At 68.5% G+C, this 51,075-nt stretch carries 36 protein-coding genes and 2 CRISPR repeat arrays (1 of these 38 cut by a window edge); of the genes, 13 read left to right on the forward strand and 23 right to left on the reverse strand.

The window, feature by feature from the left end:
• From WI697_RS20700 to WI697_RS20715, 4 genes are all read left to right on the forward strand, one after another.
• A protein-coding gene (locus tag WI697_RS20700) for an aldolase (protein WP_345959794.1) crosses the window boundary here: on the forward strand, window positions 1-386 show its 3' portion. The gene continues 391 nt to the left of window position 1, outside the view; 386 of the gene's 777 nt are visible here — the last part of the coding sequence; its start codon lies off the left edge, out of view; the stop codon is at window positions 384-386.
• Window positions 387-469: 83 nt separating this feature from the next.
• On the forward strand, window positions 470-610 hold the full coding sequence (locus tag WI697_RS20705; RefSeq protein WP_345959795.1) for a hypothetical protein: 141 nt from the start codon (window positions 470-472) through the stop codon (window positions 608-610).
• Window positions 611-866: 256 nt separating this feature from the next.
• Window positions 867-4,904 (forward strand): nSTAND1 domain-containing NTPase, encoded by a 4,038-nt coding sequence (locus WI697_RS20710; protein ID WP_345959796.1) that lies wholly within the window; start codon window positions 867-869, stop codon window positions 4,902-4,904.
• 37 nt (window positions 4,905-4,941) lie between these two features.
• On the forward strand, window positions 4,942-7,674 hold the full coding sequence (locus WI697_RS20715) for an NAD-binding protein (protein ID WP_345959797.1): 2,733 nt from the start codon (window positions 4,942-4,944) through the stop codon (window positions 7,672-7,674).
• Window positions 7,675-7,806: 132 nt separating this feature from the next.
• On the opposite strand, the gene WI697_RS20720 is transcribed toward WI697_RS20715, so the two are convergent.
• The 6 genes from WI697_RS20720 to WI697_RS20745 all read right to left on the reverse strand — a co-directional run bounded on the left by WI697_RS20720 (window position 7,807) and on the right by WI697_RS20745 (window position 15,297).
• Window positions 7,807-9,384 carry an ABC transporter substrate-binding protein gene (locus WI697_RS20720; protein ID WP_296715217.1) on the reverse strand — a complete coding sequence of 526 codons (1,578 nt, stop codon included), beginning with the start codon at window positions 9,382-9,384 and terminating at the stop codon, window positions 7,807-7,809.
• Between the two features lie 166 nt (window positions 9,385-9,550).
• On the reverse strand, window positions 9,551-10,411 hold the full coding sequence (locus WI697_RS20725; protein WP_041607295.1) for a hydrolase: 861 nt from the start codon (window positions 10,409-10,411) through the stop codon (window positions 9,551-9,553).
• Window positions 10,412-10,542: 131 nt separating this feature from the next.
• A complete protein-coding gene (locus WI697_RS20730; RefSeq protein ID WP_345959798.1) occupies window positions 10,543-12,192 on the reverse strand; it encodes an ABC transporter ATP-binding protein in 1,650 nt (549 codons plus the stop codon).
• Window positions 12,189-13,055 carry an ABC transporter permease gene (locus WI697_RS20735; RefSeq protein WP_156503158.1) on the reverse strand — a complete coding sequence of 289 codons (867 nt, stop codon included), beginning with the start codon at window positions 13,053-13,055 and terminating at the stop codon, window positions 12,189-12,191. Before WI697_RS20735 ends, WI697_RS20730 begins: the two co-directional genes overlap by 4 nt.
• A complete protein-coding gene (locus WI697_RS20740; protein ID WP_014752803.1) occupies window positions 13,052-13,993 on the reverse strand; it encodes an ABC transporter permease in 942 nt (313 codons plus the stop codon). The genes WI697_RS20735 and WI697_RS20740 overlap by 4 nt, the downstream gene beginning before the upstream one ends.
• Before the next feature lie 125 nt (window positions 13,994-14,118).
• Entirely contained in the window at window positions 14,119-15,297 is a 1,179-nt protein-coding gene (locus WI697_RS20745; RefSeq protein ID WP_296715211.1) for a C45 family autoproteolytic acyltransferase/hydolase, read from the reverse strand.
• A 203-nt stretch (window positions 15,298-15,500) separates the two neighbouring features.
• Between WI697_RS20745 and WI697_RS20750 the strand changes: the two genes are divergently transcribed.
• Window positions 15,501-16,451, forward strand: coding sequence for a GntR family transcriptional regulator (locus tag WI697_RS20750; protein ID WP_197465033.1), 951 nt, complete (start codon window positions 15,501-15,503; stop codon window positions 16,449-16,451).
• 280 nt (window positions 16,452-16,731) lie between these two features.
• On the opposite strand, the gene WI697_RS20755 is transcribed toward WI697_RS20750, so the two are convergent.
• From WI697_RS20755 to WI697_RS20775, 5 genes are all read right to left on the reverse strand, one after another.
• On the reverse strand, window positions 16,732-17,367 hold the full coding sequence (locus WI697_RS20755; protein WP_345959799.1) for an FMN-binding negative transcriptional regulator: 636 nt from the start codon (window positions 17,365-17,367) through the stop codon (window positions 16,732-16,734).
• Window positions 17,368-17,381: 14 nt separating this feature from the next.
• Complete coding sequence (locus WI697_RS20760; protein WP_296715206.1) at window positions 17,382-18,836, reverse strand: amidase; 1,455 nt, start codon at window positions 18,834-18,836, stop codon at window positions 17,382-17,384.
• A gap of 84 nt (window positions 18,837-18,920) precedes the next feature.
• Window positions 18,921-19,817, reverse strand: a complete 897-nt coding sequence (locus WI697_RS20765; RefSeq protein WP_345959800.1) for an HlyD family secretion protein — start codon at window positions 19,815-19,817, stop codon at window positions 18,921-18,923.
• Window positions 19,814-20,029 carry a DUF1656 domain-containing protein gene (locus WI697_RS20770; RefSeq protein ID WP_345959801.1) on the reverse strand — a complete coding sequence of 72 codons (216 nt, stop codon included), beginning with the start codon at window positions 20,027-20,029 and terminating at the stop codon, window positions 19,814-19,816. The genes WI697_RS20765 and WI697_RS20770 overlap by 4 nt, the downstream gene beginning before the upstream one ends.
• Window positions 20,026-22,131: an FUSC family protein gene (locus WI697_RS20775; protein ID WP_345959802.1), complete on the reverse strand. Its 2,106-nt coding sequence runs from the start codon at window positions 22,129-22,131 to the stop codon at window positions 20,026-20,028. Before WI697_RS20775 ends, WI697_RS20770 begins: the two co-directional genes overlap by 4 nt.
• A gap of 77 nt (window positions 22,132-22,208) precedes the next feature.
• Here WI697_RS20775 and WI697_RS20780 point away from each other — a divergent pair, with 77 nt between their 5' ends.
• Entirely contained in the window at window positions 22,209-23,012 is an 804-nt protein-coding gene (locus tag WI697_RS20780; protein ID WP_345959803.1) for an AraC family transcriptional regulator, read from the forward strand.
• Between the two features lie 39 nt (window positions 23,013-23,051).
• Here WI697_RS20780 and WI697_RS20785 read toward each other — a convergent pair whose 3' ends face one another.
• From WI697_RS20785 to WI697_RS20805, 5 genes are all read right to left on the reverse strand, one after another.
• Window positions 23,052-24,038: a putative 2OG-Fe(II) oxygenase gene (locus WI697_RS20785; protein ID WP_345959804.1), complete on the reverse strand. Its 987-nt coding sequence runs from the start codon at window positions 24,036-24,038 to the stop codon at window positions 23,052-23,054.
• Window positions 24,035-24,319 (reverse strand): PqqD family protein, encoded by a 285-nt coding sequence (locus WI697_RS20790; protein ID WP_345959805.1) that lies wholly within the window; start codon window positions 24,317-24,319, stop codon window positions 24,035-24,037. Before WI697_RS20790 ends, WI697_RS20785 begins: the two co-directional genes overlap by 4 nt.
• Complete coding sequence (locus WI697_RS20795; RefSeq protein ID WP_345959806.1) at window positions 24,316-25,350, reverse strand: aspartyl/asparaginyl beta-hydroxylase; 1,035 nt, start codon at window positions 25,348-25,350, stop codon at window positions 24,316-24,318. The genes WI697_RS20790 and WI697_RS20795 overlap by 4 nt, the downstream gene beginning before the upstream one ends.
• Window positions 25,343-27,283, reverse strand: a complete 1,941-nt coding sequence (locus WI697_RS20800) for an asparagine synthase-related protein (protein WP_345959807.1) — start codon at window positions 27,281-27,283, stop codon at window positions 25,343-25,345. Before WI697_RS20800 ends, WI697_RS20795 begins: the two co-directional genes overlap by 8 nt.
• 442 nt (window positions 27,284-27,725) lie before the next feature.
• Complete coding sequence (locus WI697_RS20805) at window positions 27,726-28,205, reverse strand: Lrp/AsnC family transcriptional regulator (protein WP_062762051.1); 480 nt, start codon at window positions 28,203-28,205, stop codon at window positions 27,726-27,728.
• 151 nt (window positions 28,206-28,356) lie between these two features.
• On the opposite strand from WI697_RS20805, the gene WI697_RS20810 reads away from it, so the two are divergent.
• A complete protein-coding gene (locus tag WI697_RS20810) occupies window positions 28,357-29,142 on the forward strand; it encodes an acetoacetate decarboxylase family protein (RefSeq protein WP_345959808.1) in 786 nt (261 codons plus the stop codon).
• Window positions 29,143-29,162: 20 nt separating this feature from the next.
• Here the strand turns inward: WI697_RS20810 and WI697_RS20815 are convergent, their stop codons facing one another.
• Together WI697_RS20815 and WI697_RS20820 are read right to left on the reverse strand one after the other, a co-directional pair.
• A complete protein-coding gene (locus WI697_RS20815) occupies window positions 29,163-30,299 on the reverse strand; it encodes a CaiB/BaiF CoA transferase family protein (protein WP_345959820.1) in 1,137 nt (378 codons plus the stop codon).
• A 135-nt stretch (window positions 30,300-30,434) separates the two neighbouring features.
• Window positions 30,435-32,036 (reverse strand): GGDEF domain-containing protein, encoded by a 1,602-nt coding sequence (locus WI697_RS20820; protein WP_345959809.1) that lies wholly within the window; start codon window positions 32,034-32,036, stop codon window positions 30,435-30,437.
• A gap of 305 nt (window positions 32,037-32,341) precedes the next feature.
• Here WI697_RS20820 and WI697_RS20825 point away from each other — a divergent pair, with 305 nt between their 5' ends.
• From WI697_RS20825 to WI697_RS20845, 5 genes are all read left to right on the forward strand, one after another.
• Complete coding sequence (locus WI697_RS20825) at window positions 32,342-34,009, forward strand: AMP-binding protein (protein WP_345959810.1); 1,668 nt, start codon at window positions 32,342-32,344, stop codon at window positions 34,007-34,009.
• A 3-nt stretch (window positions 34,010-34,012) separates the two neighbouring features.
• Window positions 34,013-37,345, forward strand: a complete 3,333-nt coding sequence (locus WI697_RS20830; protein WP_345959811.1) for an acetyl-CoA carboxylase family protein — start codon at window positions 34,013-34,015, stop codon at window positions 37,343-37,345.
• 104 nt (window positions 37,346-37,449) lie between these two features.
• Window positions 37,450-38,664, forward strand: coding sequence for an ABC transporter substrate-binding protein (locus WI697_RS20835; RefSeq protein ID WP_345959812.1), 1,215 nt, complete (start codon window positions 37,450-37,452; stop codon window positions 38,662-38,664).
• 106 nt (window positions 38,665-38,770) lie between these two features.
• Entirely contained in the window at window positions 38,771-39,550 is a 780-nt protein-coding gene (locus tag WI697_RS20840) for a TetR/AcrR family transcriptional regulator (protein WP_345959813.1), read from the forward strand.
• A 612-nt stretch (window positions 39,551-40,162) separates the two neighbouring features.
• Window positions 40,163-40,456: a CRISPR direct-repeat array (repeat unit 32 nt; unit sequence GTTTCAATCCACGCACCCGCGAGGGGTGCGAC).
• A 307-nt stretch (window positions 40,457-40,763) separates the two neighbouring features.
• A complete protein-coding gene (locus tag WI697_RS20845; RefSeq protein WP_062763518.1) occupies window positions 40,764-41,975 on the forward strand; it encodes an MFS transporter in 1,212 nt (403 codons plus the stop codon).
• Here WI697_RS20845 and WI697_RS20850 read toward each other — a convergent pair.
• The 5 genes from WI697_RS20850 to WI697_RS20870 form a co-directional block, all read right to left on the reverse strand.
• On the reverse strand, window positions 41,924-43,192 hold the full coding sequence (locus tag WI697_RS20850) for a M20 family metallo-hydrolase (RefSeq protein ID WP_345959814.1): 1,269 nt from the start codon (window positions 43,190-43,192) through the stop codon (window positions 41,924-41,926). The genes WI697_RS20845 and WI697_RS20850 overlap by 52 nt on opposite strands.
• A 97-nt stretch (window positions 43,193-43,289) precedes the next feature.
• Entirely contained in the window at window positions 43,290-44,171 is an 882-nt protein-coding gene (locus WI697_RS20855) for an alpha/beta fold hydrolase (RefSeq protein ID WP_345959815.1), read from the reverse strand.
• A 17-nt stretch (window positions 44,172-44,188) separates the two neighbouring features.
• Window positions 44,189-45,322, reverse strand: a complete 1,134-nt coding sequence (locus WI697_RS20860; protein WP_345959816.1) for a pyridoxal phosphate-dependent aminotransferase — start codon at window positions 45,320-45,322, stop codon at window positions 44,189-44,191.
• Window positions 45,319-46,170, reverse strand: coding sequence for an SDR family oxidoreductase (locus tag WI697_RS20865; protein ID WP_345959817.1), 852 nt, complete (start codon window positions 46,168-46,170; stop codon window positions 45,319-45,321). The genes WI697_RS20860 and WI697_RS20865 overlap by 4 nt, the downstream gene beginning before the upstream one ends.
• Window positions 46,171-47,870: 1,700 nt before the next feature.
• Window positions 47,871-48,893: an ABC transporter substrate-binding protein gene (locus WI697_RS20870; protein WP_296715093.1), complete on the reverse strand. Its 1,023-nt coding sequence runs from the start codon at window positions 48,891-48,893 to the stop codon at window positions 47,871-47,873.
• Window positions 48,894-49,151: 258 nt separating this feature from the next.
• Between WI697_RS20870 and WI697_RS20875 the strand changes: the two genes are divergently transcribed.
• Complete coding sequence (locus WI697_RS20875) at window positions 49,152-50,564, forward strand: amidase (protein WP_345959818.1); 1,413 nt, start codon at window positions 49,152-49,154, stop codon at window positions 50,562-50,564.
• Between the two features lie 31 nt (window positions 50,565-50,595).
• Window positions 50,596-50,948: a CRISPR direct-repeat array (repeat unit 31 nt; unit sequence GTTTCAATCCACGCACCCGCAAGGGTGCGAC).
• The last annotated feature ends 127 nt before the right edge of the window (window positions 50,949-51,075 follow it).

Raw genomic sequence — 51,075 nt, forward strand, 5'->3', positions numbered from 1 at the left:
CCGCAGCCCTTGCCGCGGCGCGCCAGCCGCTGGTGATCGCGCAGATGGACATGACGCCGCTGCACGACGACTGCGCCTTTCTGGCCGACTGGCCGGGCGTGCCGATCGCCGATCAGGAAGGCGTGATCATATCCGGGGCGCTGGGCACGAAACGGGCGATCATCCTGGCCCATCACGGCTATCTGACCACCGGCGGCAGCTGCGAGGAAGCGACCTATCTGGCGGTCTATCTGGAACGGGCGGCGCGGATGCAGCTGCGCGCCCAGGCGGCCTTCGGACCGCTGACCCCGGTCGACCCGACGCTCGCCGCCGAGGCGCACGACTATCTGCTGAAGCCCGCCATCGTCAACGCGACCTTCGATTACTGGGCCCGGCAGGCGCGCTGACGCCTGCATTCTCACCCGATCTGCTTAAGCCAGATCTCGTAAGGCCAGATCTCGTAAGGCCAGATCTCCCAGGGAATGCCAGGATGACGACGCCTGCCCGGGGCAGCGCGCGATCGCGCCGCCATTACGTCACCGCCGGCCTTGCCGCCATGCCGCGGGAAGCCCTGCTGCTGGTGGGCGCCAGGCCGGCGGAAACCACATGGTTCTACACCATCGTCACCTGATCGCTGGCCTGGGCCACTACCGGCTGGAGATGCCGGAAGAGCGGATCGCCGCCGGATAAGGCCCCGGTTGGAAAGCCCGGCGCATCAGAAAAGACTTCCCAAAGCCGCGCACCAAAGCGAAAATGTTCGCGATACTTCACACCAGGGTTGGGGGCCGTTCTCTGCGCGGCCCCCAACCCTGGTTGCTCTCTTCCCGGGCCATGTGCCTTCGATACGCCACCACCCTGCAGCGCCCTTTTCGACAAGGACGTGATCGATGGTCCGGATCTTCATTTCGCATTCCAACCGCGATAACGACGACGCGACCGAGATCGACGCCCGGCTTAAGAGCGCGGGCTTCGACAACAGGTTTCTGGATATCGACAAGCATGGGGGTATTCAGCCCGGAGACGATTGGGAGCGAAGATTATACCACGAGGTAGAGCGAGCCCAGGCCGTTGTGCTTATAGTCACCGACAACTGGCTCGACTCGAAATGGTGCTTTGTCGAATTCACCCAGGCGCGGGCGCTGGGCAAGGCGATCTTCATCCTGATCCTCACCGCGACCAAAGAGAAGATCGTCGGCAAGGATCTGCAACACATCGACCTGACCGCCGGCCGCGACGTCGGGCTGGCGTGGCTCGTCAGGCGGCTGACCGAGATTACCCTGCAATCACGCGCACATCTGGATCTGCCTCGGGGCACGGTGCCGTTTCCGGGCCTGCCCGCGTTCGAAGAAACCCAGGCGGCGGTGTTTTTCGGGCGCGATGCCGAAATCCTCGACCTGATGGAGCGGTTGCGGCAGATCCGCACCAGCGGCGGCGCCAGGCTGATCACGCTGCTCGGCGCCTCGGGCAGCGGCAAGTCCTCGCTGCTGCGGGCCGGGCTGGTGGCACGCCTGCGATATGACCGGGACAACTGGATCGTCTGCAAACCCTTTCGCCCCGAGGCCGAGCCCGTCGATCGGCTGATCGACACGCTGCTGCTGACGCTGCGCGAGGCGGGGCCCGGGGAGAGCCCGGGCGATGGCGAGGCGGAACGGCGCTGGCGCGAAGCCCTGGCCTCGGCCACGCCCGGCGAGGCCCTGCGGGAGATCGCCCGGGCGCTGAGGCGGCGTGCCGGCGCCCTGGATGCGCAGATCCTGATCCCGATCGATCAGGCGGAAGAGCTGTTCACCAGGGCCGAACCATCGAAACAGCGGGCCTTCTTCGCCCTGCTGGATGCGGCACTGGCCGACGACCTGCCCTTCGTCGCGATCGCGGCGCTCCGCTCGGACCATCTGGGAGACTGGCAGACGGTGGACGGGCTGTCGGCGCCGGCCGTGCTCCACCCGCTGGCACGGATGCCGCTGGCACATATCGGCAGCCTGGTGCGCGATCCGGCAAAGCTCGTTCACCTGAAGGTCGACGAGGAGATGATCGCGGCGCTGACGGCCGATGCCGAAAGCGATGATGCCCTGCCCCTGATCGCCTTTCTGCTGCGCCGGATGTACGACACCATCGGCACGGACACGGCCTGGACGCTGGCACATTACCAGGCGATGGGCGACCGCCGGGCCGACCGGACCCCGCTGCAGGATGCCGTGCGCCGGGCAGCCGACGACGCCCTGCCGGACCTGACCGACAGCCAGGCCGCCGCGCTGCGCGAGGCCTTCGTATCGGCGCTGGTGCGGGTCAATGCCGAAGGCGGCTTCGTCCGCAAAGCGGCCCGGCTGGCGGACATCCCCCACGAGGCACGGCCGCTGCTGCAGCGGCTGGTCGAGGCACGGCTGCTGGTGACCGATATCCGCGCCGGCGCGGACGGCAGCGGCCCCTCCGAAACCGTGATCGAAGTCGCCCATGAAGCCCTGTTCCGGGTCTGGCCCAGGCTGTCCGGCTGGCTGGACGAGGCCCGCGACTTCCTGATCGGCAAGGCCCGGCTCAACCAGATGTTTCAGGACTGGCAGAAGCTGGAGACGTCGGAGCGCCGCAAGGGCCTCCTCTCCGGCATCATGCTGGACCGGGCCCGCGGCTGGCTGGCCGCATATCCGCACCGGTTCAGCGACGCGGAACGGGCGTTCATCGAAGAGTCGGATCGGGCGGAGGTGGAAGACCAGCAAAAACTGCTCCGCGAGGCGCAGCGCGCCACGGATGCGCTTGCTGCGGCGACGGAAACCGCCGATGCCCTGATTTTCAATCTGGCACAGAAATTCCGCCGGTCCGGCCTGCCCAATGCCATGGTCCGTGAGATTCTGGAGGAGGCACGCAGACTTCTGGACAGGCTGAACACGGGGGACAATCGGAGTGCTGCGCTGGAGAGGAGCCGGGCCGTAGCATTGGCCGAGCTTGGACAGTCACTGGCTGAATTCGGAGCGCCGGATGAGGCAAGGCAGCTCTATGAGGAAAGCCTGGAAATATTCCAGCGTCTGGCCGAGCGGGAGCCGGAGAACACGCAAGCCCAGCGCGATCTCAGCCTCGGCCTGGAGAAGATCGCCGATATCAGGCAACGGCAGGACCCGGCGGCGGCGCTGGCGCTCTATGAACAGAGCCTGGAGATCAGACGGCGACTGGCCGAGCGGGAGCCGGAGAATACGGAGGCCCAGCGCGATCTCAGCATCAGCCAGGAGAAGATCGCCGACATCAGGCAACGGCAAGACCCGGCGGCGGCGCTGGCGCTCTATGAACAGAGCCTGGAGATCAGACGGCGACTGGCCGAGCGGGAGCCGGAGAACACGCAAGCCCGGCGCGATCTCAGCGTCAGCCTGAACAACATCGCCGATATCAGGCAACGGCAAGACCCGGCGGCGGCGCTGGCGCTCTATGAACAGAGCCTGGAGATCACACGGCGACTGGCCGAGCGGGAGCCGGAGAACACCCAAGCCCAGCGCGATCTCAGCATCAGCCTGAACAACATCGCCGATATCAGGCAACGGCAAGACCCGGCGGCGGCGCTGGCGCTCTATGAACAGAGCCTGGAGATCACACGGCGACTGGCCGCGTGGGAGCCGGAGAACACGCAAGCCCAGCGCGATCTCAGCATCAGCCTGGACAGGATCGCCGACATCAGGCAACGGCAAGACCCGGCGGCGGCGCTGGCGCTCTATGAACAGAGCCTGGAGATCACACGACGACTGGCCGAGCGGGAGCCGGAGAACACGCAAGCCCAGCGCGATCTCAGCGTCAGCCTGAACAAGATCGCCGATACCAGGCAATGGCAAGACCCGGCGGCGGCGCTGGCGCTCTATGAACAGAGCCTGGAGATCAGACGACGACTGGCCGCGCGGGAGCCGGAGAATACGGAGGCCCAGCGCGATCTCAGCCTCAGCCTGGACAGCATCGCCGATATCAGGCAACGGCAAGACCCGGCGACGGCGCTGGCGCTCTATGAACAGAGCCTGGAGATCAGACAGCGGCTGGCCGCGCGGGAGCCGGAGAATACGGAGGCCCAGCGCGATGTCAGCGTCAGCCTAAACAGGATCGCCGATATCAGGCAACGGCAGGACCCGGCGGCGGCGCTGGCGCTCTATGAACAGAGCCTGGAGATCACGCAGCGGCTGGCCGAGCGGGAGCCGGAGAACACGCAAGCCCAGCGCGATCTCAGCGTCAGCCTGAGCAGGATCGCCGATATCAGGCAGCAACAGGACCCGGCGGCAGCGCTGGCGCTCTATGAACAGAGCCTGGAGATCAGACGGAGACTGGCCAAGAGGAAGCCGGAAAACACGCAGGTCCAGCGCGATCTCAGCGTCAGCCTGGAGAAGATCGCCGATATCAGGCAACGGCAAGACCCGGCGGCGGCGCTGGCGCTCTATGAACAGAGCCTGGAGATCAGACGGAGACTGGCCAAGAGGGAGCCGGAAAACACGCAGGTCCAGCGCGATCTCAGCGTCAGCCTGGAGAAGATCGCCGATATCAGGCAACGGCAAGACCCGGCGGCGGCGCTGGCGCTCTATGAACAGAGCCTGGAAATCTTCAAGCGTCTGGCCGAGCGGGAGCCGGAGAACACCCAAGCCCAGCGCGATCTCAGTGTCAGCCTGGACAGGATCGCCGATATCAGGCAACGGCAAGACCCGGCGGCGGCGCTGGCGCTCTATGAACAGAGCCTGGAGATCGCCACGCGACTGGCGCAGCAGAGTGACAGCATCGAGGCAAAAACCGATCTGGTTATCAGCCACTACAAGATCTCCACCGTCACCACCGGTGCCAGACGCATCGCATCCCTGCAACAGGCCCTCGACATCGCCCAACAGCTGGAAGCGGCCGGGCAGCTGACTGTGGTTCAGGCCGACTGGCCCGATATCCTGCGCCGGGCGCTGGCAGAGGCGGAGGGAAGCGAGTGATCCGCGGGCTGGTATCGCATGCCGCCGGAGCCGGCCGATGAGCCGGCGGCGGCGGGCGTGGTGGGGGGTGGTGCCGGCGGTGGTGGCCTTTGGCAGTTTTGCCCTGGGCACCTATGGGTTCTGGGAGATGCTGCCGCCGCCGCGCAGCCTGTTCGAGACGCTGCCCGATGCCGCCTATCGGGCGTTGCAGATGTTTTTCATGAATTTCGAAGACCCGCGCGACGCCGGCGGGCCGGTGGGGCCGGCGTTGCAGGCGGCCAGGTTCGGGGCCTTCGTCACCACCGTCTGGGTGATCCTGCAGGCCTTCTTTCCGCAGGCCTGGCAGACCGTCCGCCGCTGGTGTCGCCGTCGGGGCAGGCACTGTGCGCTGATTCTGGGCTATGGGCCGATCGGGCAGGCGATCGCCGCCGGCCTGCGCCAGCCGGGGAACGGCATCCGCCGCATCACTGCGGTCGAGCCGCTGGTGACGCCCGAACTGGCGGCGCGGGCGGCGGCGGATGGCGTGCTGCTGCTGGAAGCCGACCCGTCGGATCCGCGGCTGTTGGACCGGGCCTATGCCCTAAGGGCCGAGCGGATCTATGTAAGCGACCGCGACGATCTGCGCGCCATCGACACGGCGGTGGCGGTGCAGGCGCATGTCGCCCGGCCGGGCCGCGACATCCGGGTGGTGCTGAACGACAGCGCCGTGGCCGGGCAGATGGCCGAGGCGGCGGGCGCCGGGTTTCTGGGCGCGCCCGGGCTGTCGTGGTTCTCGCTGGCCGACGAAACCGCCCGGCGGCTGATGGCGGAAGCGCGCTTCGACCGGGTGGCGGTGGAAACCGGGGCGGCGCGGCTGCATCTGGTGATCCTGGGCTGCGGCAGCCAGGGCGAGGCGATCGCCGTGGAAACCCTGCTGACCGGCTGGCGCACGGCGCTGGGGCCGCCGCGCATCACCTTTCTGGATTGCGATGTCGCGGCGATCGAGGCGCGGATGCGCCGCCGCATGCCGGCCTGGTTCCTGAAGCCCGATGGCGGAGCCCTGCCCGAGGGCGCGCGGCCGATGCTCGATTTCCGCAGCTGCGATGCCGACCGGCTGGATTTCGCCGGCGACGACTGCCTCGACGGGCTGCGCACGGGGGTGACGGCCTGGGTCTTCGCCACCGGCAACGACGCCCTGAACCTGCGCGCCGCCCTGTCGCTGCATCGGGCGATCACCATGCGCCGGATCGACCCGGCCCCCATCCATGTGCGCATCCCCGGCGGCCATGCCGAGGACGCGCCCGAGCTGGTGGGCCAGCCGCTGGCCATGGCCCGCACCTTCGGCGCGATCGACGGGGTGATCGCCCGATCACCGCTGCTGGCGCCCGACCCGGATGCCGTGCCCAAGGCGCTGCACGCCGCCTATGCCGAGGCGAGCGTCGCCATGGGCCTTGCCGACCGGCCCGAGAGCTGGGACAGCCTGCCCGAGGCCAGGCGCAAGGCCAACCGGGCCCTGTTCCGCCATGCGGCGATGAAGCTGGAAGATTTCGGCGCCGAGGCCCAGCCCCTGCCGACGGTGCCGCCCCGGGCCCATGCCGCCCTGCTGCAAGGGCTGGAACGGGTGGATGCCGCGCTCGACTATGCCCGGATCGACCGCAACGGCGATCCGCAGAGCTGGCTTCGGCCCGGCACGACCCTGCACGAGGACGACCGCGAGACCGCCATCCGCCTGCGCGATGCCGCGATCTGCGAGCACAACCGTTGGACGATTGAGCGGGCGCTTGAACAATTCCTGCCCACGGAACGGCCCGAACGCGCCCTGCGCGACGATACCCGCCGCCTGCACAACAACATGCACGACTGGTATGCGCTGGAACAGGCGACGATCCGCCGCTACGACGTGGTGCTGCTGCGCGGGCTGCTCTCCAGATCCGGCGACGACAGCGAGGCGACGGCGCGGCCGCACCGCCCGCGCATCCTGTTCCTGGTGCTGCCGGCCGATGGCGGTGCGGCCAGGCTGCATGTCTCGGACCAGGGCGCGCCCGACGGCACGGATGTGACCGAGCTGCAGCTGCATCTCTGCCTGGCGGCGGACCCAGCCGACCCCGATGCCTGCCTGCCGCCGCTGCTGGCCGCGCTGGACGACCAGTTCAACCCCGCACGGCAGATCCCGCCCCGCCGGCTGCGCATCGATTTCGCCCGGCCGCCGGGGGCCGGGGGTTTCGCGCTGGCCAACCGCCTGGCCATGGCGCTGCGCCGCCGCCACGGGCCGGGGCTGGCGATCGAACCGCTCTGGTCCTGGCGGGCCCGGGGCTGCACGGTCGCCGTGGTCGGACATCGCGATCTTGGCGGTTTCGGCGATCCGGCGGCGCTGACCGAGCGGCTACGCCAGGGCTTCATGGCGCTGATCGCCCGCCAGGGCGTGGAGGCCCTGGTCTGCGGCCATGCCCCCGGCGCCGATCAGGCCGCGGTGGCCGCCTGGGCCTCTCTGGCCCTGCCGCCACCCCGGCTGATCTTTCCCTTTGCCGAAACCGCGGCAGACGGCACCCGCATCTTCCACACCGACGACCCGGCCGTTGCGACCGAGGCGACCCGCTTCGCCGAACCCGCCCTGCGCGCCCTGGGCACGGCCGCCCTGCCCGATGACGGCATGGGCCACCGGGCCCAGGCCGATACCCTGCTCGCCCGCGCCGACTGCCTGCTGGCGGTGATCGACGAAACCCGCGCCGCCCTGCCCGGCGGCACGGTCGAGACGGTGGCACGGGCGCGCGCGGCCGGCAAGACCGTCAGAGTGGTGCCGCCCGCACCCTGAGGGCAGCCCGACGGAAGGGGAGGCGACGGAAGGGGGGCGACGGAAGGGGGGGGCGCGACGAAAAGCAGGGGCGGATGCCGTGCATCCGCCCCCGCCCGGCCCTGTCGGAGGGACCCGTGTTTCCGACAGGGCTCACTTCGTCTTCGTCACGCCCCAGAAGCGGTCGAAACCGGCCGACCAGGGGGTATAACCCTTCAGATCGGGCGCCGTGGCGATGACGCGGACGTCGTTATAAAGGCCGATCACCGGCACCGCCTCGGCCATGCGGCTGTGGATGCGATCGAAGATCTTGCCGCGGACCGCCGGATCCATGGTCTGCTTGGCGGCCTCCAGCAGCTTGATGGCATCCGGATCGTCCCAGCTGGCGCTGGGCTGCTCGGTCTTGTCGCCGATGATCGAGGAATAGGCGAGCGCCGGGTCGAGCCTGGAGGAATAGACGAAGGACTGCATCTGATACTTGCCCTGCAGATAGTTCTGCAGCTGCGTCGCCCAGTCCAGCACCTCGATCTGGGCGTTGATGCCCGCCGCCTGCATCATCGCCTGGGCGGTGACCGCGGTTTCGTGATAGCCGCCGGGGCGCATATTGGTCTGGATGCGGATCGGCTCGCCCTTGTAGCCGGCCTCTTTCAGCAGCTTCTGCGCCAGCGCCGGATCATAGGCCGGCCACTGGTCGTGGGTGGCGTTGTGATAGGGGCTGGCGGTGGCAACACCCGAAGGATTGGCGGTGGCGACGCCTTCGCTGGCGACGGCCACAATCGAAGGTACGTCGATTGCGTGTGCGATCGCCTTGCGGATGCGGGGGTCCTTCAGCACCGGATCCTGGGTCTGCATCAGCAGCAGGTGCCAGGACAGGATCGGCTGCTTGTAGATCGACACCCCGCGGCTTTCGGCTTCCGGGATCTCGGCGGCGCCGAGTTCGGGCACGAAATCCAGCTCGCCGGCATAAAGCGCGTTCTTCATCACCGTGCCGTCGGGCGCGATCAGGAAGCGCAGATGATCGGCCAGCGCCGGCTTGGCCCCGGTCATGCCGTCAGAGGGGCCCTCGCGGCCGGTATAGCCGTCGAACCGGTCCAGCTCCACATAGCGGCCGGGCTTCCAGTCGCCGATCACATAGGGGCCGGTGCCGACCGGCGCCTTCCAGCTGCCGTCTTCATTCACCGAGGACGGGTGCAGGATGGCGGCGTTGCACTGCAGGTTCGACATGAACAGCGGCAGCATCGGGTTCGGCTTTTCCAGCCGGAACACCACCGCATAGGGCTCGGGCGTCTCGATCGCAGTGATCGCAGCACCCTGCTTGCCGTCGAAGAAGCGCTTGCACTGCCAGGCGGTCTCGGCCTTCAGATAGCGGTTCCAGCTCCAGGCGACATCGGCCGAGGTCATCTCGGCGCCGTTCTGGAAGTGGACGCCCTTGCGCAGCTGAAAGCGCCAGGACAGGCCGTCGGCCGAGGGCTCGAAGCTTTCCGCCAGAACCGGGCCGACCGACAGATCCTGACGATGGCCGACCAGCCCCTCGACCACGTGGTTCATGATCAGATCAGCCGTGCCGTCGCGCTGCACGCCGGGATTGGTGCTGCGCAGATCGGTCGGGATCGCGATGGTGATCCGCTCGGTGCGCTGCGCTTCATCGGCAGAAAAGGCAGTCTGCGGCAGGATCAGCGCCGCGGTGACGACGGCCGCGGCGCCGAGCTGCCGCGTGGTCACGCAGGTCATGGGTCTTCCCCTTCCCTTCGCTGGGTGATGGTGAAGCGACGCCGGCAGCGCACTGCCGGTCCCCGTCACGAGCCGGCCGGACATTGTTATCGGATCGTCCGGTCCGGGGGTCTTTCAGGGCCGGGCGCATGCTCCCCATGCGGCCCGGCCCGATGTCGTGTCTGCGTCAGGCCCTGGTGGCGGCCACGGCCCCGGCCAGGAAGTCCTGGACGGCGCCGACCACCTTCAGCCCTTCATGGCGCACGCCCGGCAGCAGGTCGAGCCGCACGGGAATGCCCTTCGCCTCGAACGAGGCCTTCAGGCTCCGGATCTTGTCGACCCGGGTGGCGCCGGCGATGTTGGCATCGGGCATCCAGCCGGGCATGCCCGGCTTCAGCGTGATTTCCCAGGTGTCGAGATCGGCATCGCCCACCACCATCTGCACCGCCACACGGCGCATGGCGTCGACATCGGGATCGGTGCCGAACACCTCGCGCAGATTGCGGATGCCGACCCACCAGTCGCGATCCTCGTCCAGCAGGGTCACGCCGCCCGGCGCGCCGATCGACACCGCGAACAGCCGGTCGGCATGCAGATAGAGGAAGCGGTGGGTGAAATGGCCGCCGCCGGAAAAGCCGAACAGGGCCACGCGCGAGACATCGATGTCGTAGCGCTTGCCGACCAGATCGACCATGTCGAGCACCAGCCGGTCGAAGCGCATGTCGTGGAATTTGATGCGCTTGTAGTTCGACATCTCCCCCGGCTCGATCAGCCCGACGGGGAAGAGCGGCGCCAGCACGATGCAGTCATGGGCGTCGGCGAAGGCCGCGAAATGGTCGCGATAGGCCGCCGCCGTGCGGCCGGTGCCATGCATGGCGACGATCAGCCGCCAGCGCCGGCGGGCCTCCGCATCGGCCGTGGCGAAGCTTTTGGGCACGTAGAGGCAATAGGAGACGCGCTGTTCGTTCGGCAGGGCGAAGAAGGGCGTCGGCCCGAAATCGTAGAAGTTCAGATGCGGCTGGGCGAGGGTGATGCCGTCGGGGATCATGGGCGCGGGCTCCGGCAGGGGGCATGGCAGGCGGAAGATTAAGAGGGGCGATCCGCCTGCGGTCCTGGCTCGTCTTCGAGCATAGGACCGCAGATCGCGGAGGCCAAGGGCAAAAACTGCTTTTCTAATCGTTATAGTGCAGAACGATCATTGGCCGGACCGGCCAGCCGCCAGCCGCCCCCGGCGGCCGGTTCCAGCACCGGGGCGGCGGCGAGCAGCGCGCGGGTATAATCGTGGCGCGGCCGGGCGAACAGCTCTTCGGTCTCTGCCGTCTCGACGATCCGGCCATCCTTCATCACCGCGACCCGATGGGCGATGCGGCGCACCACCGACAGCGCATGGGTGATGAACAGGCAGGAAAAGCCGTGGCGCTGCTGCAGATCGCCGAACAGATCCAGCACCTGGGCCTGAACCGTCATGTCCAGCGCCGAGACCGCCTCGTCGGCGACCACGAAGGCCGGGCGGCGGACGATGGCGCGGGCGATGGCGACGCGCTGGCGCTGGCCGCCCGAAAGCTCGTGCGGCAGACGCTTCGCATAGGCCGAGCCCAGCCCGACCTCTTCCAGCACCTCGTCGACCCGGCGGCGGGCCTCGTCGGCCGCAAGGCCCGGAACATGGCGCAGCGGCTCCGCCACGATCCGCCCCACGCCATGGCGCGGGTCCAGCGAGGAAAACGGGTCCTGGAACACCATCTGGCAGTCCAGCCGCCGGGCGCGGGCCTCGGCACCGGTCGCGCGGGCGAGATCGGTGCCGCGGAAGGTGAGCTGCCCGCCGCTCGGCCGGGTGAGCCCGACCAGACAGCGGCCGATGGTGGTCTTGCCCGAACCGCTTTCGCCCACCAGCGCCAGGGTCTCGCCGGGCGCCACCTGGAAGCTGACGCCGTCGACCGCGCGCTTGTCGGGCTGGCGCTTCAGCATCCGCCGCCGGCCCTTGTGGATCACCACCAGATCGCGCGCCTCGACCACCGGCACCTCGGCCCGGGCCGGCGGCGCCAGCCGGCGCGGCCGGGGCATCGCCTCCAGCAGGTTGCGGGTGTAATCATGCTGCGGGTCGAGCAGGATCCGCGCGGTGGGGCCGCGCTCGATCACCCGGCCGCCGCGCATCACCACCACGTCGTCGGCATAGCGCGCCACCAGCCCCAGATCATGGCTGACCAGCAGGATGGCGGTGTCGTTCTCGCGCGCCAGCTCTACCATCAGCTCCAGCACCTCGCGCTGGACCAGGGTGTCGAGCGCGGTGGTCGGCTCGTCGGCGATCAGCAGCCGGGGTTTCAGCAGCATCACCGAGGCGAGCATGATCCGCTGGCGCATGCCGCCCGAGAATTCATGCGGCCAGGCGCCGAAACAGCGCGCCGGATCGTCGATCCGGATCCGGGCGAGCATGGCGAGCGCCCGCTCGCGCGCCTCGGCGCGGCCGATCTTCTCGTGCAGCATCAGCCCTTCGACCAGCTGCGCACCCACCGACAGGGCGGGGTTGAGCGAGACCATCGGCTCCTGGAACACCATGCCGATCTGGCCGCCGCGGACCTTGCGGCGCGCGGCCCCTTCAAGCGTGGTGATGTCGCGGCCGTCGAACAGGATCCGGCCCGACCGGCGGATCAGCGGCGACGGCAGCAGATCGAGCACCGCCCGCGAAACCACGGTCTTGCCCGAGCCGCTTTCGCCCACCACCGCCAGGATGCGGCCGCGCGCGATCGACAGGCTGGCGTCTTCCACAACCGTTGGTCCGTGCTCAAGACCAACAGACAAGTTTTGGATGTCGAGGAGAAGCGGGCTGGTCATGCGTTGCGCATCCTGGGATCGAGCCGGTCGCGCAGCGCATCGCCCAGCAGACAGATGCCGAGCAGGGCCATGGTGATGCAGGCGCCGGGGAAGATGGTGAGCCAGTCGGCCTGGGCCAGATAGGGCCGGCCGGCGGAGAGCATCGAGCCCCAGGTCGCCGCCGGCGGCGGCACGCCGAGCCCCAGGAAGCTGAGCGCGCTTTCCGACAGAAGCGCCCAGCCGAACATGGAGGTGGCGAGCACGATGATCGGCGAGGCGGCGTTGGGCAGCACATGCACCGCCATGGTGTAGAGGGTGGAATTGCCGGTGACGGCCGAGGCCTCGACGAATTCCCGCGCCCGCAGCGACATCACGATGCTGCGCACCACCCGCGCCATCGACGGCGTATAGGCGATGCCGAGCGCAATCACGATGCTGGTCTCGCCCGGGCCCATCACCGCCATCAGCCCCAGCGCCATCAGAATGCCCGGGAAGGCGAGCAGCGCATCAATGACCACGGCCAGCAGCCGGTCGACCGCGCCGCCCAGAAAGCCCGCCAGCACGCCGATGGGCGCCCCCAGAACGGTTGCCACCGCAACCGTGGCCAGGCCGATCGAGACGCTGGTGGTGGCACCGCTCATCAGCCTGGAGAGCACGTCGCGGCCGAATTCATCGGTGCCCAGCCAGTGCAGATCCGAGGGCGGTTGCAGGCGATGGGGGATGCTGAGCGCCATCGGGTTATAGGGCGTCCAGACGGCGCCGGTGACCGCGAGCAGCAGCACGATGCCGACCAGGATCACCCCCAGCCACAGCCCCGGCTGAAGCCGGCGGCGGAGCGGTTTCAGGCCGCGGGTATCGGCGGCGGAAGCAGGTGCAGAAGTCATGCCGCAACCCTCGGATCGAACAGCGGGTGGAGCAGGTCGACGATCAGGTTGATCACCACGTAAAGCCCGGCGATGAACAGAAGCCCGCCCTGGACGACCGGATAGTCGCGGGCATAGATCGCATCGACCAGCAGCCGGCCCAGCCCCGGCAGCGAGAAGATGGTCTCGGTGACCGCAATCCCGCCCAGAAGATTGCCCAGGATCAGCCCGACCAGGGTCAGGGTGGGCGCGAAGGCGTTGGGGAAGACATGGCGCGCCATCACGGTGTGTTCCGGCAGACCCTTGGCCCGGGCATGGGTGACGTATTCCAGCCGCAGCACCTCGACCGTATTGGCACGCGCCATGCGGGTCAGAATGCCGATCTCGACGATGGTGAGCGTCAGCACCGGCATGACCAGATAGGCGAGCGCCCGGCCGGCATCCTCGGCGAAGCCCACATAACCCACGATCGGCAGCCAGCCCAGATTGAGCCCCAGCCACATCAGGATCAGCAGGCCCAGCCAGAAAGTGGGAATCGACATCAGCAGGGTGGCGCAGGCGGTGATGGCGAGATCGGTTCCGGCTCCGCGCCGCCAGGCCGCGATCATGCCCAGCGGCACCGCAACCAGGGTCGCGATCAGGACCGCCGGGAAGACCACGCCGGCCGTGACCGAAAACCGGTCGGCCACCAGCTCGGCCACCGGCAGACCGTTGGTGATGGACTGGCCGAGATCGCCCGAGGCCAGCCGCTCGACCCAGAGCACGAACTGCCAGGGCCAGGGGCCGTCCAGCCCATAGGCCTGGCGCAGCGCCTGAACCGTGGCCGGATCGGCCTGATCGCCGAGCATGGTGGTGACCGGATCGCCTGGAATCGCGCGGATCAGCACGAAGACCGCAAGCGCCACCACCACGAGTGTCGGGATCGCCGACGCCAGGCGGTAGAGGATGAAGCGCAACATGGCGGGCTCCTTTTTTGTTGGTCCCTCGCCGGGCGGGCGCTGCCGCGCCCTTGGCCGCCGCCTCAATGGCGGCTTGGACCGGCCATCGCAAGCTTCGGCTTGCGATGGCCGGTCCAGGCTGGCTGTCAGAGGCCGGGGGTGTGGCCAGCCGCGTGGCAGGCCGCGCCGTCCATTTCAAGCGTGTAGGTGGTGAAGCGGGTCGACAGGGCCGGCATCGGGCAGACCTCCATCAGGCCCAGCGCCGGTTCCATCACCACCATGGCGACGGTGGAGGAGATGGAGCCACCAGCCCCCGGGCGTGGCGGGCGGCAGACCGAGTAGGGGACGCCGAAATCGTCGAAGAAGGCGGCCTTCAGGGCGTCGCGGTCGATCTGCCCGGCTTTGGCCGCCAGCGCGCGGCGGACCCGCCAGTCGCGATAGAAGCTTTCGGGCACGAAGGGAATGCCGGTGTCGCGGATCTTGGTGCGGGCGATCTCGCCGGTCCAGTGATTGGCGTGCACGATCATGCCGTTCTCGTCGGGCCAGATCGGAAAGGCCTCGTCGGGGGCGCATTCGAAATCGATCGCGAAGCCTTCAGACCAGCTGAGCATCATGTTGTTCGAGGCCGATTTGGGCGTGCAGGACACCGCCTTCATCGCCAGCGCCATATGCTGCTGTTCCAGCGCCTTGCGCCGGATCAGCGCCAGCGGTACGCCGACCTGGGCATAATCGCGGTCGCATTCCAGATAATTGGCGGTGATGGCGATGCCGGCCGAATTCAGGCCGCAGCGCGCCAGGCCGCCGGCCTCGGTCATGGTCAGCAGGTCGGGGCCGTCGTCGCGCCGGATCTTGAGCACCACGGTGGTGTGGGCGCATTCCGGCCGCCAGTCCCAGTTCTGGCCATGGATCAGCCGGCCATGGGCGGTGTGGCTGCCCAGGATCACGGCGCCGGTGCAACCGTCCGGCTCCTCGTCCGGGATGCCGGCGCGCTGGCGGCCGATCTGCAGGATTTCGGTGCGGGCATTGATCAGCAGGATGTGTTCAAGATCGCAGCCCGCCCCTTCGGCGATGCCGCGCATCTCTTCCACATAGGCCGGGTCGTAGCCTTCCACCAGCGGCAGGAATTCCCGCGCGATGGCGGCAATCGCCGACCAGTCGTGGTTCATGGCCCGAAGCTGGGCGGTATAGAGCGCGACACTGCCCAGCACCTGGGATTTCAGCGCCGCACCATAGGTCCGGCCCCGCTCGACAGGCGTGCCGCGCAGCTCGACCATGGGGAAATCGACGACATCGGCGGCGGATGCCGGGGCCACGGGTGGGATCATCGGGGGAGGTTCCTCGGGATAGGGCTGACCCATGTTGCACTGAAGGTGCGAAGAAGACAATTTTTCCGGGCCGGTCGGCCGCGGGTACGGGCGGATGCAACCCGTGCTTGATCGGCGGTCAAAGCCGTGGTTAACAAGGGATGCAGATGCGCAGGCCGCAGCCGGGGCCGGTCGCGCACCCCACAGATCAGGCTGTCTTTTCGATGGTGACGATGCCCGAGGCCGAGGACGACGCCGCACCGCAGGCCGGGCTGTCCGCCCTGCAGATCGAGGTCGCGCGCCGGATTCTGGAGCGCATCCGCGACGGCCGCTGGGCGCCGGGCGAACGCTTTCCGGAACTGGCGCTGGCCAAGGCGCTGGACGTGTCGCGCACGCCGGTGCGCCGGGCGCTGGAGCTGCTGGAACGCGAAGGGCTGATCGCCCAGTCGCCCGGCCGCAGCTTCCGGCTGGTCGAAGACCCCGCCGCCATCACCGCCGCCGCCGCCCGCGTCGAGGCCCGCCTGCCCGCCTCGGATACCGAGCGGGTCTATCAGATGATCATCGCCGACAAGGCCCAGGGCCGCATCGCCCAGGACGTTTCCGAAGCCGAGCTGCTGCCCCGCTATGGCGTCTCTCACGGCACGCTGCGCCGGGTGCTGATCCGGCTGTCGACCGAAGGGCTGGTGACCCGCCAGCCCGGCCATGGCTGGCGCTTCGTCGACAGCCTGGACGACGACGACGCGGTGACCGAAAGCTATGCCTTCCGCATCGCCATCGAATGCCAGGCCCTGGCCCAGCCCCGCTACCGGGTCGATACCGCCCGCTTCGCCGAACTGCGCGCCGCCCATCTGAAGGTGCTGGCCGCCGATCGCGAGACGCTGGACGAGCGCGAATGGTTCCGGGTCAACGCCGCCTTCCACGAGACGATCGTGGCCGGCGCCGGCAACCGCTTCTTCGACCAGGCCATCGCCCAGCAGAACAATCTCCGCCGCATTCAGGAACGCGACGAGTTCCGCCGGCTGACGCCCGACCGGGTGGTGCAATCGTGCTGCGAACATCTGGCGATCCTCCAGGCGATCGAGGCCGGCAACCGCCGGCTGGCGGCGGCCCTGCTTCGCCATCATCTGTCCCAGGCGGCCGAATTCCCCGAAGACGAGGGGGGGAGTCTTTTTTAGGCCCTCGCCGGGCGGCCACTCCGTGGCCTTGGCCGCCGCCTCAATGGCGGCTGGGGAGAGTTGTTTAGTCCCTCGCCGGGCGGGCACTCCGTGCCCTTGGCCGCCGCCTCAATGGCGGGAGTCTGTTTGACCCTCGCCGGGCGGCCACTGCCGTGGCCTTGGCCGCCGCCTCAATGGCGGGAGTCTGTTTGACCCTCGCCGGGCGGCCACTGCCGTGGCCTTGGCCGCCGCCTCAATGGCGGCTGGGAGGGGCGTTCGGCCCCTCGTCCGGCGGGGCGGCTCACTGGCGGTAGTGCGCGGCCATTTCCGCGGCGAGGGCACGGTCTTCGTCGCGGGGGCTTTCTGCCAGCGCGCGGATCACCGCGGCGCGGTCGGCCTCGGGGCGTTCCTGGCTGAACTTGGCCAGCGCCTCCACCGTCTGGATGACGATCTCGAAGGCCTGGATGCGCGGCAGCATGGCCTGGATATCGGCCTCGTTCAGCTGGTCCAGCGGCCAGGGGCCGGGTTGCTGCGCCTCGAAATGCGCAACCGTGCGGGCCAGCGCCGCGCGGTTGGCTTCAAGACCGGTCAGCAGGCGGATATGGCCGGTGACGTGCAGCGCCGAATAGTTCCAGGTCGGCGCATCGACCCCGGTGACATACCAGGCGGGGGAGACATAGCCGTCGGGGCCGGTGAAGACCGCCAGCACCGGCACGCCGTCGCAAAGCCGCGCCGCCTGCGGGTTGACGCAGGCGATATGGCCGAGCAGCCGGTCGCCGGGCGCCAGGCCGTCATCCAGCCTGAGCAGCGGCAGATGGCTGGCGAGCGGCGCGCCGCCCTGGAGCGGTACATCCACCAGCATGGCGAAGCCGTGGGCGTCGACGAAGGCCGCGCGGCGCGCGGCCTCCTCGATGCGATAGCGTGCAGGTGCATACATGGGGACGGGCGTCCTCAGCCGCGCGACGCGTGGACCGGGGGCAGATGCCGCGCCCAGGGCGCCGCCTCTTCGATCCGGGCCGCCAGACGGAACAGCGTCGCCTCGTCGCCCGGGCGGGCGATGAACTGCACGCCGACCGGCAGGCCGCCATCGCTGAAACCACCCGGCACCGACATCGCCGGCTGGCCGGTGACATTGGCGATATGGGTGAAGCCCAGATGGCCCATCACCCGGTTCAGATAGGTGTCGAGGTCCAGCCCGTCGCTGTCCAGATAGCCATGGGCCATCGGCGCCTGCGGCAGGGTCGGGGTCATCAGCAGGTCGTAATCGCCGAAGAAACGGCAGAAACGCCGGGCCTCTGCCCCCATCCGGCCGCGGGCATCCAGCAGCGCCGGCGCCGGCGTCGCCCGGCCGCGGGCGGCCGCGGCCAGAAGCCCGCCTTCGACCGTGCTGCGGTCGACCGGCCGGCCCATGACCTTCGAGAGGTCGTCGATCTGCGCCGCATCATAGGCGCAGAGCATCAGCTTCAGCGCCTCGGCCACCGCCTCGCCGTCATAGACCGGCACGGCCTCGACCACCTCGTGGCCCATCTCTTCCAGCAGCTTGGCCATGCGCAGCGTGACGGCACGGACATCCTCGGTCACCTCCACCCGGACCGGCGGGGTCAGGCTGAGGGCGATCTTCAGCCGGCCGGGGGCGGCGGCCAGTTCCTCGATCCAGGGCCGCGCCTTGGGCGGCGCGAAATAGGGCGCGCCGACATCGGGGCCGTCGGTCAGATCCAGCATCAGCGCACTGTCGCGCACGCTGCGGGTGATGACATGTTCCGAGACCAGCCCGCCCCACAGATCCCACGACACCGGCCCGGCCGGGGTGCGGGCGCGCGAGGGCTTCAGCCCGAAGGTGCCGGTCGACGAGGCCGGGCAGCGGATCGAGCCCGCGCCGTCATTGGCATAGGCGACCGGCACCATGCCCGCCGCCACCGCCGCCGACGAACCGCCGCTGGAGCCGCCGACGCTGAAGCCATGCTTCCAGGGATTGTGCGTCGGCCCGTTCGCAACCGGTTCGGTTGTGGCGTTGGAGCCGTATTCCGGCAGATTGGTCTTGCCGACCACGATCACGCCGGCCTTGCGGTAGCGCGCCATGATCTCGGTGTCGTAATCGCGGGTGAACCCGGCGGCCAGACGGCTGGCATTGGCGCTGGGCACGCCGGCATAGGACTGGCAGTCGTCCTTCAGCAGCACCGGCACGCCATAGAGCGGGGTGGCCGCGGGATCGAGCCGGTCGAGCGCCGCCAGCTGCTCTTCGGCCTGGGCCTCCATGCGCATGATCACGGCATTCAGGGCAGGATCGACCCGGTCGATCGCGGCAAAGGCGGCCGCGACGGCCTCGCGCGGGCTCACTTCCTTCGCACGGATACGCGCGGCCAGCGCGACGGCATCATCCGTCGCATAGGTCTCGACGAAGCTCATCAATCTGCCCTCTGTTGGAGCGGGGTGCATGTGGCTGATGAGGAGGACCGTAACAAACTGCGTTCTGAACGTAAATAAGACAGTTTAAAAAATGCGAAGCCGCATCGGCGCCTCTCCGTCGGGGGTGATCTCGACCGCCGCGGTCATGCCGGCGACCAGCTCGACCCCGGGCGGCACCGCATCGATCCGGATGCGGACGGGGATGCGCCGGGCCAGGCGCACCCAGGCGAATGTCTCGGGCACATCGGGCAGGCCCTGCGCGCCGGGCGTGTCGTTGTCGTTCTCGATACCGCGGCCGATGCTGTCGACATGGCCCGACAACGGCCGGTCGAACCCCATCAGCCGGATCTGCGCCGGGCGCCCCGGTCGGACATGGCGGATTTTGGTCTCTTCGAAATAGCCGGTGATCCGGAAACTGCCGGCATCGACGATCGAGATGCGGCTTTCGCCCGCGATCGCATAGTCGCCGGGCCGGAGGCGCAGGGTGCTGACATAGCCGTCGACCGGAGAACGCACGGTCGTGCGCGCCAGATCGAGCCGGGCGAGATCCAGCCGCACCTGCGCCGCCCGCCAGTCGGCATCGGCCACCGCCGCCGCGGCCTCCACCTGCTGAAGATCTTCGCGCGAGATCGCCTCGCGGAGCCGCCTGCGCCGCTCTGCCGCCGCCCGGCGGACGATCATCTCCTGACGCCTGGCCTCGACGTCGGCCTCGGCCGACCGGACGGCAAGGCGATAGCGCTCGGGGTCGATGACATACAGCACGTCGCCCCGCTGAACATGGCCGTTGTCGCCGACCTCGACCGTGGCGACGGTGCCCGACACCTCGGGCGCCAGCCGGACGACATCGGCGCTGACCCGGCCGTCGCGGGTCCAGGGCACCTGTTGATACCGATCCCAGTACTGCAGGGCGATCACGGCGGCGGGCACGACGATGCAGAGGGTGAGGACATAGCGGCCGAGGCGGGAGAGGATCCTGGTCATTGGAAAAGCCCGGTGGATGGCAGGTGCTGGAGCAGCAGCCCGTAAATGATGGCGAAGACGGCAAGCTCGACGAGCGGCCGACCGGCGAAGAGGCGGCTGAGCCCCGTGACGACCAGAACCCGGATCACCAGCAGGGTGGCGATGAGCGCCAGGACCGCCAGCACCAGCAGGCCGGGAATGAAAACGCCGCCGAGGGCGAGATCGGTGATCATGGGCGTGGCTCCCCGCCGGTCGTGCCGCTACTGCCCAGCCCCAGCGCGAAGCGCAGATCGATGATCAGGTCGAGCAGGCGGGCACGGTTGTGAAGCGAACTGCCGGCGATCAGCCCGGCCAGCGCCCGGATGCGCGGCTCCAGCCCGGCGATCTGGCCGGCGATCTGGTTGGAATCGGGCTGCCGGGCCGCGAAGCCGGCCGCGATCGCCGCCAGCAGCCCGCGGGCATCGCGGCCGATATGGCCCTCCACCCGGCCGATCTCGTGGCGGAGCTGCCCGGCGGCATGGCCGATGCGCAGATGATGCATGGTATCGTCGAGCAGATGGCCCTGCAGGCGGCCCGAGAGCCGCAGCCTGGGCAGCAGCAGCGCCGTGCGGTCGACCATGAGGTTCGTCCACCAGGCCTCGTCGGGGGCGGTGCCGAGAATGCGCCGCCGGACATCCCTGCGGCTCAGCCGCAGCAGGCGTCCGATCGCCGCATGGGGCGGGACGGTCTGAAAAATCGTCATGCTCACCATCGCAAAGCCGACGGCCGCGAACAGCGCGACCACGTTGTTGAGGGCGGCGGCGAAATCGCCGTGATAGATGCTGTCCAGCCCGCCCAGGATCGGCACGGTCAGCGTGATGCCGAGCGCCATGAAGGTCGTGGGCGGGCGCGCCTGCAGGGATCCGGCGAACAGGAAGACGGGGGCCAGGACCACGACGAGGCCGGCGAAATCCGGCACCCGCGGCAGGATGGCGAAGCCATAGACCAGGCTGATCGCCACCCCGTAGACCGAGCCCGACATGTAGGTCCGCAGATGCGGCGCCGGCGCATCGACGGTGCCGAACAGGGCACAGCACACACCCAGGATCGAGACCGCCATCCCGCCATCCGGCCAGCCCGACCAGATCCAGAACAGGCAACCCATGGTGATGCCGATGGCGGCACCGGCCCCTGCCCTGACCGCCATCCACGGGTCGCGGTGATAGACATAGCCCCTGGCCGGCCGGGGGGCCGATCGGACGGGGCCGGCCCTCAGGGCCTGTTGCCAGAGCCGGTCGGCGTCCCGAAGCAGGCCGGCCATCAGGGCGAGACGGCCGGCGAGATTGGCCGCCAGCCGGTCGCGCGGCGTCGCCGCCCCGGCGGCAAGCCGGGCCCCGAGGGCTTCCGCCCGGTCGATCAGGCCGCCCGCCGCAGCTGCCCGCGCGGCGGCATCGTCCATGGCGATCCAGCGGCGGAGATCCGCCACCAGCCGCGCGATTTCGTCTGCCGGATCGCCTGTCTCAAGGTCCAGGGCGGCGATCTTTTCTTCCACCTCCATCGTCAGCGGCAGCAGGTGGGACAGCCGGTCATGGATCATCCGGCGCAGCCCGAGATGCGGCACCAGCGGCGCCGGATCATAGGGCAGCTGCGTGCCCAGCCCCTGGAGGCCGAGAAGATCGGCGGCAAGCTGGCGGCGATCGTCGCGCGTCTGCCGCGCCGCCGCCCCGCCCAGGGCATCAGCCGCCAGGCGCCGGGCATCGCGGAGCGTGGCGGCCAGCCGGCCGATGAACTGGTCGGTCGCATGTTTGGGCAGAACGATGCGATGAACCAGAACCGCACAGAGGATGCCGACCGAGATTTCCTGAACCCGCACCAGGGCGGTGGTGAAGATCTGGCCCGGATCGAGCACGCCCGGAAAGCCGATCAGGCTGGCGGTGTAGCCGGCCAGAACGAAGGCATAGGCGCGGGGCGTGCGATCGAGCAGGGACAGGCCGAGGCACAGGCCGATCCAGCAGGCAAGCACGATGCTGCACAGGATCGGGTCGTTCACGAAGGCCGGAATGATGACCACCGTCGCCGCCGCACCGACCAGGGTGCCGGCAAAGCGATAGACACCGCGGCCGAGCGAGGCGCCCGCCGAGCCTTGCGAGACGATATAGACGGTCAGAACCGCCCAATAAGGCCGCGGCAGCCCGATCCGCAGCGCGAGATAACAGGCCAGCATCGCGGCCATGAAGCTTTTTGCCGAGAACAGCAGCGCATCTGCATCCGCCCGCAGCAGGGGCGAAAGGAACAGGCGCCGGAGGTGACGGCCGGCTGCGGCAAAGGGGCGCTCGGGGCGATGATCGGTGCTCATGCTGCGGAGTATCGCCGCGGCGCCAAACCGGTTAAATTCGATATCCGGTCATAAAATCACTGAAAACTGCCAAAGCGATGCGCCCCTCCCCAAGATCTGCCGTTTCCGCCGTCTCGGTCTTCGATCCGGATCTCACCGACCGGCCGGCGGTCGCCAGCCAGCTGGATTTCGCAGACCATGCCGAAGAGGTGCCGGTCCACCGGCATCGCAAGGGGCAGCTGATCCTGGCGCGGCGCGGGGCGGTGACCTGCACGGCGGATAACGACATCTGGATCGTGCCGCCCAATTGCGGGGTCTGGATTCCGGGCGGCATGCCGCACAGCGCCCGGGCGACGACGAATGCCCGGCTGAGTTATCTGTTCGTGGAACCGGGGGCCGCCCTGCTGCCCGACAGCTGCTGCACCCTGTCGCTCTCGCCGCTGGTGCGGGAAATGGTCGACCGTCTGGCGCAGGAGCCGGCGGATTATCCGGCCGACAGCCATGCCGCCCGGCTGGCGCGCGTCACGCTCGACGAGTTGGCGGGCATGCCGCGGGAACGCTTCAACCTGCCGATCTCGGGCCACCCCAAGATCCGCGCCATCGCCGACGCCCTGACCCGCGACCCCGCCGATCGCAGCACGCTCGGTGACTGGGCAAAGCGGGTGGCGATGAGCGAACGCTCCCTCGCTCGCCTGATGATCCGGGAAACCGGCCTGACCTTCGGCCGCTGGCGCCAGCAGCTGCACCTGATCGTCGCCCTGCGCACGCTGGCCGCCGGCACCGCGGTTCAGAACGTCGCGGCGGAACTGGGCTATGAGTCGGTCAATGCCTTCATCGCCATGTTCAAAAAGGCCCTGGGCAGCACGCCGGCGCAGTATTTCGCCCAGCGGCGGCGGGGGTGAGGGCGGATCGCGATCCGGCGCCGGGCCGCCGCAGCGGTCTCAGGGCCGGTGGCCGGCCTGATCGGCCGCAGCCGGATGAAGTTCGAACGCGACGCAGATCCGCCGCTGATCGCAGCCGAGCGGCACGGTTTCATGGGTGAAATGGCTGGGCATCAGCACCACGAGGCCGGGCTCGGGGCGGATCCAGCGCTCGTCCCAGCCGATCCGGTCGGTCCCACCCTCCGGCCCGTCCCCGTCACCGGTGGCCGCAAAGCCGCGGCCGGCCGCCGGGCCGACGCGCAGCCAGCCGGGCCGGCCCGTTACACCCGCCACAACCGCTACATCCGCCACAACCGGCGGCACCTCGGCATAATAGACGCCGTTCACCCAGCTGGTGGCGTGCAGATGGGGCAGATGATGGGTCTTCGCCCCCGACACCACGCTCCAGGCCTTGAGGACAAATCCGGCCGGCCGGGTGCGCAGGAAGGGATTGGCCGGATCCGCCGGCAGGCGATCGACATAGTCGCAGGCCACCCGCCACAGCCGGTCGAGCAGGCGGCGCAGCACCGGGCTGTCCGACTGTTCCAGATGGTTGCGGCGCGATCCCATACGGATCGAGCGGTCGCCGGGCCGGTCATAATGCTCCAGCCCGCTCGCCAGTTCGGCCACCAGCGGCGCCAGATCAGGATCGTCGGGCCCGTGCAGGCGGGTGATCGACAGAAACCGCTCGGGGCTGGTCAGCTCTCGGGCGGCCGGGATATTGCCGGCCCAGATCGCCGTGGCGGCCAGCAGATCGAAGCTGCGCGGATTGGCAAAGCCCGCATCGACCAGCGCCCGGACCAGGGGATAGAGCCGCTCGCGCGGGCGGGCCCAGGTCAGCAGATCGGTGAAGGCCCCGAAGGTTTCGAGATTGGGGTCGATCGCCTGGATGCGGCCGCAGAGCGCCGCGGCCGCATCGGCCCGGCCCTGCAGAAGCAGAAAAGCCGCCTGGCGGGCCATGGAGGCCAGATCCGGGTCGGCAGCCTGAAGAGCGGGAGCCTCTCTCACGGCACCTCCTTCCGCACCAGCCCGTGGGTCAGCATGTCTGCGAGCAGCGCCGCGACATCGCGCCGGATGATGTCGAGCGGCGCGTCATAACGGGCATGCAGCGCACCGCACAGATCCTCGAACCGCGTCGGGGTCTCCAGCTGTCCCCAGATGACGGCGCCGATGCTGTCCAGGTTGAAATAGGCGCTGCTCGCCAGATCCATCATCACCACCTCGCCATCGATCTCGGTGGTGAGCGGCTCGGGAGAACGGGTAAAGACGGTCTCAGGGGGGAAGATCATGACGCGGACTGCCTTGCTGCCTGATCGAGGTTGAGCATTCCGGAACCGCCGTCGGCGAACGCCGCCAGCCGCTGCCAGGGCGCGCGCAGGAAACGGTCGCAGAGGTCGTGCATCTCGGGGGTGGCGGCCGCCTGCTTCTGCGCCCGGTCGTCGCTGAAGGGCCGGCGGCCCCGGCGGCTCCAGGCCTGAATCCGGGTCGCATCGGCCATCGCCGCCGCCTCGGCCGGTGTCGGCGTGATGCCCAGGCGCGGCAGCAGGCGGGTGATCACCGCATCCGGCAGCTCGGCATAGTCCAGGATCAGCCAGCCCGCCGGGTCCGCCTCCACCATCGCCGCCATGGCGGTGAAGGCGCGGCCCAGGCAGCGGGCGATGAATTCGGCATCGCTCAACTCCCGCTGCCGGGCCAGCGCCACCCCCGAGAGCAGCGGCGACCAAACCGCATCGCGCAGCTTCAGCCAGCCCGGCGGCCCTGTCAGGTTCGACACCAGGATTTCCAGCGGATCGCGGATGATCAGCACCCGATGCATATCGGGGTGGAGCTGCGCGAACAGATCCTGATCCCGCCAGCTGCGCAGCGACTGCTTCACAACCAGATGCCGTGCCCCGGGCCTGACCCGCTGGCCCAGCGACCGCAGCGCCGCATCCAGCGCCGCCAGCCGGTCGGCGATGGGCACCAGCCCCCAGAAGGCGCCGCAGATATCGACCACGGCCCCCGGCTCGTCCATCACCTGCAGGGCATCGATGCAGGACAGCATGCGGGCGGTGAGCGTCGAGCCGCAGCGCGTCAGATGCCAGATCGCAAGCAGCGGCGGCAACACCGGCGCCGTCGGCGCATGGTCGCGGATCAGCGCAGAGCGCAGCCCCGCCGCGGCCGGATGATCGGCGGCCGGGCTGCCATGCAGGCCGAACAACACCTCCTCGACCGGGGCATCGGCCGCCATCGGCCGCAGCAGGAAGCTGCCGCCGCCGGCCGAGGGCACGGCGCGGACGGGCATGCAGATCGGGCCGGTTTCAGCGAGACCTTCAGCCATTGCGGCCTTCCTGCATCAGAATGAACTGTCCCACCCGCAGCGCCTCGCCCAGCCCCTTGCGCAGACGGTGAGAGGTGGGGAAGCGCCCGGCCTCTTCAGGGGTGGCCGGCCAGGCGTCCAGAATGGCCCGCATATGCTGCGTATCCAGAAGGGAGCAGGCCAGGGGCGATTGTTCGATCCGGTCGATCTCTGCCGCCATCCAGTCGCGCCGCCGCCCCATCCAGCCGAACCAGTCGGCATGCTGCAGGCCGATCCGACGTTCATCCAGAATGGGTTGCGGCACGCGATCGGCCAGGCTCCGGCGGGCCAGCAGGCGCGGCACCCCGTTGCGGCGGAACTGGTCGCGCGGCAGCGACAGGCAGAACTCAACCAGGCCCAGATCGCAGTACGGATCGCGCCAGGACCAGGCCATGCCCTGAAAGAAATGGGCGTATTGGGCGTTTTTCTGGCGGAAATGTTCCAGCAGCAGGATGTGGTTGTCGAGATCGGGCGAGCCCGTGCGCATGGATGGCTGGTCGTGTTCCGTCAGCTGCAACCGTTCCGCGACCTCGGGCCGGATGCTGCTCCATTCCTGCCACCAATAGTCCCGGCCGCCGCGCAACCGCCGCGTCAGGCGGCGAAGGCCGGGGCCGGCCAGGGGCGCCACCGCCTGGCCCCAAAGCGCCCGGGGGCCCCAGAACAGCCGTGGCCGGCCCCCCAATCCCGGGCGATAGGGAACGAGGTTGCGCCAGGCCGCCAGCGCCCGTCCGCGCCGCAACTGATCGGCGGCCACCCGGCCGCCGGTATAGCTGAGCGTGACATTGCCCGCATCGCCGCTCAGGACCACGCCGATGCCCTGTTCGCGCACAATGCGCGCCATGGGCATCAGCATCCAGGACAGTTGATCAGGCCTCTTCACCGGCCAGTCGCGGCTCTGCAGCGGCCCGCCGGCATATTCCATCGACAGGTCGGGTTGCCAGGCATCGACCAGATGTGGCCTCAACCCGGGATAGCGGGCCAGGAAAGGCTGCAACCGCTCCCACTCGTCGGCAAAATGCCCGGCATCCGGGGGCAGCTGGGGAACATCGGGATCGGCGCGGATGGTGAGGGTATGGACGGGCGCGTCATGGCGGCGGGACGCGGTCGCGGCGATGCCGGGCGAATCCAGCCCCGCCGACAGCAGGCACAGAACAGGCGTGCCACCGGGGCAGCGCGCGGCGACCGCGCGGTCCAGATGTTCGCGCGCGGCCTCCACATATTCCGCATCCCGGCGCAGGCGCAATCTGCGCCGCGGCACCGGCGACCAGAAGGGCGCCGTCCGCATGGATCCGTCCTGCCATTCCAGATACCAGCCCGGTTGCAGGCGCCGGATATGACGCCAGGGGGTCCGGTCGCCGATCCGGCTTTCCATTTTGACCAGCGGGTAGACGAGCACATCGGGATCCGGTTCCGGATCGACCTCCGGCACGGCCAGCAGCCAGCTGGGCCGGCTGGCCGCAACGATGCCGTCGGGCATGGCGGCATGGCACAGACTGTCCCGCCCCATCGGGCAGGCGGCGAGCAGCAGCGCGTGATTGGCGGGCGACCAGCGCACCAGGGTGTAGTCGCCATCCAGCCGGGCAAGCCCTTCGACGCCCCACCGGTCGAGAAGGGCGTCGACCAGCCGCACCGGCGTCAGCGGCATCGTCCGGTCCAGCGCCAGCTCTCGGGCCAGATCGGCGAGATTGTAGATCTCTCCGTTGACCAGCGTCACGGCGCCGGACGGGCCCGGCGCGATCGGCCGGGGTGCAGGGCGCCGCAGCCGGCCCGCCGGGTTATCGCGGCCCAAGCCGACGACGATACCGCCGTCGCTCTGATGCACCCGGTCGACGCGGAATTCCGACGGGCAGCGGCGGGCCAGATCACGCACCGCCCCGCCGGTACCGGCCAGAAACCCGGCGCCGCCCTGCAACATCCTGGCGGCAGGTCAGGAATGGGTGTTGATAATGCCGTCGGACGAATTATTGCCGCCCCCCTGGGTCAGGGGCGCGGCGTTGTAGACGCCCAGAACCGGCGCAGCCCAGGGCAGCAGGTTCACATTCCGCGCCGGAGCCGGAGAGGCGCTCGTTTCAGGTTCGTTCATATCCGCACCAGCACATAACGGGTTCAGGTGGCCCAGGGCGATTCAAGTGGCCCAGGGCGGTTCAATTTGCACAGGGCGGCTCCGGCACCCGGTCAACCTTGCGATCGAAGCACTTTGCAGGAAAACGTGGGGACTTTCAAACGTATTTTCTGACCGAATTCTTGGAGCCAAGGCTTCGGGCGTCGCCTGGCAAAGTCGTTCCAACGTTGTTTACTTTCGCGTAAAGATGATACGTGTCCCCGGCACGGAACCGGCGCCAACGGTCCGAGGGCGGTCACCCCGCCCGCGGCAGCGGCAGGGTGCCGGGTGCCTTGATTTCGCGCAGGACCAGGCTGGAATGCATTTCGCGGATGCCGGGCAGGCGGCGGACCACGGTCATGGCGAAGCTGCCGAAGGCATCCAGATCGGCGGCGACGACCTGGAGCAGGAAATCGGCCTCGCCCGTGATCGCCCAGCAGGCCGTCACCTCGTCCAGGCGCATCACTTCGGCCTCGAACAGCCGGGCCTCGGCTTCGGAATGCACGCCGATGCGGGCGCGGACGAAGGCCTGCACGCCCAGGCCCAGCCTCCGGCGATCGAGCTGCACGCCATAGCCGCGGATCACGCCCAGTTCTTCCAGCCGCCGCACCCGGCGCCAGCAGGGCGAGGGGGAGAGGCCGACCGCCTGGGCCAGATCCTGATTGCTCATCCGGCCATCGCCCTGAAGGGTGCGCATGATCCGGATGTCGGCGGCATCGAAGCTGATCTCGGGCATGATCCGTCCACAGGATAAGGAGATGGCGGCAGGATCTTGCGGGATTGATGACTTCAGGGGCAAGCCTGGCACACAGCTTTCCGGCAAAACGCGTTACACTGTGCGCATCCGGTGATTGTTGCCGGGGATCATTGCCTGAAAGTTGTCTGCCATGCTCCGTGGCTTCACGCCCCCGTATACCCCCGACGGCCGTTCCTCTCTGGTGCCGGCGCCGCCCTGGCATTATGCCGGCACGGTGCTGTCCATGGCCTGCCCGACCGATCCGGCGGCCGCCGCGCGCTTCCTGCCCCAGGGGTTCGGCCGCGCGACCGGGCGGATCATCGCCCATGTCTGCGAATGGCAGGCGACCACCGACGGCTGGGAACTGCTCGACCCGGTCAATGCCCAGTACCGGGAATTCATCCTGCTGGTCGAGGCGGAGCGCGATGGTGCCGCGGTCAATTTCTGCCCGATGATCTGGGTCGATCAGGACATCTCGCTGATCCGCGGCTGGCTGCAGGGCTGGCCCAAGAAACTGGGCCAGGTGTGGATGACCCGGTCTTACGGGCTGGACCATCCGGCCGCCGCCCCGCTCCGCGCCGGCACCCGGATGGGGGCGAGCCTGGCGGTCAAGGACCGGCGGCTGGCCGAAGCGGCGATAACGCTGGATGGCGGCGAGGGCCAAGCCCTGGGCTTCCTGGCCGGGCCGACCTATGGGCTGGTGGGGGCGCCGTCGATCATCGGCGAACCGACGGCCGGCGCGCTCCGCCTGGTGTTGCCGGGCATCACCGGCCGCGTCGCCGGGCCGATGGCGTCGGGCACGGCGGAGCTGCGCTTCTTCGACGCGCCGCGCGACGAACTGGCCGCCCTCCGCCCCACCGGGCCGGCGGTGGCGGCGATCGGCAATGTCGCGATCACCGTGACCGGGGCGACCGGGGTGGGCGTGGTGGCGGGGTAATCCCGCCACCGGATCATCCTTCAGGCCGCCGCGCCGGAGGCCTTCAGCGCCGCGATCTCGTCGGCCGAAAAGCCCCAATCGGCCAGGCCCTGATCGGTATGGGCGCCGGGAGCCGGCGGCGGGGTCGGCCGGCCTGGTGCCGTGCGGCTGAAGCGCGGCGCCGGGCCCGGCTGAACCACGCCATCCACCTCGATGAAGGTGCCGCGTTCGCGATTATGCGGGTGCTCGGGTGCTTCAAACATCGACAGCACCGGGGCGAAGCAGACATCGCTGCCTTCCATCAGGCTGCACCACTCGTCGCGGGTCTTCGTCTTGAACACCTCGACCAGCCGGGCCTTCATCCGCGGCCATTCCGCCTTGTCGTTCTGGGCAGCGAATTCGGCCGGGTCGAGCCCGGCCAGGCGGATCAGCTCGGCATAAAACTGCGGCTCGATCGAGCCGATCGAGACATGCCTGCCGTCGGCGGTTTCATAGGTGTCGTAGAAATGGGCGCCGCCATCGACCAGATTGGCGGAGCGGCGATCATCCCAGCTGCCGGCGGCGGCCATGCCGTACATCATGGTCATCAGGCTGGCGGCGCCGTCGATCATGGTGGCGTCGACCACCTGGCCCTTGCCGCTGCGCCCGGCTTCAATGAGCGCCGCCATCAGCCCGAAGGCCAGATAGAGCGCACCGCCGCCGAAATCGCCGACCAGGTTGAGCGGCGGCACCGGCTTGTCGGGCCCGCCGATCGCATGCAGCGCACCCGACATGGCGATGTAGTTGATGTCGTGGCCGGCCACCTTCGCCAGCGGCCCGGTCTGGCCGAAACCGGTCATGCGGCCATAGACGAGCTTCGGGTTGCGCGCCAGGCAGATATCGGGGCCGAGGCCGAGCCGTTCCATCACGCCGGGGCGGAAGCCCTCGGTCAGGATGTCGGCGCTTTCCACCAGCTTCAGCACCGCGGCGACGCCTTCGGGCTTCTTAAGGTCCAGCACCACCGAGCGCTTGCCGCGGTTGGAGAGATCGAATTTCGGATCGAAGAGCCCGCTGCCGGTCGCCCGCTCGATCCGCAGCACATCCGCGCCCAGATCGGCCAGCAGCATGGCGCAGAACGGCCCCGGGCCGAGGCCCGCGATCTCGATGACCCTGATCCCCTGAAGCGGACCCATTCCCAGCCTCCCTGTCGGTTGCGGCGCGTCGCCCTGGATGTTTGCGGCGTATGATTGAGGCGATCGGCCCGGATCCGCAACCCCTTTTATCGACCCATGGGTTTCTTCCTGTCCCACGGGTCAGGCTCGGATCCCCCCGGGTCAGGCTCGGGCCGCCACCACCCGGTTGCGGCCGGCGCGCTTGGCCTCGTAGAGCATTTCGTCGGCAAGGCGCAGGGCGGTGCCGATATCGGTCGCGTCTTCGGGCAGCACGGCGACGCCGGCCGAGATCGTCACATGGCCCGCCGGATCGATCCGTTCCCGCGCCACCGCCTTGCGCAGACGCTCGGCCACGGCGACCGCCGCCGCGGATGACAGCCCCGGCAGCAGCAGCAGGAATTCCTCGCCGCCGGTGCGGCAGACGAGATCGGTGTCGCGCGCAGTCTGCCGCAGGATCAGCCCCAGCCGGCGCAGCACCGCATCGCCGACCTCGTGTCCCCAGCTGTCGTTGACCTGCTTGAAATGGTCGATATCGACCGCGATCGCCGCAAAGGGCCGGGCCTCGGCCCGCCACACCTCCAGAACCTCGTCCAGGCCGCGGCGGTTGATCAGCCCGGTGAGCGGATCGGTGCGGACGTCGCGATCCAGCCGGCCGATCCGGGCCTGGAGCAGGCCGATGCCGATCAGCATCGCCCGCTTGATCTGCCGCGCCTCCACATACCATGAGCGGACCCGCTGGATACGATCGGCGGTGCCGGGGGCGTCCATCTGGCGGGCGCCGTCGGCAAGCTGGCCCAGGGGCCGGGAAATCGCCCGGGCGAACCACCAGATCGCGACCAGGGTGACGAGCGCCGCCGGCGCGCTGTTGGCGGCCACCCGCCACATCAGCCCTTCGAGCGGCGCCAGCGTTACCGCAACCGGCCGCTGCGCGACCACCCCCCAGCCGGTGGCCGGCACCGGGGCATAGCCCGCCAGCATGTCGACGCCGCGGCTGTTGACCACTTCGCGGCTGCCGCTGGCACCGGCGATCGCGGCCTCGATCACCGGGTTGCCCGAGACGGCCTCGCCGATCCGCGCGGCTTCGGGGTGATAGAGCAGCGTGCGCCCCTGATCGACGACATAGAGATACGAGCCGTCGTCATAGTGATGCGTGCCCAGCAGCACGTTCAGGATGTTGCGCTCACGCAGATAGATCGTGCCGCCGATATAGCCCAGATAGCGGCCGTCGGCCGCGAAGACCGGCTGCGAGATCACCACCAGCATATTGCCGGTGATCGCCATATAGGGTTGGCTGACCAGGGGCCGGCGCTGTTCCAGCGCCTCGCGCGCCGCCAGCGAGCGCAGATAGCGCCCCTTGATCTGCAGGGCCTCGGGCGAGGTGGCGCGCACGATCGCCCCGGCATCGACGATGGCGACCGAGTTGAAGCTGTGGGTCTGCAGCCGCAGACGTTCGGCCTCGTCGAGCAGCAGGTTTTCATTGTCGAAATCGCGGGCAACGATGCCCGCGCTGTAGGCCAGCTGCTGCTGGGCCTCTTCGATGAAATTCTGCGCGGCTTCGGCCAGCTTGGCGGCATAGGCGTGGTTGGCCTTCAGCGTGGTGTCGATCAACACCTGGCGCTGGACCAGATAGCTGGAATAGAAGCCGTTGGCCAGCAGCACCCCTGCCGCCGCCACCGCCAGGGCGACGATCATCCGCTGCAGATCGACACGGAACAGCAGCCGGGCCAGGCTGCGCCCTCGGGGAAGCGGATGGATCTGGGGCATGGCGGCCGGACCTCGTTGTCGTCACGCATCGTCAGGCGTGCTCCAAGGGGGGGAGGAACAGCCGTGCGGCACTCTACCCCAGACATGTCGGCGACGGTTTCGCAAATTTCGCATGGCCCCGGTTGCGCCACGGGAAGCGGTTGAGTCTGAAAACGATTTCAGCGCGCCATGCGCGACGATCCCGCCGACCGACGGCCGCGGGCACCAAAGCGGCGCGGCGGTCGATTCAGTTATTGAATAGAGCTATTGATTTATGCACCATCATCCCGACGGCACCGTTCAAGAGCTGCCGCACGGGAGGAAACATGCCGGACCATACGCGCCTTCAGGGCCGCGCAGATTGTGTGCTGCCCGATCTTTTGGATCGCCGCGCCGCGGACACGCCCGATGCCGCCTTTGTCGTCTTCGCCGATGGCCAGGGTCGGCCGGAGCGCGAAGGCTGGAGCTATGCGGAGATGCGCGCCCGTGTCCGCGCCATGGCTGCCGCCCTCCAGTCTCTGGGGGTGAAGCCCCGCGACCGGGTGGTGGTCTGGCTGCCCAATGGCGGCCTGTACCTCACCGCCTGGTTCGCGATCAACTATGCCGGCGCGATCTATGTGCCGATCAACACCGCCTGTAAGGGTGGCATTCTGGAGCATGTGATCCGGGTGTCGGAGGCGCGGCTGGTGATCACCATCGCGGCGCTGGCCGACCGCCTGGTCGGCATCGACACCAGCGCCGTCGACCGGGTGGTCGTGGCCGATGCCGCCGATGCATCCGCTGCCGCGGCGCGGCTGCCCGCCGCCCGGGGGATCACCTGGCTGGGGGCCGACGCGCTGGAGAGCACGGCCTCCCCTGCCCCGCTCTCCGAACCGGTCGAGCCCTGGGACACCCAGTCGATCATCTACACCTCGGGCACCACCGGGCCATCCAAGGGCGTGCTGTCGAGCTATGCCCATCTGCATGCGATGGGCACGGCACTGGTCTCGGATCCGCGGCGGGTGCCGTTCCTGGGCGCCGGCGACCGGTTCATGGTCAATCTGCCGCTGTTCCATGTCGGCGGCACGGCCCCGGTCTATGCCATGCTGGCGCTGGGCGGCTCCATCGCGCTGGTCGAGGGCTTCGACACCAGGAGCTTCTGGCCAGCCGTCCGGCAGAGCGGCACCAGCTGCGTCATCCTGCTGGGGGTGATGGCGGCCTTCCTGCTGAAGGATCAGGGCGAGGGCGCGGCACGGGGCAGCCCCCTTGCCCATGTCATCGCCATTCCGCTGACCGAAGAGGCCATCGCCTTCCGCAGGCGCTTCGGCGTGACGCTGCATACGCTGTTCAATATGAGCGAGGTGTCCTGCCCGCTGATCGCGGAGGAAAACCCCGAGGTGGTGGCGAGCTGCGGCCGGCCGCGCGACGGGGTGGATGTGCGGCTGGTCGATGCCCATGACCGGGCGGTGGCACCGGGCGAGGTGGGCGAGCTGGTGATCCGCACCGACCTGCCCTGGCAGATGAGCCACGGCTATTCCGGCAATCCTGAGGCGACGGCCGCCGCCTGGCGCAATGGCTGGTTCCACACCGGTGATGCCTTCCGGGTGGATGATCAGGGCAACTGGTTCTTCGTCGACCGCTTCAAGGATTCGATCCGCCGCCGCGGCGAGAACGTCTCGTCCTTCGAGGTCGAGGCCGAAATCTGCGCCCATCCCGCCGTGCGCGAGGCGGCCGTGGTCGCCGTGCCGGCCGCCGACAGCGAGGACGAGATCCTGGTCGCGCTGTCGCTGGCCGAGGGTGCCAGCCTGGAGCCGGCGGCGCTGATCGATCATCTGCGCCCGCGGATGGCGCACTTCATGATCCCCCGTTATGTCCGTATGCTTGCGGACCTGCCCAAGACGCCCACGAACAAGGTCGAAAAGTACCTGATCCGCAAGGCGGGCGTCACGGCAGACACATGGGACCGCGAGGCCGCCGGCATCGTGGTGAAACGCGACAAGATCGGGCAGTTCTGACAGATGACCTCCCCCTCCTCCCCCTCTTCTCCCCTCTTCCGCCGCATCCTGATCGCCAATCGCGGCGAGATCGCGATCCGGATCGCGCGCGCCGCCGCCGAGCTGGGCATTCCGACCGTGGCCGTGGCCCCGAAGGATGATGCCCGGTCGCTGCACACGCGCCGCGCCGATCAGGCGGTGGAACTGCCGGGCGTCGGTGCCGCCGCCTATCTGGACGGCCAGGCCGTGATCCGCGCGGCGCTGGAAACCGGCGCCGATGCGATCCATCCGGGCTATGGCTTCCTGGCCGAGAATGCCGGCTTCGCCCGCGCCTGCGCCGAAGCGGGGCTGACCTTCATCGGCCCGAAGCCCGAAGCGCTGGACCTGTTCGGCGACAAGGGTGCCGCACGGCGGCTGGCGGCAGAGACCGGCGCGCCGCTGGCCCGCGGCACGGCCCATGCCACCACGGAAGACGAGGCCCGGCGCTTCCTGGAGAGCCTGGGCGACGGTGGCGCGATCATGATCAAGGCCGTGGCCGGCGGCGGCGGCCGCGGCATGCGGGTGGTGCGTGCGGCATCGGAGCTGGCCGAGGCCTGGACCCGGGCAGGCGCCGAGGCGCTGGGCGCCTTCGGCTCGGATGCGCTTTATGTGGAAGAGCTGATCCAGCCGGCGCGGCATCTGGAAATCCAGGTGCTGGGCGATCTGGGCGGGCGGGTGATCCATCTGCATGAACGCGAATGCAGCCTGCAGCGCCGGCATCAGAAGCTGGTGGAGATCGCGCCGCTGCCCGGCCTCGACCCGGCGTTGAAGGCGCGGATCGCCGAGACCGCGGTGGCGCTGGCCAGGGCCGGCGGCATCCACACGCTGTGCACCTTCGAATTCCTGATCGACGGCCGCGACCCGACCGGGCAGCGCTTCGTGTTCATGGAGGCCAATCCGCGGCTGCAGGTGGAACACACCGTCACCGAAGAGGTGACGGGCGTCGATCTGGTCCAGACCCAGATCGGGCTGGCGGCCGGGTTGAGCCTGGCCGAGCTGGGCCTGCGCGACGGCCGCCTGCCCGAGCCCGAGGGTGTGGCGGTGCAGCTGCGGATCAATATGGAGAAGATCGGCGCCGATGCCGTGGCCGTGCCCGCGGGCGGGGTGATTTCGGCCTTCGAGGTGCCGGGCGGGCGCGGTGTCCGGGTCGAGACCTTCGGCTATGCCGGCTATGCAACCTCGCCCCATTACGACTCGCTGCTGGCCAAGCTGATCGTGCATGTGCCGGGCAACCGGCTGGATCTGGCGCTGGACCGGGCCCGCCGGGCGCTGGCCGAATTCCGCATCGAGGGCGTGGCGACCAATATCGGTTTCCTGCAAAGCCTGATCGCCGACGAGGCGGTGCGCGCCGGGCGCTTCGACACCGGCTATATCGGCGCCCATGCCGCGCGGCTGGCCGAAACCGCCGACAGCCATCCGAAGCTCTGGGTGGAAAGCAGCGGCGGCGGGGCCCTGAAAGCAGCGAGCGGGCCGGTCGCCCCCGAGGGCACCGAGGCGGTGGCCGCCCCGATGACCGGCCGGGTGGTCGCGATCGAGGTGACGCCCGGCGATGTCGTCCGCCCCGGCACGGTGGTGGCGATCATCGAGGCGATGAAGATGGAACACACCATCACCGCGGGCCGGGCGGGCATCGTGCGCGCGCTGGCCGTGGCGGTGGACGAGACCGTCTATGGCGACCAGCCGGTGCTGTTCATCGAGCCGGGTGACTTCGAAGGCGCCGCGGAAGAGGAGACGGTCGAGGTCGATCTGGACCATATCCGCCCCGATCTGGCCGCGATCCTGGAGCTGCATGACGAGTTGACCGATGCCCGCCGGCCCGATGCGGTGGCGCGGCGGCGCAAGACCGGCCAGCGCACCGCGCGCGAGAATATCGAGGATCTGGCCGATCCCGGCAGCTTCATGGAATACGGCGCGCTGGCGCTCGCCGCCCAGCGCAGCCGCCATGATTACGAGACGCTGAAGAAGATGAGCCCCGCCGACGGGCTGGTGGCGGGGGTGGGCTCGGTGAATGCCGGGCTGTTCGGGGCGGAGCGGGCGCGCTGCATGCTGCTCTCTTACGACTACACCGTGCTGGCCGGCACCCAGGGTTTCATGAACCACAAGAAGATGGACCGCATGTTCCATCTGGCCAATGACTGGGCGATGCCGCTGGTGGTGTTTGCCGAGGGCGGCGGCGGCCGGCCGGGCGATACCGACCATGTCGGCGTGGCGGGGCTGGACGTGCCGACCTTCAAGCTGCTGGCGCAGATGAGCGGCAAGGCCCCGACGGTGGCCGTGGTCTCGGGCCGCTGCTTCGCCGGCAATGCCGCGATCGCGGGCGTCTGCGACGTGATCATCGCCACCCGCAACGCCAATCTCGGCATGGGCGGCCCGGCCATGATCGAAGGCGGCGGACTTGGCGTCTACAAGCCTGAAGAGGTCGGGCCGATGGATGTTCAGGTGCCGAACGGCGTGGTCGACATCCTGGTCGAGGACGAGGCCGAGGCGGTCGCCGCCGCGAAGAAATACCTGTCCTATTTCCAGGGGCCGGTGGCCGACTGGGCGGCGGCCGATCAGCGGCAACTGCGCAACGCCATCCCCGAAAACCGGCTGCGCGCCTATGACGTGCGCAAGGTGATCGAGCTGGTCGCGGACACGGGTTCGGTGCTCGAACTCCGGCCCGATTACGGCATCGGCATCATCACCGCCCTGATCCGGATCGAAGGCCGGCCGATGGGCCTGTTCGCCAACAATCCCCGCCATCTGGGCGGCGCGATCGACGGCGAGGCGGCCGAGAAGGCCGCGCGCTTCCTGGATCTCTGCGAGGCACATGGCCTGCCGGTGCTGTCGCTCTGCGACACGCCGGGCTTCATGGTCGGCCCCGATGCCGAGAAGACCGCGCTGGTCAGGCGGGTGTCGCGGATGTTCGTGGGCGGCGCCAATATGACCGTGCCGATGTTCACCATCGTGCTGCGCAAGGGCTATGGCCTGGGTGCCCAGGCGATGGCCGGCGGCAACATGCTCTCCCCCGCCTTCACCGTGTCGTGGCCGACCGGCGAGTTCGGCGGCATGGGGCTGGAAGGGGCCGTGCGCCTGGGCTATCGCCGCGATCTTGAAGCCATCGCCGACCCGGCGGAGCGCGATGCGCTCTACCGCAAGCTGGTCGATGCGCTCTATGCCAAGGGCAAGGCGTCGAACATGGCGGCCTTCCTTGAAATCGACGGCGTGATCGACCCTGCCGCCAGCCGCGACTGGGTGCGGCGCGGCCTCGACGGCTTCCCGGTGCCGCCGGCACCGGCGGCAGGCGGCAAGCGGCGGCCCTTCATCGCCACGCGCTGAGCCGAAAGACTCCCGGCCGGCGATGCCCGCAAAGACGGGCACACCGGCCCTCCCCCCCAACGACCATCCCCGGCGCAAAGACCGGGATCGGGAGGAAAAATCACATGCGCAGGATATCAAAACCCGCCGCGGGGCTCGCGGCGGCACTGGCGGTGCTGTGCCAGATGGCCGAGGTGCAGGCAGCGGATGCCGTCAAGATCGGCGTGCTGACCGACATGTCGTCGGTCTATTCGGATTTCGGCGGCAAGGGATCGGTGATCGCGGCCGAACTCGCGATCGAGGATGCCGGCGGCAAGGTGCTGGGCCAGCCGGTCGGTCTGGTGTCGGCCGATCATCAGAACAAGGCCGATATCGGCGTCACCGCGGCGCTGAAATGGTTCGACGACGAGGGCGTGCAGGCGCTGTTCGACGTGTCGAATTCCGGCATCTCGCTGGCGCTTCAGGACGTGATCATGAAGCGCGACAAAATCGCGGTGTTCTCGGGCGCCAACAACAAGAGCCTGACCGGCGACAAATGCACCACCAATGGCCTGATCTGGGGCTATGACGGCTATGCGCTGGCCAAGGGCAATGTCGAGGGCATCTTCAAGAGCAATCCCGGCAGTTCCTGGTTCTTCCTGACCGTCGACTATGCCTCGGGCCATGGGCTGGAAGGCGACACGATCAGCGTGATCGAGAAGATGGGCGGCACGGTGAAGGGTGCGGTGCGCTTTCCGCTCGGCACCAATGATTTCAGCTCTTTCCTGCTTCAGGCGCAGGGCTCGGGCGCAGACGTGATCGCGCTGGTGGCCGGTGGGTCGGATGTCCGCAACATGATCAAACAGGCGGATGAATTCGGCATCGCCCAGGCCGGCCAGCGGATCGCGCCCCTGTTCTTCACCGTCAACGACATCCAGGGTCTGGGCCTCGATGCCACCCGGGGCATGCCGGTGGTGGCCGATTTCTATTGGGACCAGACCGACGGCACCCGCGCCTTCGCCGAGCGCTTCAAGGCCCGCCACGGCAAGGTGCCGACCGATGTGCAGGCGACCGTCTACAGCTCGGTCCTGCATTATCTGAAGGCGGTGGAGGCCGCAGGCACCACCCGGACCCAGGCGGTGCTGGCGAAGATGAAGGCGATGCCGGTCAACGACTTCATGACCGACGGCGCCACCATCCGCGCCGACGGGCGGCTGATGCGCGACATGTATTACTTCGAGGTCAAGAGCCCGGCGGAGTCCAAATATCCGCTCGACTATCTGGCCCAGAAGACCACCATCCCCGGTGCCGAGGCCTACCGTCCGGCGGCGGAAAGCGACTGCCCGCTGCTGAAGCCGTGACCGGACCGGCGTCCCGGTCCGGCCCGGTGATTTCGGGCTGGGCCGGCGCGCCGGACGGGGCTATGGTCCAGGCGCTGAACGATGTTCGAAACATGGTAAGAGGGTGATGGCGAGCCAGGAGAACGACAACCGAACATCGGCGCCAAAACCTGCGCGCACCCGCAAGACGAGCACCGCCGCCCCGCGCCGCCGCCGCCAGGGCCGGCCGCCGCTGGGCGATGCCGGGCCCGATGCCACCCGCAACGCCCTGCTCGATGCCGCCACGAAACTGTTCGCGCGGCTTGGCTACGAGCCGGTGACCACCGGCGCGATCGCGGCCGAGGCGGGGGTGACGCAGTCGATCGTGCATTACCATTTCGGCTCGAAGCAGAAGATCTGGGAGGCGGCGATCGACCGGCTGATGGCCGAACGCATCGCCTTCTATGAGAACCTCGTCGAAAAACCCGGCGGCATGGACCCGCTGACCCGACTGAAACTGCTGACCAAGGGCCTGGTCTATGCCAACGCCCACAACCCCGATTTCGCCCGGGTGACGGTGCACGAGGGCTCGGTGCCGGGCGACCGCATGCACTGGCTGGTGGAAAGCTATATGAAAACCGCCTTCGACAAGTTCGAAGGCGCGATCCGCGACGCCATGGCGGCCGGCGCCATCCGCGAGATGCCGCTGCGCGACGTGACCCTGATCATCGTCTTCGGCGCCTCGCTGATCTTCACCTTCTCGGGCATGATCGAGCGCATGTACGGCACCCCGCTGACCGACCCCGAGGCCGCGACCTCTTATGCCGACAGCTTCATCGACATCGTGTTCAACGGGCTGAAACCGGATGGCGCACCGGGGGCGGCGCCGCTGCCGTTTCGGGTGCCGGGGCAGCCGGCGCAGGGATGACGGGCCGTTCAGAATCAGACGTCGTCTGCCACCACCACCCGCCGGCGCGGCCGCTTCGCGCCGTGTCGCGGCCCCCGGCAGAGCGCACAGGAACATGGCCGGCAATGCGTCGCCGCGTTGCGCCCGACCGCACGCGCGGAAAACCCCTGCGGATCCGTATCGGGAAACCACAGCGCCATAATCCGCCGCGCCTTCGCCTTGCGGCGTTCGACATCATGCCGGCGTCGGGCACGCATGGCGGTGCCTCCCTGGTGGCTGAGGTGGCGCTGGCCGGGCCTCTGAGGAGAGCCCCCGTCACCCGGCATTCATTTCGGATCCCGTACTGACCGGCATCCGTCAAACATTTATACGTCATTCCGGCGAAGGCCGGAATCCAGGTTCGTCCCCGCATGAAGAACGCCGAACGACCTGACGCCGACCCCGATCGAGGGCTCCACCTCAGTGGCTGACGGCGCGGTCCCCACAGATGATCCCTGTCCATTCCCGTAAAGACCCACCTGGATCCCGGCCTTCGCCGGGATGACGGGATTTTCTTTCAGAGACAATCGGTTGGGCCTGATTGTGCTTCAGGCAGATGAGCGGGCTGACGCAGCGGCCCCTTCACAGGGGGCGCTCTCGATCCACGCACCCGCAAGGGGTGCGACGATGATCCGCTGGGCTGCCAAGAACCTCACTCAGGTTTCAATCCACGCACCCGCGAGGGGTGCGACACGATATCCCAGGGGGTATATGTGCCGCTGAGGAGTTTCAATCCACGCACCCGCGAGGGGTGCGACCAACACCGCGTCCGCCCATGCCCAGCGGAGTCCGTTTCAATCCACGCACCCGCGAGGGGTGCGACGCGACATCCTCAGCCGTGCAAAGCTCGGGCGCAGTTTCAATCCACGCACCCGCGAGGGGTGCGACCCACCCCCTTTTAATACCCTGATTCGACACTGGAAAAAAGCCGATTTGCGCGAACCTCCAGGGGTACCATGCTGATGCATGTGTGCCGCGTCATGGAAAATTCTTATCTATTTGAAAAGTAAAGGAAAACTCTCTGCGCGAACCTCCCGGGGATTTTACGGGAGCTTGGGGTTCGCGTAAAGGGCCGGTTCGGGACGATTCAGTCTGGCATCTGATGACAAACTGATCGTCCTGTATGGCGGATTATCGATCCGGGAGGACAGGGCCATCCTACCGGCCGAGATGTCCTTCCGCTCCGGAGTTCGCCATGCCTCCCGCCTTGTTTGCCCTGACGATTGCAGCTTATGCGATCGGCACCACTGAATTCGTCATCGTCGGGTTGTTGCCGACGGTGGCGCAGGATCTGGGGATCGACCTGCCTGCGGCCGGGTTGATCGTCAGTGTCTATGCCCTGGGCGTCACCTTCGGGGCGCCGGTTTTGACCGCGCTTACCGGCCGTGCCGCGCGCAAGCCCTTGATGTTGGGGCTGATGGCGCTGTTCATCGCCGGCAATGGGCTGGCCGCGCTGGCGCCGGGTTACGAGGTGCTGCTGGTCGCCCGCGTGCTGTCGGCCTTCGCCCATGGGGTGTTCTTTTCGGTCGGCGCCACCATTGCCGCCGATCTGGTGCCGGAAAACCGGCGGGCCTCGGCGATTGCGATGATGTTTGCCGGGCTGACGGTGGCGATCGTCACCGGCGTGCCGCTCGGCACCTGGATCGGTCAGCATTTCGGCTGGCGCGCGACCTTCCAGGCCGTGGCGCTGATCGGTGCGGTTGCGCTCGCCGGCATCGCCGCCCTGCTGCCGCGCGATCTGCCCCGCGCCGCCCCTGCCCGGCTGGTCGATCAGGCGCGGGTGCTGGGCTCGGGCCGGCTGCTGCTGGTCTTCGCGATGACGGCGGCCGGCTATGGCGGCACCTTCGTCACCTTCACCTTCCTGGCGCCGATCCTGGAACAGGTGACCGGCCTCACCAATGGCGCGGTCAGCCTGGTGCTGGTGCTCTACGGCGTGGCGATCGCCATCGGCAACCTGGCCGGCGGCCGGCTGGCCGACCGCAACCCGGTCAGGGCGCTTGCCTGGCTCTTCGCCGCCCAGGCCGTGGTTCTGCTCGCCTTCAGCTTCACGGCCGTCTCTGCGGTGCCGGCCCTGGTCACCCTGGCGGCATTGGGTTTCCTGCAATTCGCCAACGTGCCGGGCCTGCAACTCTACGTGGTGAAGCTGGCCCGCATTTACCGATCAGACGGGGTAGACGTCGCCTCGGCCCTGAACATCGCCGCATTCAATCTGGGCATTGCCGCCGGTGCCTGGATCGGCGGCCGGGTGGTGGCCTCGTCGCTGGGGCTGGGCGCCACGCCCTGGGTCGGCGCGCTGATCACCCTGGCAGCCTTCGCCCTCACCCTCTGGAGCGGCGCGCTGGACCGGCGCGCCGGCTACCCCGCCAGCTCCGCCAGCAAGGCCGCCAGAACCCGGGCGCCGGCGTGAAGATGCGCGGGTTCCGCCCGCTCGGTCGGGTGGTGGCTGATGCCCTGGTGGCAGGGGATGAAGATCATCGCCGTGGGTGCGATGGCGTGCAGGTGCCTTGCATCGTGCCCGGCCGCCGAGGCAAGGTCCATGACCGGATGGCCCAGCACCGCGGCAATGTCGCGGATCCGGTCGCGCAGCGCTTCGGGAAACACCAGCGAGGGCGCGTCGACCAGCGGTTCAACCACCACCTCGCAGCCGCCGGCCAGTTCGGCGCAGAGATCGGGGATGGCCGCGCCGAAGCCCTGCATCAGCCCGGTGTCGAAATGGCGCAGGTCGATCGAGAACACAACCTTCGCCGGCACCACCGAGGGTGCGTTGGGCGAAACGGTGAAGCGGCCGAAGGTCAGCATCAGATCGTCGGCGGTGCTGCGCGCGATGGCATGAAGGCGCTGCACCATGGCACTGGCCGCGATCAGCGCATCGCGCCGCTCGGCCATCGGCTTTGTGCCGGCATGGGCCTCTTCGCCGGTCACCGTCACGCGATAGGTCTGCTTGCCCTGAATGCCGGTCACGGCGCCGACCACCCGGCCCTCGGCCTCCAGCACCGGGCCCTGTTCGATATGGGCCTCGACATAGGCCTCGACCGGCTGGCCCAGCTCGCGCACGGGCACATCGGGGAAGGCTAAGTTCACGGCGGCCAGCGCCGTGGCGACGCTGACCCCGTCGGCATCGCGCACCCCCAGAATCTCGTCCAGCGGCCGCACGCCCGCGAAGGCTTCCGATCCCATCATGCCCGGGGCGAAGCGCGATCCTTCCTCGTTCATCCAGGCCACCGCCTCGATGCTGCGCCGGGGCACATGTCCCGCATCGCGGATCGCTTCCAGCACCTCGAAGGCGGCCAGCACGCCGTAAATCCCGTCGAAACGGCCGCCGGTCGGCTGGCTGTCCATATGCGAACCCGACAGCACCGGCGGCAGATGCGGCTCGCGCCCCTGCAACCGAAAGAACAGGTTTCCAGCCGGATCGGTTGCAACGCCGAAACCGCGGGCGCGGGCGATGCCGATCAGATGGGCGCGGGCCTCGATCTCTTCGGCCGACAGCGCCTGGCGGTTCACCCCGCCATCGCTGCGGGCGCCGAAGCGGGCCAGCTCCATATGCCGCTGCCACAGCCGGTCGCCATTTACATGCCCCAGAATGCGTTCCGCCTCCAGCGTGATCTCGCGACCGCTCGGCATGTATCCCTCTCCCGTTTCCCTGCGCCAGTCGGTGCGGCGGCGCCAGCTCTCCGCCGGCGCCGCGCCACCCGCCCCGCCGCCATCGCCCGACATGGTCTTACGAGGTTTTCATGATCTGCGCCGGCTCGGCGCGCGGGTCGCGGGCCGTCCAGCGTCCGGCCTCGACCATGGCGATGAACTCGGCCAGCAGCTGGTTGAACAGCGCCGGCTCTTCCAGGTTCAGCGTATGGCCGGTTTTGGGCAGCACCGCCAGCCCGGCGGCCGGCAGGGTCTTCTTCATGAAGATGCCCGGCTGCAGGCAATGATCATCCTCGTCGCCGACCACGATCAGCGCCGGCACGGTGCAGGCGCGGATCCGCTCTTCCAGATCGTAGATCGACGGCCGCCGCGCCTGAACGCCGCTCATCGTATTGGCGGCGCCGATATCGGAATGCTCGGCCAGGCGGTCGGCGAAATCCTGCCAGCCGCGCGGATCCTTGTTCTGGAACTGCACCCGGCTGGCGCCCAGCGCATAGGTCTTGGAGAATTCCTTCGCCCCCAGCGTCCGGAACCGCTCCGCCACTTCCAGCGAAACGCCGCGGAAATAGTCTTCGAACTGCTTCTCCGCCCCATAACCGGCCCCGGCGATGGTCAGCGACAGGGCGCGTTCGGGGGCCATCAGGCCGAAATGCAGGGTCGCGAACCCGCCCATCGACAGGCCGACGATATGCGCGCGGTCAATGCCCAGATGGTCGAGCACGGCCAGCGCATCGGTGACGGCAATCTCCTGCGAATAGGCCTCCACATCCATCGGAATATCCGAAGGCGCATAGCCGCGGGCGGAATAGGTGATGCAGCGATGCCGGCGCGCGAAGAACTGCATCTGCGGTTCCCAGGCGCGATAATCGCCGCCGAATTCATGGATGAACAGGATCGGCGTGCCGGTTCCCGCCTCTTCGACATAAAGGCGGGTGCCGTCGGCAGCTGTTGCATAAGGCATCGGGCTGGCCCTTCCGGTCAGAACAGCGGCGGGATGTCGGTGCGGGTCTTCGCGCGCGCCGCCATCTGGGGCAGCAGGGCGCAGAAGGCTTCCACCCAGGCGGTCGGCACGGTGGTCGACACCTTGATGAAGCGGTCGCCGAAGCGCGGCGTATGATAGGTGCCCTGGCGGATCATGATCCCCGCGGTCTGAAACTCGGCCACCAGCGCTTCCGGCCGCAGCCCGGCCTCGATGCATTCCACCACCACGAAATTGCCGTGGGAGGGGTAGACCGGCATGGCGAAGCCCGGCAGAGCGTCGACCGCCTGTTTGATCAGCGCCTGGTTGTGGCGCTGGATCTGCTGCACCTCGGCCATCCATTCGTCCTTGACCCCAAGCCCGGCCAGCGCCGCCGCCTGGGCGATCACGCTGGCACCCAGGGGCGCGGTCGAAAACGGCGCGATCCTGTCCATCAGCTCGGGGTATGCGACCAGCGCACCCACGCGCATGCCCGCCAGCCCCAGCCATTTGGAGAAGCTGACCACCGTCACCGCGCCTTCGGGATAGATCATGCTGGCCGGCGTATGGCCTTCGGCGAAGTCGCGATAGGTGCTGTCATGGATCAGGATCGCGCCCACCTCGCGCGCGATCGCCGCGAAGGCGCCGATTTCCTCGGCGGTATAGGTGATGCCCAGCGGGTTGTTCGGGTCGACCAGATAGATGATCGCGGTCCGTTCATCCACCACCTCGGCCAGCCGTTCGGGGCTGAGGCGGAAATTCCATTCAGGGCCGTAGATCGGGATTTCGATCACCTCGGCGCCGTTCTGGGCGGCGAATTGCAGCGGCCATTTCCAGCCCGGATCGGTGGTGACGAAGGTCGTGCCGGGCCTGGCAAACGCCCGGCAGATCAGCGCCAGCGCCGCCACGGCGCCGTCGGTCACCAGCGCCTGGGCGCCGGGCAGCCGCAGATCGGCGACGATCGCCGCCCGCAGCGCCTCCATGCCGGCGGGCGGCGCATAGGCGTGGAAATTCTCGGCATCCACGGCGGCATGCATGGCGGCGGCCACCGCCGGATGCTGGGGCACGTGATTGGTGTTCTGGCCCAGCCATTTCAGCTCGGGGTCGGAAAACAGCCGGTCGAAATAGGCGTTCTTGGTATCGAGCAGGCTCACGCACCAGTCTCCTGAAAAGCGGGCTCCTGAAAGGCGGGGGCCGCGACCGACTTCCGGCCGCCATCCTTGATGATCGACCCGCGCGAGGCGATGCCGCCATCGATGGTCACGATCGTGCCGCTGACATAGCCGGCGCGGGGCGAGGACAGGAACACCATCAGATCGGCCACCTCTTCGGCCGTGGCCGGGCGGCCGCCGGGATAGCGGTCGAACAGCTCGCGCCAGCGGGTTTCGTCGCCGAACATGTCGACCGCGCGCCGCTTCATCAGCCGCACCATGCGGTCGGTTTCCACCGGCCCCGGGTTCACGCCCAGCACCCGCACGCCGTAATCCATGCTCACCCCGCCCAGCGCGCGGGTGAAGGCCATCAGCGCGGCATTGCCGGTCGATCCGGCGATATAATTGGCATCCCAGTTCTCGCCGGAATTGCCGATATCGTTGACGATCACGCCCGTACCCCGCGCCTGCATGCGGGCATACACCGCCCGGGTCAGCGAGATATAGCCGAAGACCTTCAGGTCGAAACCGCGGCGCCAGGATACATCATCCACCGCATCGATCGGGCCCGAGGGGATATTGCCGGCATTGTTGACCAGAATGTCGACATCACCCGCCGCATCGGCCAGCGCCACCATCTGCGCATCGCTCGACAGATCCATGGGGTAGATCGTCACCGCCACCCCGCATTCCGCCTCGATCGCCGCCTTCGCCTCGACCAGGGCCTCTTCCGAGCGGGCGGCCAGGTGCAGATCGGCACCCTCGCGGGCAAAGCTCCAGGCAGCGGCCAGGCCGATACCCTTCGATGCGCCGGTGATCAGAACCTTCTTGCCTTCAAGACCCAGCTTCACCGCTCAAAACCCTCATTTGGTACGCATGAGATGCGTTTGTGAATGCAATAACGCCACTATTGCATACGAATACCCGCAAGTCAAGAACCGTCGACCCACCCCATGCACCGCCCGTCCCCCTTCACGGCCTCGAAGGCCGGTCCGCCGCCGCCGCGCGGCTCTCTTCCCCCTCCCCCGTCATCCCCGCGAAGGCGGGGATCCAGGTCCGTCCCCCCACAAAGAACGCCGCACACCCGGGTCCGCCGTCGATGGCCGACATGACCGTCCACACCTCCGGCCGCCCGTCCATTCCCGTGGACGCCAACCTGGATCCCCGCCTTCGCGGGGATGACGGTGGTAGGGGCAGGGCGGGCCTGGGCAGAGGTGGCGCCCGACATGACCAGCCGACGGTGGTGGAAGCGGGGCGAAAACCGCAGGGCCTGCGCCTGACATGACCGCCCGATGGTGGTGGAAGCGGGGCGAAAACCGCAGAGCCGGCGCCTGCCATGACCGCCCGATGGTGGTGGAAGCGGGGCGAAAACCGCAGGGCCGGCGCCTGACATGACCGCCCGATGGCGGTGAAAGCGGTGCAAAAACCGCAGGGCCCGCGCCTGACATGACCGCCCCATCGCACCCGGCGCCCCTGTCCGGTCCCCTCCTCCGCCCACCTCCACACACCCTCCCTACCGTCATCCCCGCGAAGGCGGAGATCCACCTTCACGGCCCCGAAGGCCGCTTCAACGCCGCCGCCCGGCTCTCTTCCCCCTCCCCCGTCATCCCCGCGAAGGCGGGGATCCAGGTCCGTCCCCCCACAAAGAACGCCGCATACCCGGGTCCGCCATCGATGGCCGACATGACCGTCCACACCTCCGGCCGCCCGTCCATTCCCGTGGACACCAACCTGGATCCCCGCCTTCGCGGGGATGACGGTGGTGGGGGCAGGGCGGAGCTGGGCGAGGGTGGCACCTGACATGACCGCCCCATCGCACCCGGCGCCCCTGTCCGATCCCCCTTTCGCCCGCCTCCACACACCCCCTCTACCGTCATCCCCGCGAAGGCGGGGATCCAGGTCCGTCCCCCCACAAAGAACGCCGCATACCCGGGTCCGCCATTGATGGCCGACATGACCGTCCACACCTCCGGCCGCCCGTCCATTCCCGTGGACGCCAACCTGGATCCCCGCCTTCGCGGGGATGACGGTGGTGGGGGCAGGGCGGAGCTGGGCGAGGGTGGCACCTGACATGACCGCCCCATCGCATCCGGCGCCCCTGTCCGATCCCCCTTTCGCCCGCCTCCACACACCCTCTCTACCGTCATCCCCGCGAAGGCGGGGATCCAGGTCCGTCCCCCCACAAAGAACGCCGCATACCTGGGTCCGCCATCGATGGCCGACATGACCGTCCACACCTCCGGCCGCCCGTCCATTCCCGTGGACGCCAACCTGGATCCCCGCCTTCGCGGGGATGACGGTGGTGGGGGCAGGGCGGACCTGGGCAGAGGTGGCGCCTGACATGACCGCCCCATCGCACCCGGCGCCCCTGTCCGCTCCCCCTTTCGCCCACCTCCGCACACCCTCTCTACCGTCATCCCCGCGAAGGCGGGGATCCAGGTCCGTCCCCTCACAAAGAACGCCGCCCACCGGCCCCGCTGCCGGCAACCGCGGGGCGGCCCGACCAGGTGTTTCAACCTCGTCGGGCCGCGGGTGCATACAAGCCTCCGCCTCAGAGCATTTTGTCCGCCGCCGGCACCTTGTCCCAGAAGCTCTCGTCGAAGGCGGCCTTCAGGTCGACCGGTTCCTTCAGCGCGCCGAAGCCGACCAGGTCGGTCTGCACCTTCTCGATCGACGCCATGTCGAGCGCGCCGAGGCCTTCATCGGCGGCGCGGCCGGCGACCATCAGTCGTTCGATCTCGTCCAGCATCGCCTCCTGGTGCTTGCGCTCCAGGCCTTCCGCCGCGGCCATGACGATGTCGATCGCCTCTGCCTTGTGCTCAAACGCGTATTTCCAACCCTTGAGGGTGGCGTTCAGGAAGCCCTGAACCAGTTCCGGCTTCTCGGTCGCGATCTTTTCCGAGGTGATGAAGCTGTCCTGCTGGGTGGTCACGCCATAGTCATCGGGGGTGAAGACCGTCAGATCGGTGATCCCCTGCTCTTTCAGCGTGTTCAGCTCATTGTAAAAGGTGACGGTGGCGACGTCGAACTCACCCTCGACGAAGGGCGCCATCGAAACCGGCTGCGGAATGATGGTCAGCTCCGACTGTTTGATCTTTGCCGCCGCCAGCACCGAATACAGCGTGTATTGCGGGCCGGTGAACCAGGTCGCAACCTTCTTGCCCTTGAAATCTTCGATCGTCTTGATGCCGCTTGTCTCGCGCGCGACGAAGGCGAAGGGGGTCTTCTGCTGCGACATGCCGATGCAGATCAGCGGCAGGCCCTTGGCGCGGGCATGCAGCACCGCCTCGGTCCCGCTGCCCAGCCCGAAGGTGTCGGCGCCGGATGCCACCAGCGCCTCGGCATTCAGGTTCGGGCCGCCCGGGTTGATGGTCATGTCCAGGCCTTCGGCTTCATAAAAGCCCTTGGCCTTGGCGACATAGAACCCGGCGAACTGGGCCTGGGGCAGCCATTTCAGCCGCACCGACACCGCCTCTGCCGCATCGGCCGTGGCGGCGCCCCCCACGGGGCCGAACACCGCGGCGGCCGCCAGAGCAAGGGCCACCGCCCCCCGTTTCGCAATGCGCATATACATGGATCGAAGCCTTCCGGAGCAGTTTTTTATGGGCAAGGCGGGGGTTGTACGCACAGACCGGTCGTTGGCCGTGCACGCATGCCCACGCAATATGCATGCCATCCGTCGATATGCCGGAATCCCGCCAGCCTCGCATGCCTCACCGGCAATCACCCGCCTATTTTATGGGCAATGGCATTTTTTGAGCACGAAACAGGCATTCTTGTATAATAATGACATGCCCGCGCCCACAGACCGCTTCAGAGGAGCCGCAGCGGAATGTCGAGCCTGCACAGATTGAGCCTGGTCCGCCTGGCGGAAGAGATCCGCCGCGGTGCGATATCGCCGGTGGATGCGGTCCGTTGCATGATGGACCGGATCGCCGCCCATGACGGCGCGCTTCACGCCTTCGCCCATCTGAACGATGCGGCGCTGGATCAGGCGCGCCGGGCCGAGGCGGAGATCGCCGCCGGTCTGGTGCGCGGCCCCCTGCACGGCGTGCCGCTGGCGGCCAAGGATCTGTTCGACACCGCCGATATGCCGACGGAATTCGGCAGCCCGGTGCTGCGCGGCCGGCGGCCCCGGCGGGATGCCACCGTCATCGCGCGGCTGCGGGCCGCCGGCGCGATCATTCTGGGCAAGACCACCCTCACCGAGGGGGCCTATGCCGACCACCATCCGGATGTGGTGCCGCCGGTCAACCCCTGGGGGGCTGCGCATTGGACCGGCACCTCGTCCAGCGGGTCGGGTGTGGCGGTGGCCGCCGGGTTGATCTGGGGCGCGCTCGGCACCGATACCGGCGGCTCGATCCGCCTGCCCTCCTCATGCTGTGGTGTGACGGGGATCAAGCCGACATGGGGGCGGGTCAGCCGGGCGGGTGCGCTCGCCCTCGCCCCCTCGCTCGATCATATGGGGCCGATGACCCGCAGCGTTGCCGATGCCGTCACCCTGCTCGGCGTGATGGCCGGCGCCGACCCGCGCGACCCCACCGCATCACAACTTCCAGTACCTGATTATATGGCAGAACTCGCCAAACCGGTGCGGGGCCTGACCATCGGCATCGACCGCGGGCTGTTGAAGGCGCGGGCCGATGATCAGGTTCTGGCCTCGATCGAGCATGTGATTGAGGTGATGACCGGGCTCGGCGCGCGGTTCGTGGAGGTCACCCTGCCGCCGATAGAGCCGGCGCTGACCGGCTGGGCGGTGCAATGTGCGGTCGAGGCCGCCATCGTTCATCGCGAACACTGGTCGACCCGCGCGGCCGACTACGGCCCGCGCCTCGCCGCGCTGATCGAACGCGGCCACCGCCACACGGCGTTCGAACTGGCCGAAGCGCAGGAGCACCGCCGCGATTTCGCGGGGGCGATGGAGGCGCTTTACGCCGCCTGCGACGTGCTGCTGATCCCCGGCCTGCCGGTGGCGGGCCCGACGCTCGATTTCATGTCCGGCCTGGGCGAAGACCCGGCGGCGATCCTGGCGATCGGCCCGTTCACGGCCCCCTTCGACGTCTCGGGCCAGCCGACCATCACGGTCCCCTGCGGCACCAGCGAGAAGACCCGCGACGGCGGCGGCATCCCCCTCGGCTGCCAGTTCGCCGGCCCCCGCTTCGCCGAAGCCCTGATCGCCCGCACCGCCCACGCCTTCCAGACCGCAACCGACTGGCATACACGGCGACCGGAAGGCTATGCGTAACCCGCCACAACGCCATCCGATCCCGCCCGTGGCAGCAATCTACGCAGCGGCAAGGGTGCGACCCTTACAATTTCGGCGGCGCGGCGTGGCGAGCGGTTTCAATCCACGCACCCGCAAGGGTGCGACGGAAGTGGATTGTGAAGGGAACCGAGCGGTTCCTGTTTCAATCCACGCACCCGCAAGGGTGCGACCTGCTGCTGGCGCTTATGGTGCTGCCGCGCCAGGTTTCAATCCACGCACCCGCAAGGGTGCGACCGGTTTCCAGGTCGATGCCGGGGGTCAGCCTCAGTTTCAATCCACGCACCCGCAAGGGTGCGACCGACGCGGGCACTAGGGGTGAAGGGGTTCTTCACGTTTCAATCCACGCACCCGCAAGGGTGCGACAACGGGTCTAGTACTACAGTTGCGTTTTTAGGAAAGCCGTGATTCTCTGCGTTCCAGCATGGGGAGGCAGGGCCAATGACGGTTTCCGAGTGGTCAGGAACGCTGATCAAGTGGCAAACAGCGCTTG

Source organism: Tistrella mobilis (assembly GCF_039634785.1).
Lineage (GTDB): Bacteria > Pseudomonadota > Alphaproteobacteria > Tistrellales > Tistrellaceae > Tistrella > Tistrella mobilis.

What these genes read in the sequence shown, in the direction of transcription:
- WI697_RS20715 (WP_345959797.1), top strand. Translation starts at nt 4,942, where the DNA reads ATGAGCCGGCGGCGGCGGGCGTGGTGGGGGGTGGTGCCGGCGGTGGTG.
- WI697_RS20780 (WP_345959803.1), top strand. Translation starts at nt 22,209, where the DNA reads ATGCGCCCCTCCCCAAGATCTGCCGTTTCCGCCGTCTCGGTCTTCGAT.
- WI697_RS20875 (WP_345959818.1), top strand. Translation starts at nt 49,152, where the DNA reads ATGTCGAGCCTGCACAGATTGAGCCTGGTCCGCCTGGCGGAAGAGATC.
- WI697_RS20730 (WP_345959798.1), bottom strand. Translation starts at nt 12,192, where the DNA reads ATGACCAGCCCGCTTCTCCTCGACATCCAAAACTTGTCTGTTGGTCTT.
- WI697_RS20870 (WP_296715093.1), bottom strand. Translation starts at nt 48,893, where the DNA reads ATGTATATGCGCATTGCGAAACGGGGGGCGGTGGCCCTTGCTCTGGCG.
- WI697_RS20805 (WP_062762051.1), bottom strand. Translation starts at nt 28,205, where the DNA reads ATGCCCGAGATCAGCTTCGATGCCGCCGACATCCGGATCATGCGCACC.
- WI697_RS20705 (WP_345959795.1), top strand. Translation starts at nt 470, where the DNA reads ATGACGACGCCTGCCCGGGGCAGCGCGCGATCGCGCCGCCATTACGTC.
- WI697_RS20855 (WP_345959815.1), bottom strand. Translation starts at nt 44,171, where the DNA reads ATGCCTTATGCAACAGCTGCCGACGGCACCCGCCTTTATGTCGAAGAG.
- WI697_RS20795 (WP_345959806.1), bottom strand. Translation starts at nt 25,350, where the DNA reads ATGGCTGAAGGTCTCGCTGAAACCGGCCCGATCTGCATGCCCGTCCGC.
- WI697_RS20800 (WP_345959807.1), bottom strand. Translation starts at nt 27,283, where the DNA reads ATGTTGCAGGGCGGCGCCGGGTTTCTGGCCGGTACCGGCGGGGCGGTG.
- WI697_RS20790 (WP_345959805.1), bottom strand. Translation starts at nt 24,319, where the DNA reads ATGATCTTCCCCCCTGAGACCGTCTTTACCCGTTCTCCCGAGCCGCTC.
- WI697_RS20835 (WP_345959812.1), top strand. Translation starts at nt 37,450, where the DNA reads ATGCGCAGGATATCAAAACCCGCCGCGGGGCTCGCGGCGGCACTGGCG.
- WI697_RS20720 (WP_296715217.1), bottom strand. Translation starts at nt 9,384, where the DNA reads ATGACCTGCGTGACCACGCGGCAGCTCGGCGCCGCGGCCGTCGTCACC.
- WI697_RS20750 (WP_197465033.1), top strand. Translation starts at nt 15,501, where the DNA reads ATGGTGACGATGCCCGAGGCCGAGGACGACGCCGCACCGCAGGCCGGG.
- WI697_RS20810 (WP_345959808.1), top strand. Translation starts at nt 28,357, where the DNA reads ATGCTCCGTGGCTTCACGCCCCCGTATACCCCCGACGGCCGTTCCTCT.
- WI697_RS20825 (WP_345959810.1), top strand. Translation starts at nt 32,342, where the DNA reads ATGCCGGACCATACGCGCCTTCAGGGCCGCGCAGATTGTGTGCTGCCC.
- WI697_RS20840 (WP_345959813.1), top strand. Translation starts at nt 38,771, where the DNA reads ATGGCGAGCCAGGAGAACGACAACCGAACATCGGCGCCAAAACCTGCG.
- WI697_RS20710 (WP_345959796.1), top strand. Translation starts at nt 867, where the DNA reads ATGGTCCGGATCTTCATTTCGCATTCCAACCGCGATAACGACGACGCG.
- WI697_RS20735 (WP_156503158.1), bottom strand. Translation starts at nt 13,055, where the DNA reads ATGACTTCTGCACCTGCTTCCGCCGCCGATACCCGCGGCCTGAAACCG.
- WI697_RS20745 (WP_296715211.1), bottom strand. Translation starts at nt 15,297, where the DNA reads ATGATCCCACCCGTGGCCCCGGCATCCGCCGCCGATGTCGTCGATTTC.
- WI697_RS20740 (WP_014752803.1), bottom strand. Translation starts at nt 13,993, where the DNA reads ATGTTGCGCTTCATCCTCTACCGCCTGGCGTCGGCGATCCCGACACTC.
- WI697_RS20820 (WP_345959809.1), bottom strand. Translation starts at nt 32,036, where the DNA reads ATGCCCCAGATCCATCCGCTTCCCCGAGGGCGCAGCCTGGCCCGGCTG.
- WI697_RS20770 (WP_345959801.1), bottom strand. Translation starts at nt 20,029, where the DNA reads ATGATCACCGATCTCGCCCTCGGCGGCGTTTTCATTCCCGGCCTGCTG.
- WI697_RS20775 (WP_345959802.1), bottom strand. Translation starts at nt 22,131, where the DNA reads ATGAGCACCGATCATCGCCCCGAGCGCCCCTTTGCCGCAGCCGGCCGT.
- WI697_RS20845 (WP_062763518.1), top strand. Translation starts at nt 40,764, where the DNA reads ATGCCTCCCGCCTTGTTTGCCCTGACGATTGCAGCTTATGCGATCGGC.
- WI697_RS20755 (WP_345959799.1), bottom strand. Translation starts at nt 17,367, where the DNA reads ATGTATGCACCTGCACGCTATCGCATCGAGGAGGCCGCGCGCCGCGCG.
- WI697_RS20725 (WP_041607295.1), bottom strand. Translation starts at nt 10,411, where the DNA reads ATGATCCCCGACGGCATCACCCTCGCCCAGCCGCATCTGAACTTCTAC.
- WI697_RS20850 (WP_345959814.1), bottom strand. Translation starts at nt 43,192, where the DNA reads ATGCCGAGCGGTCGCGAGATCACGCTGGAGGCGGAACGCATTCTGGGG.
- WI697_RS20830 (WP_345959811.1), top strand. Translation starts at nt 34,013, where the DNA reads ATGACCTCCCCCTCCTCCCCCTCTTCTCCCCTCTTCCGCCGCATCCTG.
- WI697_RS20760 (WP_296715206.1), bottom strand. Translation starts at nt 18,836, where the DNA reads ATGAGCTTCGTCGAGACCTATGCGACGGATGATGCCGTCGCGCTGGCC.
- WI697_RS20765 (WP_345959800.1), bottom strand. Translation starts at nt 19,817, where the DNA reads ATGACCAGGATCCTCTCCCGCCTCGGCCGCTATGTCCTCACCCTCTGC.